Below are 53086 nucleotides of genomic sequence, written 5' to 3' on the forward strand. Positions count from 1 at the left end.
GCATCAGGCGATGGGAGCATGAAGCTGTGATGGAGGCGGTGCAGCAGCGGCTTGAACGCGAGCCCGATGCCATGAAGGTGCGCCGGCGAACCATCGAGCACGTCTTCGGGACCCTCAAACACTGGATGGGCTCAACGCACTTCCTGACGCGACGGCTTGTCAACGTGGGAACCGAAATGAGCCTCCATGTTCTGGCCTACAACCTGAAGCGAGTGATGCGCCTCTTGGGCATCGCGCCGCTGATCCAGGCAATGAGAGCGATGGGCGCGTAAGCGCCGTCTGGATGCGCCACTAGAGGGTGGCGGCGGCCTTCCAGACGTCCAGATGCCAATCACAGTCGATTTATAGGCCCACTTCGGACAACTGGCAGTCAAAACCGAGCGAGCTGCCCTATTGGCACCGTTGCTCGCGCGTTCTCACACAGTCTCAGCCTAGAGCGGTCGGCGACGGCCCTCGTCCCTCATTCCAGCGCGTACATCCTGCCGTCCGCGCTGCCGATGTAGACCACCCCGCCCACCACCAGCGGTGTCGAGAAGAAGGAGCCCACGCCCTGCTGGCGCTCCGCGCCCAGGGCCGTGGCGTCGTGCCAGCCGGATGGGAACAGCAGCGGCCCGTTGAAGCGCCGGTCCGCCGTCAGCACCCAGCCGCGGTTGGCGCGCGAGGCCTCGGTCTGGAACTCCCACAGCGGCGCGCCGCTGGCCTTGTCGCGGGCCTGCAGCACGCCGTTGAGCACGCCCACCAGCACCACGTCACCGGCGATCGTCAGCGAGCCGAACACATAGGCCTGCAGGTCATGCTCGCGCACCAGCTTGCCGGTGGCGGCGTCCAGCACCTTGTAGAGCGCGGAATCCGAGGTCGCGACGTGGACCTGGCCGGCGCTGACCGCCGGCGAGCTGTTGACCCAGCTGCCGTTGGTGTTGTGCTTCCACAGCTCGCGGCCGGTGGCGGCGTCGACGGCGTAGACATGGCCGTCGCGGCAGCCGCTGTAGACGACACCGCCCACCACGGCCGGCGAGGACTGGAAGCCCTGCTGGTTGTGCATCAGCGGGTCGACGCCCGCCTGGAAGGCCCAGACCTGGGCGCCGGTCTTGCCGTCCAGCGCGTAGAGCTTGCCGTCCCAGCCGCCGACATAGACACGCCCGCCGGCATAGGCCGGCGAGGCATGCACCACGTCGCCGGTGCGGTGCTTCCACAGCAGCGCGCCGCTGGCCGCGTCGAGGGCGTAGACATGGCCGTCGCTGCTGCCGAAATAGACCCGGCCGTCGACCACCAGCGGGCTGGAGAGGTAGACGTCGAAGGGGTCGCCGAAGGTCTGGCTGCGTGGCTGCATGCCGTGCAGGCCGCGCGCTTCGAAGCGGCGCTCGCCCTCGGTGGCGAACTTCCACAGCAGCTCGCCGGTGGCGGCGTTGGCCGCGTAGAGGCGCCCGTCGAAGCTGAGGGCATAGACCCGGCCGGCCGCCACCGCCGGCGTGGAGGCCAGCGGCCCATCGGTGGCCAGCATCCAGCGCTGGCGGCCGCTTGTCGCGTCGACGCTGTAGAGATGGCCGTCGTCGCTGCCGAACAGCAGCGCACCCTCATGCCAGACCGGCGAGGACACGATGCGCTGGCCGGTCGGGAAGCTCCACTTGACCCGCTTGAACTGGCGCGGCGCCTGGGCCTGCAGCACACCGGTGTGGGCGGCGTCGCCGCGGTACATGCCTTGGGCCACGGCCGGCAAAGCGGTTGTCGTGGCCAGCCCGAGGGCGAGCAGGAGATGGCGGCGCTTCATGGCTTGTCTCCCGCTGCGGCGCGGCGCAGCACGATGGCGGCTTCGAACGGCCCCTGCACCACCTGACCCTCGATGCGGTCCGCCGCATGGCGGCCTTCGATGCGGTAGTTGGCCGCGCTGGCCTTGAGGGTCAGGAACTCGCGGCCTTGCACGACATGGTCGATCGCGAGTTCGGTGCGCCGCTTGCCCACCACGACCAGTTCGCCCGCGCCCAGGCCTGCCGGACCGTTGTTGAGCGTCAAGGTGACCTCGCGCGGATAGCCGCCAAGTTCGTAGCGCCCGACCCAGCGCCCGAGCAGGGCGGGGCTCAGCGCGGTGGGCGCCACGGGCAGGTCGACCTGGGGCTCGCCGGTGCGCTGCAGCCGCAGCGGCGCAGTCTGGCCGGCCTGCAGGAATTCACCCGCCAGCGAACCGTCGGCCTGCCAGCGCAGGCGCACCTGCGGCGCCGGGTTGGCGGCGATGTTGAAGGCGGCCGCCAGGCTGAAGCCCAGGCCGGCTTCATCGCTGCCGAGGGCCTGCAGCGGCGCGCCCTTGACGCCGCGCCCCGGCAGGATCACCGAGCCCTGCAGCACCCCGGCCGGCGTGCGCGACAGATCGACCACCAGCGGCAGCGGCGCGCCGGGAATCTCGGCCGTCCCCTCCCAGCGGCCGCTGGGCTCGGGCGCGGCCTGGGCCCAGCAGGCCGTCGTCAGCAGGGCCGCGAACAGCGGCAAGGCGTTGCGTTTCAAGCGGTGCTCCATCCAACGGGGATGGGCGCACCTTAGCCAGCGCCTGGCCCGACGCCAGACGTCATGGCCGCGAGGCTTCAGGACAGCAGGCGGAACAGCATATTGGGGTGGATGGGCAGGTCCATCAGCCCGGCCACGCCCATCAGCACGCCGAAGAAGGTGGGCAGCAGGGCCACGAAGTACAGCGGCCAGAGCCGGGTCAGCGCCGTCACGGCCAGCAGCGCGATGGCGATGGCGAGCAGGGCGTCGGACAGGTCGAACTGGTCGTCGCGGCGGTTCAGCGTCTCGTAGGCCGTCTGGGCGGCCTCGGCCTGGGCCTTGAGTTCGTCGCGCTTCTTGAGCTGGTCGGCCTGCTTGGCGCGGTAGCCGGCGATGGCCTTGTCGTAGTCGGCCGCCTGGGCTGCCGGGGCACCGCCCTTGGCGAGCTCGAGCTGGGTGGCCGCCTGCTCGGCGACATCGGCACGGATGGTGCGCGCCTGGAAGTAGGCCCAGTAGTCGAGCTTGTCGGCCTGGGCCTGCTGCATGCCCTGCACGATGTTGTCGTCCTTGACCTTGCAGATGCCCATGAAGGTGGCCAGCACCGCCACCGTGATGGCGACCGCGGCGTTCAGGCGCGCGGTTCGCGCCTCCTTGGCGGCTTCGGCGGCTTCGGCGGCCTGGTCGACGAGGTCTTTGGGGTCGAGATCCATGGGGGTGGTGTGTAGTTGGCGGCGGAACTATGCGCGCAGCACGGCCCCCGTCTGTGGCAATCTCACAGCCTTCAGTTCCGCCGCAAGCCGAATGAAAGCCAAGAAACTGTTGCTGCCGCTGCTGTTCGCCCTTGCCGCCGCCGTGCGAGCGGAGCCTGTCACCTTCATGCTGGAGGCGCCCCAGGCCCGCCAGGTCTTGCTTGCGGGCGAGATGACGGATTGGGACAAGCACAAGCAGGCCATGGCCCGGGGCGCCGATGGCATCTGGCGGCTGCGCCTGGACCTGGCGCCTGGCCAATGGCTCTACAAATTCGTCGTCGACGGCCGCTGGGTGCACGACCCGGCCACGCCCGACCACGACGCCGATGGCCAGGGCGGCCAGCATTCCTTTGTCTTTGTCGGCGTGGGCCCGTGGACGCCACCGGCCACGGGCCGCGGGCGCGTCGAGACGCACGAAGTGGCCTCGACCGCCTTTGGCAGGCCAGCCAAGGTCAACGTCTATCTGCCGCCGGGCTTCGAGCGCGGCCAGAGCCTGCCCGTGCTGACCCTGTTGCATGGCGGCGGCATGGATGCCGATCAATGGTTGCGCACCGGCCATATCGAACGCTATGCCGACCGCCTCATCGCCAGCAGTCGCGCCAGGCCCTTGGTCATCGTCATGCCCAGCAGCAATGGCCGGCAATACGATGGCCCGGCGGAGCGCTTCATCGTCGACGAACTGCCGGCCTGGCTGAAGCAGCGCTACGGCCTGGCGCCCACGCGCGCGCAGTCGGCCATCGCAGGCATGTCCATGGGCGGCTACGGGTCGGTCAAGCTGCCGCTGGTGGCGCCGCAGCGCTGGGGCTATGCCTATGCACTGGCCGGCTGGTATCCGGACGAGCTGATTGCCGAGGTGAAGCGTGCGGGCCGCATGCCGGTCGAGCTGGTGCTGCGCTGCGGGACCGAGGACGAACTGGTTGCGACCAACCGCGCGCTGCTGGCTGCGTTGCGTGCTCAAGGCGCCAAGCCCGACTATCGCGAAGACCCGGGCGGCCACACCTTCCACTACTGGAGCCAGGTCACCGAGGAGATGCTGCTCGGCGTGGACGCCTACTTCCGTCGCCGTTGAGCCGCGCTCGGGGAGGCCGTAGTGCATAGCCTGCGGGGCGAGCGCCGGGCCGCTCCCTAGCCGGCCCGCTCTGGCGATGTGCTTGCCCGGTCAATCCGGCAAGCATCGCCGTCCCCTCTGGGGACCGTCCAAGGTACTCCTTGGACGAGGGGCCGACGTTCAGGCTTGCACCACGTTGCGGCCCTGGTTCTTGGCGCGATAGAGCGCCGCATCGGCGCGCGCCAGCACGGCGCCGACGCTGGTGTCGTCCCGCTCGGCCTCGGCGATGCCGAAGCTGGCGCTGAGCGGCCAGTCCTGCTCCAGCCAGCGCAGCGGCGCGATGTCGACGAGGCAGCGCATGCGCTCGGCCACCAGGGCCGCACCGGCGATGTCGGTGTCGGGCAGCAGCACACAGAACTCCTCACCGCCCAGGCGGCCGAAGCGGTCGACCTCGCGCACGCAGGGCTGCAGCTCGTGCACCATCTGGCGCAGGGCGGCGTCGCCGGCGGCATGGCCCAGGGTGTCGTTGAGCTGCTTGAAACGGTCCATGTCGATCATGACCAGGGCATAGCCGCGGCCGCGCCTGAGCCAGGCATGGGCCTGCTCCAGGGACTGGTCGAAGGCACGGCGGTTCAGCGTGTCGGTCAGCGGGTCGCGCTCGAGCAGGCGCTCGATGCGCGTGATCAGCCGCATCAGCACGAGAAAGGCCAGCGTCGCGTTCTGCAGCAGGGCCAGCACCAGCGCCGTCCACAGGAAGGCGAGGTTGAACTCCGTGGGCACCCGCATGTCGGGCGTGCGGCCGGGGTTGACGAAGGTCTCCAGACCGCGCGCCGCCATCAGCGCCGCGATCAGGAAAAGCGGCAGGGCCAGCGGCGCGGGCGTGCGCCGGCCTCCCGCCGAGCGCGCCAGGCTGCGCCAGGCCGTGATGCCGGCCGCCAGCGTCAGCGCGGCACCGACGCCGTTGACGATGCGGGCCTGCCAGCGCAGGTCGCCCTCATAAGGCAGGGCCAGCAGCAGCAGGGCCGTGGCCGCCACCACGGCGGCGCCGGGCTTCCAGTTCAAGGCACGCGTCGTGATGCCGGGTACCGCCGCGCCGAGCAGGGCGAAGGAGGTGATGGCCAGCACGTCGCCGGGCCAGTAGGTGAAGGCGTCGGGCAGCACGCCGCGCAGGGCATGCAGGGTCAGCGAGCCCGCCGCCGCCGCGTTCGCGCCGGCCATGGCCAGCGAGGCCCGCGGCGCGATGCGGGCGACGCCGGCCAGCGCGACCCAGACCAGGGTCGCCACCACCGCGACCAGGATGATGCTGGCCAGCAGCGTCTGGGTCTGGGTGGCTGTGATCATGCGGCGGCCATGCCGGCCAGATGCGTCGCCACGCAGACGCGGTTGCGGCCCTCGGCCTTGGCGCGGTAGAGCTCGGCGTCGGCACGCGCCATGCCCACCTCGCCCTGCGGGTCACCGGCCACCGGCAGGGCCACGCCGAAGCTGGCCGACAGCGGCAGCTCCACGTCCTTCCACTTCAAGGGCTGGGCGGCCAGGCTGTGGCGCAGGCGCTCGGCGACGCTGGCCGCGGTGGCCAAATCGGCCGGCCCGGCCAGCGGCAGCAGGGCGCAGAACTCCTCGCCACCCAGGCGCCCGAGGCAGTCCACCTCGCGCAGGGCGGCCTGCCAGACGCGCACGCAGTGCTGCAGCGCCGCATCGCCGGCTTGGTGGCCGTGCTGGTCGTTGATGCGCTTGAAGTGGTCGATGTCGATCATGGCCAGCGCGTAGCCGCGGCCGCGCTGCAGCTGGGCCTGGGCCTCGGTCAGCGCCAGCTCGAAGGCGCGGCGGTTGAGGGCGCCGGTCAGCGGGTCGCGGTAGGTCAGGTGCTGGATGCGCGTGATGAGGCGCCAGATCATCAGCGCGATCAGGCTGAGGGTGATGGCGGCCGTGATGACGAACCACAGCACGGCGCGCGCCGGCGAGGGCAGCTCGCCGCTGAGGAGGTGGTTGTCCCAGCCCGGCTTGAACAGCAGTTCGGCGGCGTGCGCCAGCCCCACGGCCGCCATCGCGGCGAAGGGCAGGGTCATGAAGAGGGTGACGGGGCGCGACAGCTGGTCGCCGATGCCGTTCACGATCTCACGCACGGCCAGCAGGGCGAGCAGGGTTGCGCTGACGGTACTGGCGAGCTGGGGCGCGAGGCCGGAGCCGCTGGCCAGGCCCAGCGCGATGCCGATGGCGCCGAGGGCGGCGATGCCATTGATGTCGCGCGGGCGCCGGCGGCTGCGCAGCATGCGGCGCAGGGCCATCAGCAGCAGCACGGCACAGGCCAGCAGGCCGAATTCGGGGATGCCCTGTTGCACCAGGGCGGGCCAGCCGGCCATGCAGTCGCCGCAGCCCTGGGAGGCGATGCGCACCAGATGCGCCGCCGCCATCAGCCGGCCTGCGCGGGGTGCGATGCGGAAGGCCTGGGCGAGCGTCAGCCAAGCCAGAGCCGCCATCAGATTGAAGAGGGCGCTGACCTGGAGGACTGTCGGGACGTCGAGGAAATCCATGCAGTTAGGAGTGGGCCAGCCGCATCTTCTCCGACCCGCCACAATCGTGGCCATGTCGGCTTGGGTATTGATCACGGGGGGATCGCGTGGCATCGGCGCGGCGACGGCGCTGCGTTGCGCCGAGGCCGGCTGGGACGTGGCCATCAACTACGCCCAGGATAGCGCCGCGGCGCAGGCGCTGGCGGCCAGATTGCACGGACTGGGCCGCCGCGCGCTGACGCTGCAGGCCGACGTGGCCGATGCGGCTCAGGTCGCGGCCATGTTCGAGCGGCTGGACGCCGCCGGCGGGCGGCTGGCGGGCCTCGTCAACAACGCCGGCATCGTCGCGCCGGCCGCGCGGCTGGCCACGATGACGCCCGAGCGCTGGCGGCGCCTCTTCGACGTCAATGTGATGGGCACGCTGCTGTGCTGCCAGCAGGCCGCGCGGCGCATGAGCACGGCCCAGGGCGGCTCGGGGGGCTGCATCGTCAACCTCAGCTCACGCGCGGCGGAATTCGGCTCGGCCGGCATCTATGTGGACTACGCCGCGACCAAGGGCGCCGTGGACACGCTGACCAAGGGCCTGGGGCGGGAACTCATCGCCGAAGGCATCCGCGTCAACGGTGTGCGCCCCGGCATCATCGAGACCGAGATCCATGCGGCCAGCGGCATGCTGGAGCGCGCCCAAGGCCAGGTGAAGGACATCCCCATCCAGCGCATGGGCCGGCCCGAGGAGATTGCTGCGGCCATCGTCTGGCTGCTGAGCGACGCGTCCAGCTACACGGTGGGCACGCTGCTGGATGTGGCGGGCGGGCGCTGAGGCTCACTCAGCGGCCGGCCAGCAGGGCCCGGGCCCTAGGCAGCGCTGGGTCCTGGTCACTCCCGGCCAGCTCCAGCTGATCAAGGTCGGGCAGGGCCTCGTCGGGTTGCAGGCCGCGGTCCTGCAGCAACTGCCCGCCTGGTGTGCGATAGAAGGCCGTGGTCAGCTTGACGCCGCTGTTGGCCGCCAGCTTGCGAACGGTCTGGATGCTGCCGCGGCCGAAGGTCTTGCTGCCTAGCAACTTGGCGCGGCCGTTGTCGCGCAGCGCCGCCGCAATGATCTCGGCGCCGGAGGCCGTCCCGCCATCGACAAGTACGACCAGCGGCAGCCGCGTCAGGTCCTCGGGCCAGGCCCCCCGTGCGCGGGAGTTCCTGCGGTCTGCGGTGTAGGTGTGGTTGGCTTCCGGGATGCGGCCCTCGGTGTGTGTGACGACGGCTTGCTCGGGCAGGAACATCGCAGCCACTTCGATGCTGGTCTCCAGCAGGCCGCCGGGTGAGCGCCGCAGGTCCAGCACCAGGCCTTTGAGCTTCCCGCCCTGCTGAAGGTCACGGAAAACGCCGCGCAGTTCGTCGGCGGTCTTGTCGTTCAGGTCGCGCACGCGCAGGTAGCCGAGGTCGCCTGCCCAACGCAGGCCGGTGACCGGCTTGAACACGACGGGCTGGCGCACCAGCTTCAGCGTGCGCGGGGCGGACTCTCCCGGTCGGCGGATCGTCAGTGTCAGCTCGGTGCCAGGCCTACCTTTCAACTTCGCAATCGCCTGGGCGAGTTCGGTTTCCTCCAACGATTCGCCGTCGATGTCAAGGAGGTAGTCGCGCGGCCTGAGACCTGCACGCTCGGCGGGCGAGCCCTCGTACGTCGTAACGATTGTTGGCAGGCCCGCCCGATGCACCAGGTCGATGCCGATGCCCACGGTATCCGACTGACGCTGGCTCGTCAGGTCGTTGAATGCGTCGGCGTCGAGGAAGGTGGAGGCGCTGTCCAGCTCCTTGAACATGCCCTTCGTGCAGGCGTTGATCAGCCGGTCCTCAGCCATGGGAGTGACGTAGTCGGTACGGATGATGTGGAAGCTGGCGGCCAAAACCTGCAGCGAGTCCAGCGGCAGACGCTTCGCAAGGGGTTGTCGCAATTGCGGATGCGGCTGCGGTTTCGGCTGCAGCAGCGGTTGCAGTGGAGGTAGTGGTTGTAGTTGAGTTCCCGTCTGCGGCAGCGCTTGCACCGCAAATGCAGCAGCTAGCAATGTCGTCAAGACCGCGCATCGGGCTGAAGTGGGTTGTGCCATGTGGAGATGATGGGGAACAGTGAACGGGAAATCAGCGCTTCTCGACCAGCGTCGATTCGATGCTCGCTTCGTCGCGCAGCCGCGCGGCCGTGGCACGCGCCTCGTCGGTGCTCGGGAAGGGCCCGGCGCGCAGCCGGTGCAGGCCGCCCTCGCGGACGACGGTCAACAGCGGCAGCAGGGTCAGGTCGGCCTCGGCGATGCGCTGGCGCAGGGCTTCGGCGCCATCCAGCTTGGCGAAGGCGCCGAACTGCAGCCAGGCGCCCGCGCCGGCAGCCGCGGCGGGGCCTGTCGTCTCGCGCTGCGGCGCGCCGGGCGGTGTGTCGGGCACGAAGACGGGCGTCGGTTCGCCCGTCGGCTTCTGGAAATTGCCGGCACGGATCTCGGCGTAGGTGATGCGGCGGACCTCCACCGGCGCGACGCCGCGCAGCAGGTCGAGCTTGAGGGCGGCGGTGTAGCTGAGGTCGATGATGCGGCCCTTGTGGAAAGGCCCGCGGTCGTTGATGCGCACGATGACCTCGCGGCTGTTGGCCGGGTTGCGCACGCGGGCATAGCTGGGGATGGGCAGCGTAGGATGGGCGGCCGTCATCGCATACATGTTGTAGACCTCGCCGCTGGCGGTGGGCCGGCCGTGGAATTTGCGGCCGTACCAGGAGGCCAGGCCGCGGTCGGCATAGGGCGCGTCGCCGCTGATGGGTTCATAGCGCTCGCCCTGCACTTCATAGGGCTTGTTGGGGCCGCCGCTGCGCACGGCCTCGATGCGCGGCGCGGCGTCGGGCACCTTGGCGAGGTCGGGCGGCGGGTTGGGCAAGGCGCCGTCGCGGTCGATGCCCACGGGTGGCACGCTCGGGCGCGTCGTGGAGCAGCCGCTCATCAGCGCCAGCAGCAGCAGCGCGAGCAGCATTGAAACAGCCCCAGTATGCTGTGCGCTGTTCCCCCAATGTCGAAGCCATGCCATGAGCAATTTCGTCTTTCCTGCGGCCGAGATTCCCAGCGCCGCCGTGCGCGGCACGGACGCCCGTTACGCGGTCAGCCGCATCTTCTGCGTCGGCCGCAACTATGCCGATCATGCCCGCGAGATGGGTGCGGACCCGACGCGCGAGCCGCCCTTCTATTTCACCAAGCCCGCCAGCGCCTTGGTCTCGTCGATTGCGCCTTCGGGCGCGACGGTGCCCTATCCGACCGAGACCAAAAACTACCACTACGAGATGGAGCTGGTGCTGGCCATCGGCGCGCCGGTCTTCAAGGTCACGCCCGAGGCGGCCGTGGCTGCGATCTGGGGCTATGCCGCCGGCCTGGACATGACGCGCCGCGACCTGCAGGCCGTCGCCAAGGCGGCCGGCAGGCCCTGGGACACGGCCAAGGGCTTCGACCAGTCGGCCATCCTCAGCGAGATCGTGCGCAAAAGTGAATTGGGCACTCTCGACAAGGGGGCCATCACGCTGGCCGTCAACGGCGTCGAGAAGCAGCGCGGCGACCTGGCCGAGATGATCTGGAACCAGGCCGAGATCGTCTCCAACCTGTCCCACCTCTATCACCTGCGCCCCGGCGACCTGATCTACACGGGCACGCCGGCCGGCGTGGGTGCCGTCGTCCCGGGCGATGTGATCGTCGGCCGCATCGAGGGCCTGGGTGAGATCACGTTGACGGTCGGCCCGGCGGAGTGACGACGATGTTTTCTGCTGAGGAGACGCTGGCGCAGGCGCGCTTGCGCAACATCCACGAGGCGCTGGCCGAGGACATCGGCAAATGCGACTGGACGGCCCTGCTGGTGCCGGCGGGCCGCCGCGTGGCGGCCCAGGTGCGCGTGCGCGAGGCCGCGGTGCTGTGCGGGCGCGACTGGTTCGACGGCGTGTTTGCCGCGCTGGACGCGACCGCGCGCATCGAGTGGCTGTACGACGAGGGCGCGCTGATGGCGGCGGACAGCATCGCCTGCCGCATCGAGGCCGATGGCCGCGCGTTGCTGAGCGCGGAGCGGCCGGCGCTGAACTTCCTGCAGCTGCTGTCGGGCACGGCGACGATCACGCGCGCTCATGTCGACGCGGTGGCGGGCGCCAGCCCCAATGCAGCTGGCTGCGCCATCCTGGACACGCGCAAGACCATCCCCGGCCTGCGCCTGGCGCAGAAGTACGCGGTGCGCGTCGGCGGCGGGCAGAACCAGCGGCTGGCGCTGTATGCCGGCATCCTCATCAAGGAAAACCACATCGCCGCGGCGGGTGGCGTGGGTCAGGCCTTGCGCGCGGCGCAGGCGCTGAACGCCGGTGTCGACATCCAGATCGAGGTCGAGACGATTGCCGAGCTGCACGAGGCGCTGGACGCCGGTGCCGTCAGCGTGCTGCTGGACAACTTCAGCGAGGCGCAGATGCGCGAGGCCGTGGCCGTCAATGCCGGCCGTGCGCTGCTGGAAGTCTCGGGCGGCGTGGCCCTGGATCAGCTGCGCTGGATCGCGGCAACCGGCGTGGACCGCATCTCCATCGGCCGGCTGACCAAGGACGTGCGCGCGGTTGACTACTCGATGCGGGTGCTCGGGCCGGTCTAGCGGCGGCGCTTCAGCAAGCCGAGCAGGGCCAGGCCGGTCAGGCCCAGGCTGCCGGGCTCGGGCACGCGGCCTGGCGGCGGCGCCACGGCTTCACCGGCGACCAGGAAGATGTCGCCGAAGCCGCCGGTGTCGCAGGGGCCGACGGAGCCTCCGTTCAGCAGGGCCGGGCCGGAGGTCGGGTCGGGCGCGCCCTTCTTGTCCTTGGTGTTGAAGCAGCCCATCCAGATCTGCACGGACAGCGTGTCATAGCCCTGGTTCTGAAGGGCGAGCAGGTCCAGCGAAGGCAGGTAGTTGATGAACTCGACCTCGTTGGAGGCGCGGTTGGTCTTCACCAGGTCACCGCCGTTCGGGCAGTTGGAGCCGTCCGGCGACGGATAGGACACGGTGGCGTTGACGACGCAGATGGCACCGACGGTGAGGGCGAAGTCCACCGCGCCGGGCGTCGTGATGCTGTTGCCGTCAAAGGTCTTGGTTGACGAGTGCAGCGATGGATCCTTGAAGATGTCGCTGGGATCGAGGCTCTGGGTCTCGAAGTATTTGTTGCCCAGGTTGCCGTCGGTGTCGCGCACCGTCACCAGCACCCAGATGGGAATGCTGGAGGTGTCGTTCTGCGGGTTGTTGAAGTCGAAGGCGACGGCCATCCGGTGGTAGGCGCCGCCGAAGGTCAGCTTCTGGTTGAGCGCGCCGATGTTGGTGTCCCAGCTGAAGGGCGTGTCACCCGCCAGCCCGCCGTTGTTCGTCGGGTCATTGCCGTCGCCGGTGAAGAAGTACTTCTTGTTGCCGCCGTTGTTGGTCGAGAAGCCGTTTTCCGACGGATTCAGCTGGTCACCGTTGTTCAGGATGTTGCCGTTGTTGGCCGTGACGACGATGGTGTCGAGCAGGGCGCCCTGGCTGGCGGCGAAGCTGTAGGGGCCGGTGAAGCCCGCGTAGTTCTTGGACGCCAGGTAGTCCAGCACCGTGGTGGAGCAGGACACCACATTGCCAAAGGTGGCGCAGGCGGAGTTGGGCGATGGGTAACTTGGCGAGTAGACCGGCAGCGGCGTTGCGCTGGCCAGGCCGGCCGGAAGAAGCAGGGCCAGAAGCCACTGCGGACGGGTGCCCCAGAACGTCTTGTTCATGTTCTACCTCTCACGCGAAGCGGTGGCTCCGCGATGAGAAATGAGCATTTATCGGGCCACACCCCCTAAGTTGTTGATTCCGCGAGCATTGATTTTTGGGCTGCCATCGACCTGTCAAATGACTCGACAGCCCCGAATGAGGGAGACACCGTTGTCACCCTTCGTGCCCCGAGATGGCAGGGCGGCAGGTGCTGTGCCTCAGGCGTCGAACCAGGGCTCGTGGGCCGGTCTAGCCGAGCAGGTACGAACGCACCTGGACTGCGGTGCCGGCCGGGTGTTGCTGCATGAAGCAGTGGCCGCCGTCGACGGCCCGGGTCGTGATGGCGGGGTTCGATGCCGCCGCCCGCTGCGCACCGGCCTGCACGAAGGGCATGGTGTCGCGGCCGTAGGCGATCAGCGTCGGTGTGCTCACACGCTTCACGGCGGGCCACAGCCCGCGCGGGCCAGAGGCGAAGATGGTCGCTTCCAGTTCCGGCGTGCACTTGAGCGAGACGCTGCCGTCGGCTTCGTCACGTAGCGCATGCGTGACGAAGGCCTGCAGCGCGTCGTCCGTCCAGCCTCTGTAGGTGCCGCGGCCCTGCAGCGCCTTGGTGGCGGCCGCGCGGTCCGGCCACTGGCGCCGGCGGCGCCGCGAGGCACGCGCCAGCGGGTTGAAGCGCGCCACGCCCAGTCGCATGCCCAGCAGCATGGGCGTTGAGAACAGCACCGGGTCCAGCAGCACCGCACGCTGGAAGGGCTGGCCGGGAGTGGCCAGCATCAGCGTCGTCAGCACGCCGCCCAGGCTGTGGCCCAGCGCCAGCCTGGGCACGTCGCCGTAGCGGGCCGCGGCGGCCTGCGCCGACTCCAGCGCCAGCTGCGCGAAGGCGTTCCAGCCAGGGAAACGCGCCATGGCATCGCTGTCGCCGTGGCCGGGCAGGTCGCACAGCCACAGGTCGAAATCGGCTGCCAGCCCGCGCAGCAGGGGTTCGTAGACCCGACCGCAGAAGCCGTTGCCGTGCAGCATGTGCAGCAGCGGCTTGCCACTGGCAGGCGTGCACCAGCCGCCCAGCATCACGCCCGCGCTGGACGATTCGTGCGCCCAAGGTTCCAAAATCATCAGTTCAGTTGTCCAGAGTTCTTCGGGCCGAGCGCTGGGCCGCTCCCGAGCCGACCCGTCTGGCGATGTGCTCGCGGCCCCATGCCGTGAGCATCGCCGTCCCCTCGGGGGACCGGCTGGGCGCGCCTGCGTTCAGCGTGGCGCGACCAGGCGAGGGGCGCCATGTCAAGCGTCGAACCAAGGCTCGTTGGGCAGGTCGTCGAAGACCTTGCGCAGGCCGGCGCTCCAGCCCGTGCGCAGGGCCTGGAAATAGGGGTCGTCGCGCCCGATGCGGTGGGGCGGCTTCATCGCCATCTCGAACTGGTTGGCGCGCAGCATCAGCATGTCGATGGGCAGGCCGACCGACAGATTGGACTGGATGGTCGAGTCGAAGCTGACCAGCGTGCACTTGGCGGCCTCGTCCAGCGCCGTCGTGTCGTAGCGGATGACGCGGTCGATGATGGGCTTGCCGTATTTGCTCTCGCCGATCTGGAAATAGGGCGTGTCTTCCGTGGCCTCGATGAAGTTGCCCTGCGGGTAGACGTGGAAGAGGCGCGGGCCCTCGCCCTTGATCTGGCCGCCGATCAGCATGTTGGCGCCGAAGTCCACGCCGTTGTGCTGGTTGTCGCTGTCGCGGTTGACGATTTCCTTCAGCGTGCGGCCCAGCAGCACGGCGGCGTCGTAAAGGGTGGGCACGTTGAGCAGATGCTCGCCGTCGCCATGCAGGCGCTGGTTCAGTACCGAGATGACGGATTGCGTCGTCGCCAGATTGCCCGCGGTCAGGATGGCGATCTCGCGTTGGTGCGGGATCTGGAACTGGTACATCTTGCGGAAGCTCGCGATGTGGTCGACGCCCGCGTTGGTGCGGGTGTCGGACGCGAACAGCAGGCCCGCACGCAGGCGCATGGCGACGCAATAGGTCATGGGGAGGTCCCGGCGAATGAGCTGGAGGCCATGTTACGGCCGCCCTGCGTCGTTGTTGATGCAGGCGGCAGGCAGCCCAGCCCGCGCAGCGCCGCCTCGACGGCCTCGTCCAGCGGCGTGTGCGGCTCGTGGCCCAGGGTGGCGACGAGGTGGGCGTTGTCCATGCGCACCGGCTGCTGCCAGAGGTAGCGCATCTCGCGCATCTCCTTGAAGGTGACGACGAAGAGCGACGCGATATTCAGCAGCCACCAGGGCAGGGCGCCGATGCGCGGCTTGCGGCCATGGCGGGCGGCAACGCGCTGGATGGCCTCGGCCATCTGGCGGCCGGTGGCGTCCCAGTGACCGGCCATGTGGAAGCTGGCGAAGGCGGGCAGGCTGTCGCGCCGCGCCAGCAGTTCGACCATGGTGCGCGCCACGTCGGGCAGATAGGCCCATTGGTGGCCGACACCGGGTGCGGCGGGGTTGCTGATGCTGGCGACCGCCTTGCCGGGCTTGATGAGGCCCTGCGAGAACCAGTTGTTGCCCGCCCGCGGCCCGAAGAAGTCGCCGGCCCGCACGATGAGGGCGCGCATGCCGCGCTCGCTGGCCGCGCGCAGCCGCGCTTCCATCTCCACGCGGATGGCGCCCTTGCGGGTGACGGGGCGCTGCGGCGAGTCTTCCTGCAGCATCGGGAAGGCGTCGGGGCCGAAGTTGTAGACGGTGCCGGGCAGCACCAGCGTGGCCCGCTGCGCCGTGGCGGCGGCGATAGCGTTGTCCAGCATGGGCAGCACGAGGCGGTCCCAATCGCGGTAGCCGGGCGGGTTGACGGCGTGGACGATGACGCTGCAGCCCTGGGCCGCGCTGGCCACTTCCGAACCGTTCAGCGCGTCGCCACGCAGCCAGTGGATGCCGTCGCGCACCTCGTGGGCCGCGGCCAGACCGCGCTGCAGCGCCTTCACCGTCCAGCCCGCATCGCGCAACTGGCGCGCCACCTCGCCGCCAATGCCGCCGCTCGCGCCGAGCACCAGGGCCGTCTTGTCCTTGCCTTGCATCGCTGTTCTCCAGAAGAAGTTGATGGGGTGGATTCTGGAAACTGGCGGCCCTGTTGAGAATTGCCGAAGATGGTGGTGTGGCTATACATTTATGAATGGCTTCAACCTTGCCCTGGGACTTGCTGCACACCTTTCTCGGCGTGTTGCGCGAGGGCTCGCTGTCCGGCGCCGCACGGCTGCTGGACCTGACCCAGCCCACCGTGGGCCGTCACGTCGCCGCGCTGGAGCACGCCCTGGGCCAGCCTCTGTTCACCCGTTCGTCCACCGGCCTGCTGCCGACCGAGGCCGCCCTGGCCCTGCGCGGCCATGCCGAGCAGATGGAGGTGGCAGCGGCCGCGCTGCAGCGGGCTGCCACGGCCCGGGGCGACGAGGTCCGAGGCACGGTGCGGGTGACGGCCAGCGAAGTCATCGGCGTGGAAGTGCTGGCCGGCGTCTTCGCCGCGCTGCGCGAGGCCCACCCCGGCCTGGTGCTGGAAATGGCCCTGAGCAACCAGTTGCAGGACCTGCTGCGCCGCGAGGCCGACATCGCCGTGCGCATGACGCCCCCCGAGCAGGGCCAGCTGATCGCACGCCGCATCGGCAGCATCGAGCTCGGCCTGCATGCGCGGCCCGACTACCTGGATCGCCACGGCCGGCCGGCCAGCTTCGCCGACATGGCGGGCCACACCCTGGTCGGTTTCGACCGCGTGACGCCCTTCATCCGCGCAGGGGCCAGGCGCCTGGGTGGCATCACCCGCGACAGCTTCTCGCTGCGCTGCGACTCCGACCTGGCCCAACTCGCACTGATCCGCGCCGGCGCAGGCATAGGTGCCTGCCAGGTTGCACTGGCACGGCGCGAGCCGGTGCTGGAGCGCGTGCTGGCCGACCAGTTCGGCTGGCCGCTGGAAACCTGGGTCGCCATGCACGAGGACCTGCGCCAGAACACACCCTGCCGCGTCGTGTTCGATGCCTTGGTGGAAGGCCTGTCGCGCTACGTCGGCGGCTGAAGTTCAGCGGATCGGACTCGAGGCCGGCCAGGACGGCGGCGCGGACGCCGGCGGGAAGGAAGGTGGCGCCACGGAGGGCGGCGACGGCGAGGGCGGCAGCGCCGGCGGCGGTGCTGCGGGGTCCCGAGGCACGCTGGCAGGCTCGGCCGGCGGCGTCGCAGTGGCGGGCGCATCGGCAGCGGGCTGCTGCGCGGGCTGGCTGCAGGCGACCAGCATCGCCGTCACGGCGGCGGTGGCTGCCAGCCACGGCCAGGGGTGGTGCGTGGGGCTGTCGCTGGGCATGGCTTGCTCCTTGGCTGCGGGCGTGGTGCCAGAGATTCGATTGGCGCCGCCAGCCGCCGCCGCACCCATCGGTGGGCGCCGATCCGCTTGTAGGAGAGCAGGCGGCCCGAGCCGACAGCGGACCGTCGTGCCGGCCGACAGGGGCTAGTCAGCGGCCTGCCTAGGCTTGGGGCTCAGTCAAAGCAAGGAGCCGACATGCAAGACGACAACCGCCGCACGTCCGACGACGCCGTGAGCACCGAAGAAGACCTCAGCGGCCCGGCCGCCGCACGCAAGATTGCCGACCTCGTCAAGGCCGGCAGCAGCTGCTTCTTCTGCACCTTCGGCATGGGCTCGCAACTGCATGCGCGGCCGATGACCGTCATCGAGGTGGACGAGGGCGGCACGCTGTGGTTCTTCACCGAGATCGACAGCCTGAAGAACATCGAGCTGGACCGCGACCCGCGTGTCACGCTGTTCTTCAAGGAAGGTGACAACGGCGGCCATCTCAAGCTTGACGGCGAGGTGGCCCAGGTCACCGACAGGGCCACCATCCACCGGCTCTGGAGCCCGAAGCTGCGCGCCTGGTTCACCGAGGGCGAGGACGATCCGCGCATCTGCGTGCTGCGCGTCGACCCCATCAGCGGCGAGTACTGGGACACCCGCGGTGGCAGCCTGGTTGCCGGCCTCAAGATGCTGTTCGGCGCCATCACGGCGCGGCGCGTCGACGAGGGCGTGCATGGGCAGTTGAAGTTCTGACGACAACGCGTGGGCGGTAGCGCCCGTGACGCCCCTCCCCGTGAAGCTTCGTGACCTACAAATCTGAGGGGCTGCAGGCAAGGATGAAACCACTGCGCGTGTCAGCGCCCTTCGCCGCTTGCCCGGTTCCTGGTCGAGAGGGCTTGCGCCACCTTCTGCTCCCCGAAGGCCTGGGTCACGAAATCCACAAAGGCACGCGTCTTGGCGGGCAGCAGTTTCTGGCTGGCGAAATACAGTGAAAGCGGGCCGACGTCGCTGTGCCAGTCGGGTAGCAGCCGCTCCAACGCACCGCTTTGCAGATGTGGCAGCGCATGCGGCATGGCCACCAAGGCCACGCCCAGACCCAGCAGCGCGGCGGGGCAGAGAGCATCCGGCCCGTTGACGAACATCACGGGCTTGAGCGTCGCAGCCATCTCGGCACCCGTGCCGTTGCGCATGACGTAGTTGCGAGGGCGGCCATGTAAGGGCGAGCGCATCACGATGCCCGCAAGGTTGGCCAGACCCACCGGGTCCTTGGGGCGGCGCTTGCCGCGCAGGAACGCGGGCGACGCGACGGCGACCAGATGCAGCCGTCCCAACTCGCGCGCCACCATGCCCGAAGGCAGGTCAAAGCCACCGCCGACGGCGGCGTCAAAGCCCGCGGCGATCAGGTCCAGCGGCCGGTTGTCGAAGGTCCAATCCGGCGTTACCGCGGGGTAGCGCTCCATGAAGGCGGGCATCAGCGGTAGCAAGAAGTCCATGCCTATGCCCGGAGGCGCGTTGAGCTTGAGCACGCCGGCCGGCTGCCCGGCGTTGACGGTGATGTCCGCGATGGCGCCCTGGATGCTGTCCAGCCCACCTCGTACCGATGCCAGGAAACGCTCGCCCGCCTCGCTCAACGTCAGCCCGCGTGTGCTGCGCTGGAACAGTCTGACACCGAGATTGCGTTCCAGCTGTGCCACGTTGCGGCTGATGGCCGCGGGCGTCAGCGCCAGCCGGCGTGCCGCCGACGAGAAGCTGCCCGTCTCGGCGCTACGCACGAAGGACTCCAGGTTGGCCAGGGTTTCCATGCCGGTATCTCAACGAATACTTGAAACTGATTCTAGTCCGCTACAACTATCGGTGAATTGGTGAGGTGCCTAGAGTTCATCCCGGCAACGCAAATCCTCAACATCACCTGAAAGCCAGCTCATGAACATTTCCATCATCGGCGCCGGTGCCATCGGCTCCGTCATCGCTCGCCAACTCGCCCGTAACGGCATCGCCGCCTCCATTGCCAACAGTCGCGGCCCGCAGTCGTTGAAGGCGCTGACCGACGAACTGGGTCCTCAGATCAAGGCCGTCAGCGTGAGGGAAGCCGCCCAGGCCGACCTCGTGTTCGTGGCCGTCAACTGGCCGCGCCTGCCCGACGCACTCAAAGACCTCGGCCCCTGGAACGGTCGCATCGTCGTGGACACCAACAATGCGGTTCAAGTCCCGTCCTACCAAGCCGTGGACCTGGGCGGGCTAGCCTCTAGCGAAGCGGTGGCGGCGCTGGTGCCCGGTGCACGCGTGGTCAAGGCATTCAACCATCTGCCGGCCGCCGTGTTGGGCACCAACCCGCAAGCCGACGGTGGCCGCCGCGTGCTGTTCGTGTCGGGCCCAGATGCCGATGCGAAGAAGGCCGTGGCCGATCTGGCCGCGCGGCTGGGCTTCGCGCCCATAGACCTTGGCGGTGTGAACGAGGGCAGGCTGGTGCAATTCCCTGGCGGCCCGCTAACCATCCTGAACCTGGTGAAGCTCGGCTGACCGCCGAGACATCTCCAAATGCCAAGGTGCCTTTACGGTACACCCAACAAAAAAGCACTTGGCTGTGAAGCTAAGTGCTTGATTCGCTGGTGCGCCCGGTTGGGATCGAACCAACAACCCCTGCCTTCGGAGGGCAGTACTCTATCCATTGAGCTACGGGCGCGAAGCCGTCCATTCTAGCAGCCGGGGTCGGCGCCCCTGGGGCGGGGCTGGGGCCTGCCTATAATTCGGCGGTTTTTCGTGTCGCGCAGCCAGCCGACATGAGCACAAGCAGACAGCCCGACGCAGATCGACAAGAGGATTTCATGAGCGCCAGCCACGATCACGACCACGACGACGCCCACACGGGGCCGATCAAGACCCCCCAGCAACTGGCCTGGGCCGTGCTGTTCGCCTTCGTGGTGCCGGTCATCGTCATCATCCTGTTGGCCAACTATGTGACCACCGACACCAAGCCGGCCGCTGGCACGGCTGCCTTCGAAGCCCAGGCCGTCGCCGCGCGCATCGCGCCTGTGGCCCATGTCGAGGTCAAGGACGTCAACGACGCCGCCACGATGAAGTCGGGCGAACAGGTCTTCCAGGCCCAGTGCTCGGCCTGCCACGCCACCGGCGCGGCCGGTGCTCCCAAGCTGGGCGACGCCGCGGCCTGGGGCCCGCGCATCAAGAGCGGCTTCGACGCGCTGGTGCATTCGGCCCTCAAGGGCAAGGGCAATATGGGCCCGCAGGGTGGCGGCGACTTCAGCGACTTCGAAGTTGCCCGCGCCGTGGCCTATATGGCCAACAACGGTGGCGCCAAGTTCGACGAGCCCAAGATGCCGGCACCGGCAGCCTCGGCCGCGCAGTAAAGCTCAGGCTTGAATCCCGCAAAGGGCTGCTTCGGCAGCCCTTGTCGTTTCTGGCTCAGGCTGGATCAGGCATCGGCCGTCGCACGAAGCCGAAGCGCTGCGGCAGCTCGCCCGACAGGCATTCCTGCGGCGCCCAGCGCCCCTGCTCGACGGCGTCTGCAGCCGGGCCCATGTCGGCCGTGTGCACCAGGCCCAGGCCGAGGTCCGCGAGCAGGTAGAGGCGCCCGGCCTCGTCCAGCCAGCTCGACTGCACGGAGGCTTCGGTGCCGGTGTGGCCGAGCACGCGGCCATCGGGCTGCAGGCGCCAGACCCAGGGCGTGGATTCCAGCTCCACATAGACGCGCTGCGGGCCGTTCTGGAAGAACCAGCAGCCAGCCTCGTCCGAGGCGTAATTGCGCTCGATGAAGGCGCGCAGTTTGTCGTGGTTGATGCGGCTGCCCTTGACCTCGGGAAAGGGCCCGGCGTGCTGGATGCGCTCGTCGCGCATATACCAGTCGCCGCGCGCGTCCAATGCCAGCCAGCCGTAGCAGTGCGGGACGTTGGGCCACTTCTTCAGGGCCGCTTCGACGATGGGGTCCATCAGCGGTGCCTCCAGAGCCAGTCGCAGACCTGCTCGGGCATGGTCAGCAGATGGCCCGGCAGCCGCCCGGCCGGGAAGCCGACGTGGCCGCCATGGCCGGGTTGCCAGAGTGTCACATGGGCGCCCACTTCAGCGGCATGCGGCAGGCTGTGGCCGGGCACGAAGGGGTCGTTGCGCGCGTTCAGCACCAGGGCCGGGATGCGGATGCGGTGCAGATGCGGTTTGGCCGCCGCGCGGGCCCAGTAATCCTCGGTGTTCCTGAAGCCGTGCAGTGGCGCGGTGAAGAGGTTGTCGAACTCGTAGATGGTCGACGCGCGCTGGAGCCGCTCGCCGTCGAACAGGCCCGGGTGCTGCTGCAGCTTTCGCAGGGCCTTCGGGATCATGGTGCGCAGGAAACGGCGCGCATAGACCTGCTTGTTGAAGCCGCGGTCGATGGCCGCGCCGGCGGCGGCCAGGTCGATGGGCGAGCAGATCGAGCTGACGGCCTGGGCGATGTGGGCCGCGCTGTGGCCGGCCTCCTCGGCCCAGCGCATCAGCGCATTGCCGCCCAGGGACACGCCGGCGACGAGCAGGGGCCGGCCGTGGCGCTCGCGCAGGCGCTGCAATATCCAGCCGACTTCCTCGTAGTCGCCCGAGTGGTAGGCGCGCGGGCCGCGGTTCAGCTCGCCCGAGCAGCCGCGGAAATGCGGCAGGGCCATGGCCCAGCCGCGCGCGCGGGCGGCGCTGGCGAAGGCGACGCTGGAGTGGCTGCTGCGGTCGCCCTCCAGGCCGTGGAACAACACGAACAGGGGAGCGTTCGCCGGCGCATCGGCCAGGAAGTCGACGTCGATGAAGTCGCCGTCCGGCGTGTCCCAGCGCTCGCGCGTCCAGTCGGGCGGCGGGCCGTCGTGCTGGCGGCTGAAGAGGGCGGGCCAGATGGTCTGGGCATGGCCGCCGGGAAGCCAGCGAGGCGCTCGGTACTGCATGGCGCCGAAGTCCTAGTGCAGGGTGCCGGCGTCAGCCACCAGTTCCTGCACGTCGCCCGCATTGCCGGGGCTGGCGTGGTGCAGCACCAGGCGCCAGCCGAGCGCCGTCTTCAGATAGACATTGGTCGCGATGACCCAGGACTGCTGGGCTTCACCATGCAGTTGCACGCGCTCCAGCACATGGTGGATGGCGCAGTCGCCGCTGTGCAGGCGGCGCACACGCTCCGGGTGGACGCTGACGGCGCCACGCTGGAACACGGCCTCGAAGGCGGCGCGGATGGCGGGCAGGCCGACGATGCGCGGGCCGCCGGGATGGACGCAGGCCACTTCCTCGTCATCGGCCCACAGGGCCATCAGATGGTCGAGGTCGGCGTGCTGCAGGGCCTCGTAGAACTGGGCCTCGGTGTCGTCGGGCGAAGCGAGCAGGGCGGCGGTCTGGGCGGCGGAGCGGGGCATCATTCCATTGTAGGTAGAGCGCCTTGACGAAAGCGCGCCGGCGCCGCCACCGCGGCGTAGCATCGCCACGCCTTGCCGCGGGCGCGGCATCGACGGTTCAGCGCAGGAGGGGCTCATGGGCTATCACCTCGAAGGTCGGCTGCTGGAGGTCTGCAATTGCAAGGTGCTCTGTCCTTGCTGGATCGGCGAGGACCCCGACAACGGGACCTGCGACACCATCGTGTCGTGGCGCATCGACAAGGGCGTCATCGAGGGCACCGATGTCTCGGGCCTGACCATCGCCGCCGTGGCCCATGTGCCCGGCAACATCCTGCAGGGCAACTGGACGGCCGCCATCTTTGTGGATGCCAAGGCCAGCGCGGCGCAGGAGCAGGCGCTGCTCAAGGTCTATACCGGCCAGGCGGGCGGGCCGGTGGCCGATCTGGCCAAGCTGATCGGCACCGTCGTGTCGGTCGAGCGCGCCGACATCCGCTTCGACGTGCAAGGCGGCAAGGGCACGCTGGAGATCGGCAGCGACTACTACGCCGAGCTGGAGCCCTACCTCGGCGCCACCGGTGGCCAGACGACGCTGTCGGACACGGTGTTCTCGACGGTGCCGGGCGCGCCTGTCTTCGTCGGCAAGGCGCCGCGCTACCGCTCGAAGAACGCCGCGCTCGGCATCGACCTCGACCTCAAGGGCCACAACGCCCTCCAGAGCATCTTCGTATTCGATGCTTGAAGCGTTGGCCGGCGGCCGTGATGGCCGCGCGGCACGCCATCGCCGCGCCTTCCTGCCGGTATTCGCGGCGCTGGTGCTGCTGGCCTGGGCCCTGCTGTGGGCCTGGAGCCTGAGTCCCCATGCGCGCTACCTCGATCACGGTGGCTGGACTGGGCCGCTGGCGGCGCTTTGCCGCACGCTGCCCGGTGGCGGCTGGTGGCTGCCCTCAGCGCTGGCGGCGCTGGCCTGGCTGCTGATGTGCATCGCCATGATGCTGCCGACGACGCTGCCGCTGTTCGACGTGTTCGAGCGCGTCACGGCCGGCCGCAGTGACCAGGGCCGGTTGCTGGGCCTGCTGGGCGCGGGCTATCTGACTGTCTGGGGCTTGTTCGGTGTGCTGGCCCATGGGGCCCATGAGGCCTTGCTGGCTGGCGTGAGTGGCGTGCCCTGGCTGGCCGACCGGGCCGCGTGGATAGGCGTGGCCACGCTGGCGGGGGCCGGGGCCTTCCAGTTCTCGGCACTGAAATACCGTTGCCTGGAGCAATGCCGCACGCCGCTGAGCTTTGTCATGGCCCATTGGCGCGGCCGCCGCCCGCACTGGCAGGCCTGGCGGCTGGGCGCCAGCCATGGGCTGTTCTGCATCGGCTGCTGCTGGGCGCTGATGCTGCTGATGTTCGTCGTCGGCATGGGCCACCTGGGCTGGATGCTGGTGCTGGCCGCCGTGATGGCCGCCGAAAAGAACCTGGCTGGCGGGCGCCGGCTCAGCGCGCCGCTGGGCTGGGCCTTGCTGGCGGCGGCCGCGTTGCTGGCGCTGTGGGGCGGTGGGCCGTGACGCGCGGCCGCCTGCTGCTGCTTTGCGCCTTGGCGATGGGGGCCTTTGCGGCCAATTCGCTGCTGTGTCGGCTTGCCTTGCAGCAGGGCAGCATCGACCCGGCCAGCTTCGCGACGCTGCGCGTGGCCACCGGCGTGGCCGTGCTGCTGCTGCTGGCCCGCCGGCGTGTGACGGCCCAGCCTCCCGACTGGCTGGCTGCCGTGATGCTGTGGCTCTATATGGCGGGCTTCGCCTTCGCCTATGTCAGCCTGTCGGCCGGCAGCGGCGCGCTGATCCTGTTTGCCACCGTGCAGCTGACGATGTTCAGCGCCGGCCTGCGCGCCGGCGAGCGCTTTGCCGCCGGTGGCTGGGCCGGCCTGGTGCTGGCCCTGGGCGGCCTGGTCTATCTGGTCGCGCCGGGGCTGGAGGCGCCGCCGCCCCTGGGTGCGGCCCTGATGGCGCTGGCCGGCCTCGGCTGGGGCGTCTATTCGCTGCGCGGCCGCGGCAAGACCGACGCGCTGGCGGCCACGGCGGGCAATTTCCTGCGTGCCCTGCCGCTGTGCCTGCTGCTGAGCCTGTGCCTGTGGGGCAGCTGGCAAGCGCAGCCGCGTGGTGCGCTGCTGGCCATGGCCTCGGGGGGCGTGACCTCGGGCCTGGGCTATGTGATCTGGTACGCGGCCCTGCCGGGGCTCACGGCCATGCGCGCCGCCACCTTGCAGCTGTCGGTGCCGCCGCTGGCGGCGCTCGGTGGCGTGCTGCTGCTGGGCGAGGCGCTGACGGCGCGGCTGCTGTGGGCCTCCTGCGCCATCCTGGGCGGCATCGCCCTGGTGCTGCTGGGCCGCGCACGCAAGTCCTAGGGCGCGTGAAAACTACCCGCACCGGGTGATCTTGGCAGCCTGGGCGGGGGCGCTACATTGCCGCCGGCCGACACCTTGCCAGAATCCTCCCGATGCCATCGTTGAAATCCGTAGCACCCGTCTTGCTTTGCCTGTTGCTGGCCGCCTGCGGTGGCGGTGGGGGGGGTGATGCGTCGCCCGCACCCGGCCCGACGACGGTGCCGCCGCTGGGCACGCAATGCCTGAGCGGCTCCGTCGCGCGGCTGGCCCTGCCGGCCACGGCCAGCGTGGGGCGCAACCAGGAGGTGGCCGTGCTCGCCTGCGCCGGCTCGCGGCTGGAGACCGTGCAGTGGCGCCAGACCGACGGTGCCACGCTGGCCCTGGGGTCGGCCCGCTCGCAGGCGCTCAGCGTCACGCCGACAGCCGCGGGCCGCCATGCCTTCAGCGTGGACTTCACCGACGCCAAGGGCGCCAGCTACAGCGGTTCGGCCGAGTTCACCGCCGCCGCTGCCGGTGCGGCGGCGATGGTGATCCGCGGCGAACCGTCGGTGTGGGCGGGCGGCCAGACCTCGCTGCGCGCCTGGGTCGACGGCCTGGCCGTGGCCGACTACCCGCTGGCCCGCGTGCGCTGGAGCCGCGTCGATGGCCCCGACGTCAGTCTCGGCGACGCCACCCAGTGGCGCGTCATCTTCACGGCGCCTGCGGTGGCCGAAGACAGCCTGCTGCGCCTGCGTGCCGAGGTCACGCTGGCCGATGGCCGCAGCTTCACCCAGGACTTCAGCCTGCTGCTGCAGGCCGCGCCGCCGGCGGCCGCGTCGCCGCTGTTCGGCAGCGGCAACCTGTCCTCGCGCGTCTACCCCTATGTGGCCGGCAGCGCGCGTGCGGCGGAACTGCGTGAGTGCATCTACACACCGGCGCTGAGCAACAACAACCTCTGCACCCTGGGCCGCCTGCCCATCCTGGGCACCGAGACGCGCGGCGAGCTGCCGACGGTGGAGCAGGTGATGGCGCGCGTGCTGGTGTCCAACGACTGGATGGGCCAGCGCTTCGAGGCCTTTTTGCGCGAGCAGGACGTCAACGGCGACTTCCGCCGCCTGCTCAACGCGACCACGGCCATCGTCATCGGCGGCCGGGTGAGGCCAGCCTTCTACTGGAGCGCCACCGGCGCCATCTATCTCGACGCCGACTATCTCTGGCAGACGGCCGCCGAGCGCGACACGGTCAGCGAGGCCCCCGACCCGCGCAGCGACTACGGCAATGACCTCGCCTACGCCATGCTGTGGCGCTATGTGCAGGGCAACAAGTCGGCCGGCGGTCGCAGTGCCGTGCTGGAGCGCGCCTCACGCGACAGCGCCGCGCTGATCCCGGCGCTGGGCCGCCTGCTGTATCACGAGCTGACGCATGCCAACGACTTCCTGCCGCCGCGCGTGCAGCTGCTGCTGAACACGGGCCTGCGCGTCTACGAGGCGGTGCCGGCCAACACGGCGTCGGAGCAGTTGCGCACGCAGCTGCCGTTCTACTCGCAGCAGATGGTCGACCTGGGGCGGGTGCAGTTCTTCGGTGTGGCCTCCACGGCGGTGCAGCGCAGCTACCAGCCGGCTGACATCGTCGGGTTCTTCAGCAGCGACCGTGTCACCGACGACTACAGCTACTCCTGGCCCACCGGCCAGAGCGTGCCGCGCGAGGATGCGGCCATGCTGGCCGAGGAGGCGCTGATGCAGTTGCGCCATGGCGTGCTGCGCGACGTCGCGGTGACGCCGCAATTCCTGAGCGGCGCGAGCGCCGACCAGACCGTGAGCTGGGGCCAGCGCGGCCGTGTGGGTGACGCGGCCATCAAGCCGCGCGTGGCCCTGGTGCTGGCCCAGACCATGCCGTGGCTGCCGGCGGGCTTCACCAACGGCCTGGCGGCGCCGGTTCCGTTGCGTGCCGGGCTCACCTGGGGCCAGAACCTGGACCAGAGCGGGCTGGCGATGGGCGTGGTGAGGTCGCTGTCGGCCGGCGAGCGCGCGCTGGAGGCCGACCTGGACGCCCAGCGCCGCGGCAGCCGCAAGGCCGCCGCGCTGATGCGCTAGCTCAGTGATGCCCGCCGACGACCTCGCCGGCTTTCAGCTTGTAGGCGGTGCCGCAGTAAGGGCACTGGCCCTGGCCGCCATGGGTCAGGTCGATGAAGACCTTGGGATGCGTGCTCCACAGCGGCATCTTCGGATTCGGGCAGAAGACGGTGCCGTTGTCGTTGCAGTCCTTGGCGGTCACTTCGACGGTCGCGGGGGGCGTGGTGGTGGTGCTCATGTTTTTCTCTCAGTTGTCCGTTTCGCGGCGCGTGACTTGCGGGCCGAGCGCCGGGCCGCTCCCTAGCCGGCCCGCGCTGGCGATGTGCTTGCCGGTCGAACCGGCAAGCATCGCCGTCCCCCCGGGGGCTGAGGCCGGACACATGGCGCCCAGTGGGCGCGATGTGCCTGCCGAAGAGCTGCGGCTCATGCCGCAGCTCGGTCTGCAAGACCGACAGGACTCGCTCGCGTTCAGCGACGCGAGGCTGGGCGAGGGGCAGTTCATTTCAGACGGCGGTCAGCCACTCGGCGTACTTGGGGTTGCGGCCGTTGACGATGTCAAAGAAGGCCGACTGGATCTTCTCGGTGATGGGGCCACGCGAGCCCGATCCGATCTCGATGCGGTCCAGCTCGCGGATGGGCGTCACTTCGGCGGCGGTGCCGGTGAAGAAGGCCTCGTCGCAGATATAGACCTCGTCGCGGGTGATGCGCTTCTCGACCAGCTTCAGGCCCAGGTCCTGGCAGATCGAGAAGATGGTGTTGCGCGTGATGCCGTTCAGCGCGCCGGCCGACAGGTCGGGCGTGTAGACGACGCCGCCCTTGATGACGAAGAGGTTCTCGCCCGCACCCTCGGACACGAAGCCGGAGGCGTCCAGCAGCAGCGCCTCGTCATAGCCGTCGTCGGTGGCCTCCATGTTGGCGAGGATGGAGTTGGTGTAGTTGGACACCGTCTTGGCCTGCGTCATCGTGATGTTGACGTGGTGGCGCGTGTAGGAGCTGGTCTTGACGCGGATGCCGCGGCGCATGCCTTCCTCGCCCAGGTAGGCGCCCCAGCTCCAGGCGGCCACCATCAGGTGCACCTGGTTGCCCTTGGGGCTGACGCCCAGCTTCTCGGAGCCGATCCAGATCAGCGGGCGGATGTAGGCGCTCTTCAGGCCGTTGGCCTTGACGACCTCGCGTGTCGCCTCGTTGACCTGCTCCATCGAGAAGGGGATCTTCATGCGCAGGATCTTGCCGCTGTTGAACAGGCGCTGGGTGTGCTCCTGCAGGCGGAAGATGGCCGTGCCGTTGACCGTGTCATAGGCGCGCACGCCCTCGAAGGCGCCGCAGCCGTAGTGCAGGGTGTGGGTCAGCACGTGGATCTTGGCGTCGCGCCAGTCGACGAGCTCGCCGTCCATCCAGATCTTGCCGTCGCGGTCATGCAGGGGGGCGGGAACCATCGTTACTCCAGTGCGTGCGGGGTGGAAACCGGCGATTTTACGAAGAGCCGTCCGCGCGGATCAGCCGCCACTCGACGAGCTTGCCTTTCACGAGCTTGACCTCGACCGCGTCGCCGCCGGCGTCGCGCCAGACAAAGGTCTCGGGCGCCTGCTTCACACCCAGGCTGCCGGCCAGGCCGATCAGGTCGACCAGCTTCATGCCGGCGTGCAGCTTGCTGTTCAGCATCACCGCGTTGGCCACCGAGCCCAGCGGTGCCGCGCCGGCCACCTTCATGACCCGCATCAGGCGCGAGATCTGCAGCAGCAGCCAGAAGACGATGCCCGTCGTCGCGAAGATGGCGCCCTGCCAGCCGAGCAGCAGTCCGCCGAGGATCAGGGCGGCCAGTGCCAGCCCAACGCCGATCCACGGGTTCACGATTGCGGGTCCTGCTGGCCGTCCTCACGCTGCCAGGCGTAGGCGCGCTCGACCTTGGCGACGCGCAGCGTGTAGTGCTGGTACCAGTCGCTGCGGCCGGTGTCGCGGGCGATCTTGTGCTCGGCGTTGCGGCGCCAGGCAGCGATGTCCTCGGGGCTGCGCCAGTAGGAGACCGTGATGCCCAGGCCATCCTCGCCACGGCTGCTTTCCACGCCGAGATAACCCGGCTGCTCGGCCGCCAGTGCCACCATGTGGTCGGCCATGTCGCCATAGCCGCCGTCCACAGGCGTGCGCTGGCTGGTGAAGATGACGGCGTAATAAGGGGGCGGGGGCAGTGCGCTCATGGCGCACATCCTAGAGCCGCGTGATCTCGACGCTGTCGGCCGACCGCTGCGTCGGCCCATGGTAGACGGCCTCGATGTTGTTGCCGTCCGGGTCCAGCACGAAGGCGGCGAAGTAGCCCGGGTGATAGGGGCGCGGCCCCGGGGTGCCGTGATCGCGGCCACCCGCCGACAGCGTCATGGCGTGGAAGCGCCTGACCTCGTCCTCGCTGCGAGCCTGGAAGGCCAGATGCACATGCGAGACGCGGCCCTCGGCCTTGTCGACATAGAACTCGTCCGCATAGAAGCAGCCGGGCGCCTCGCCGAAGGCATCGAGCCGACCGATGGCCTCCAGCGCCGCACGGTAGAAGCGCCGGCTGGCCGCCAGGTCGCTCACGCGCAGATGCACGTGGTCCAGCAGGCGGCCGCAGTGGTCCATGTGTGTTGCCTATGTCGCTTTGGCGGAGCAGCCGTCTCCGCAGCTTGCGGGCCGAGCGCCGGGCCGCTCCCTAGCCGGCCCGCGCAGGCGATGTGCTTGCGGTTCCATGCCGCAAGCATCGCCGTCCCCCCGGGGGACCGGCCAACGTACTCGTTGGACGAGGGGTTTCATTTAGCGGCCTTGAGCAGCACGCAGCGCACCCACTGGCCGGATTCGAGGGCCGCCTGGTGGCCGTTCAGGAACTGTTCGGCCGTCGAGTTGCGCGCCGTGAAGCACATGCCGTGCAGGATGCCCATGCGGGGCACGGGTCGCGACCATTTGCGCTCGACGACGCCGTTGAACCAGGAGACCTGCTCTTCGTCGTCATCCATGTCGGCGCGGCCCAGCAGCAGCACGACCTCGTACTTGTCGTCGGTCAGCGGCTCGGTGGCGCTCGTCATCACCTGCAGGCCGCCGTCGCTCATGTTCAGCACGAGGCCGGCCGGCCCGCGGCTGAACTGCACCGGCTTGAAGACCCAGCCCGGCAGGGAATCGGCGTCGTGCTGGGCGGCGAGAAAGTCGGTGCGGACGTGTTGCCTGAGATTGGCGGGATCGGACATGAAGGCTCCTCCTTTGGGAGTGCCCATCCTAAGCAGACTTTGCCTCGGCGTGCACCATGGAAACCTGTTGTCTCAGTTTCAGATCAGGCCGCGCAAGACCTCGATGGCCTGCTCGACGCGATCGACGGCGTGGATGGTCAGGCCCTCGATGGCCTTCTTGGGCGCATTGGCCTTGGGCACGATGGCGACGCTGAAACCCAGCTTGGCGGCCTCCTTGAGCCGCTCCTGGCCGCGCGGCGCTGGGCGCACTTCGCCGGCCAGGCCCACTTCACCAAAGGCGATGAAGCCGCGAGGCAAGGCCCGACCCCGCAGGCTGCTCTGGATGGCCAGCAGCACGGCCAGGTCGGCGGCCGGCTCGCTGATGCGCACGCCGCCGACGGCGTTGACGAAGACGTCCTGGTCACCGGTCGCGACGCCGGCATGCCGGTGCAACACGGCCAGCAGCATCGCCAGGCGGTCACGGTCCAGGCCGACCGACAGCCGCCGCGGGCTGACGCCGCCGCTGTCCACCAGCGCCTGCAGCTCGACGAGCAGCGGCCGCGTGCCTTCCAGCGTGACGAGCACGCAGCTGCCCGGCACCGGCTCGGCGTGGGTGGACAGGAAGATGGCGCTCGGGTTGGCCACGCCCTTGAGCCCCTTCTCCGTCATCGCGAACACGCCGATCTCGTTGACGGCGCCGAAGCGGTTCTTGATGGCCCGCACGAGGCGGAAGCTGCTGTGCGTGTCGCCTTCGAAATACAGCACCGTGTCGACGATGTGCTCCAGCACGCGCGGGCCGGCCAGCGCGCCCTCCTTGGTCACATGGCCCACCAGCACGATGGCGCAGCCGCGCGCCTTGGCGGTGCGGGTCAGCTGCGCCGCGCATTCGCGCACCTGGGCCACCGAGCCGGGCGCGGACGACAGCTGCTCGGAGTAGAGCGTCTGGATGGAATCGATGACGCAGAAGTCCGGCTCCTCGACCTCGATGGTGGCGAGGATGCGCTCCAGGCTGATCTCGGCCAGCACGCGCACCCTGGTGCCCGACAGGCCCAGGCGCCGCGAGCGCATCGCGACCTGGGCGCCGCTTTCCTCGCCGGTCACGTACAAGACCTTGAGGAACTGTTGGCCCCCAGGGCTCGGTGTGCCGAGCCCGCCCCCCGAGGGGGTGTCGCCGGCTCGGGAGCGGCCCGTCACCGGCGTCTGGCTGAGTGATTCAACGGCCTGCAGCAGCAGCGTCGACTTGCCAATGCCTGGGTCGCCACCGATCAGCACGACGCCGCCGGCGACGATGCCGCCGCCCAGCACGCGGTCCAGTTCCTCCTGGCCGGTGGGGGTGCGCTCGAAGTCGCTGGCCTCGATCTCGGACAGCGTCGCGACGGGCTGGCTCTTGGCCAGCGACTGGTAGCGGTTCTTGACGCCGCCGGTGGGTTCGGCGGTGCCTTCGGTCAGCGTGTTCCAGGCGCCGCAGTGGGGGCATTTGCCCAGCCACTTGGCATTGGTGCCGCCGCACTCGGTACAGGTGTAGATGCTTTTGCTGGTGGCCATGCGGCCATTGTCGTCAGTGCGAGTGCCAGATCCTGACGGCATGCGGCAGCGACTCGGCCTCGGGCACCCAGTGATCCAGCGCCGCGCCCAGGCCCACGCCGGCCAGCAGCAAGACCAGGGCGCCGACCCAGGTGTGCTGCAACGCGCAGCGCAGCCAGCCGCCACGTTCGAACTGGCGCTGGTGCCGCCAGGCCAGGCCTGCAGCGAAGGCGGCAAGGGCCACCTCGACCGACACGGCCATCAGCACCTCCACGCCGAAGAGCAGGCTCACGCCCGCGCCCAGCACGCCCGCCAGCAAGACAGCCATGCCGACGAGGGCAGCGATGGGCAGCAGCACCAGGGCGCCTTCATCCAGGCCGGATGCCGCGTCGAGGACGGAAGCGATGCCGTCGCCGAGCCCGGCGTCGACGGCGATATCGGCCACATCGATGGCATCCGCTGCGTCCCCATGCTCCCGGCTCAGCAGATAAGCCGCCCACAGCCGCAGCAACAGCAGATAGACGCCATAGCTGACAGCAAGGCTGAGGCCGAAGCGCAGCGACAGCGCATCCACGCCCAGTTTGCGCAGCAGCGCGCCGCTGCACCACAGGCAGGCCAGGCAGCACAGGGCGATCAGACCCACGTGCAGGCGCAGCCAGCGACGGGTCTGCAGCCAGCGGCGCGTGCTGACGATCTCGCGCTGGACGGAGGGCTCGCGATTCATGGGCGCGATTCTGGCGGCCTGACCCACAGCATCAGCAGCAGCGCGGCGAGCAGGGCGCAACCTGCCGAGAAGCCGAAGGCGACGGTGGCCGACAGGCCCTCCCACAGCCAACCAAACAGCAGCGAAGCCGGCAGCAGCATGGCGCCCATGGTCAGGTTGAACCAGCCAAACGCCGTGCCGCGCTGCTCGGGTGGCGCCAGGTCGGCCAGCAGGGCGCGCTCCACGCCCTCCGTCGCGGCCATGAAGATGCCGTAGAGCGCGAACAGCGCATAGAGCCGCCAGCCGGGCGCCGCGAACCCGGCCATGCCGATGTAGAAGAGGGCATAGGCGACGTAGCCGGCCACCAGCAGGCGCACACGGCCGACGCGGTCCGACAGCCCGCCCAGCGGCAGCGCGAACACCGCCGCGACGCCCGATACCGCCGCCCACAGCAGCGGTACCTGCGCCTCGGCCACGCCGAGCTCCCTGGCGCGCAGCAGCAGGAACATATTGCTGGAATTGCCCAGCGTGAACAGTGCGACGACAACGAGGTAGCGCCGCAGCGGCGGAGGCATGCCGGCCAGCGTCCAGCTGAAGCGCGGTGGCGCGGCGGTGGGCGGTGGGGCTTCCTGTACCGCCAGGGTCAGGGCCAGGCAAAGCAGGCCGGGCAGGATGGCCCACAGAAAGACCTGGCCCAGCGGCACGCCAGCGCTCAGCAGCGCCCAGGCCAGCAGCGGGCCGATGACGGCGCCGGCGTTGTCCATGGCCCGGTGCAGGCCGAAAGCCAGGCCGCGCTGGCCGGGCCCGATGCTGGCGGCCAGCAGCGCGTCGCGCGGCGCGGCGCGCACGGCCTTGGCGACGCGGTCGGTCAGGCGCAGGGCCAGCAGCAGCGGCCAGCCGGTCACGAAGGCGATGGCCGGCCGCGCCAGCCCGGCCAGGCCATAGCCAGCGACGACCCAGGGCTTGCTGCGGCCGCTGCGGTCCGCCATGACGCCGGCCCACAGCTTGAGCAGGCTGGCCAGCGCTTCGGCCACACCCTCGATGAGACCGAGCACGCGCGGGCCGGCCATCAGCACGCCGCTCAAATAGAGCGGCACGAGGGGGTAGACCAGTTCGCTGGCGCTGTCGTTGACAAGGCTGATCAGCCCCAGCAGCCAGACGCTGCGGGGCAGCGAGAAAAGGGCCTTCAGCATCGGGAGATCTTATGTTTTGCGTGCCAGACCGCCCGAGCGCAGCGAGTAGCTCTGGCACCAACTGGCTTGCCGCGTGGCAGACTCGCCGACTGTGCAGTTATTTGGATGGAGTCCGTGATGGAGTTCTCGGTCTGGTTGGCCTTTTTTGCCGCGTCCTGGGCCATCAGCCTGTCGCCCGGCGCGGGTGCCGTGGCGGCGATGAGCGCCGGCCTGTCGCACGGTTTCAAGCGCGGCTATTTCATGACCTTCGGCCTCATCCTGGGCATCCTGACCCAGGTCGTCCTCGTCAGCGCCGGCCTGGGTGCGCTGATCGCGGCCTCGTCGCTGGGCTTTGCCCTCGTCAAATGGGCGGGCGTGGCCTATCTGATCTATCTCGGCGTGCAGCAATGGCGCGCGCCGGCCAAGCCGCTGGCCGCCGCGGATGAGGGCGCTGCCAGCGTCACGCGCCGCCAGCTGGTGCTGCGCGGCTGGGGCATCAATGCCGTCAACCCCAAGGGCACGGTCTTCCTGCTGGCCGTCGTGCCGCAGTTCCTCGACCTGCACGCGGCGCTGGCGCCGCAATACCTCGTCATCGGCGGCACGCTGGCCTTCACCGACCTCGTCGTCATGGCCGGCTACACGGTGCTGGCGGCACGCGTGCTGGCGGCCTTGAAGAGCGAGAGCCACATCAAGCTGCTGAACCGCGTGTTCGGCTCGCTGTTCGTCGCGGCCGGCGCACTGCTGGCCACCTTCAAGCGCGCGGCCTGATGGCGGGAGACAAGTCCGGCCGCCTGCCCATCTGGTTCCTCTTCCTGGCCCCGGTGCTGATCTGGGCCAGCACCTGGCACGTCATCCTCTACCAGCTGGCGTCGACGGTGCCGGCGCTGACGTCGGTGGGCTGGCGCTTCCTGATCGCGGCGCTGATGCTGGCGGCGCTGGCGCGTTGGCAGGGCACTTCGCTGAAGCTGCCCGCCTACTCACATGCCTACATGCTGGGCACCGGCGTCATCCAGTACGCCGGCAACTACTGGGCCATCTACGAAGCCGAGCGTTTCGTGCCGAGCGGCCTCGTGGCGGTGCTGTTCTGCCTGCTGGTGTTCATGAACGCCTTCGTCGCCTGGATGCTGTGGCGCCAGCCGGTCAGCCGGCGCTTCCTCGCAGCAAGCAGCGGCGCGGTGCTGGGCGTGGCGCTGATCTTCTGGCCCGAGCTGGCGTCCACCGGCGCGCGGCCGGATGCGGCGCTGGGCCTGGGCTTGAGCTTCTTCGCGGTCGTCGTCGCCTGCATCGGCGGCTTCTTCACGCTGGTGCTGATGCGCCGCGGCCTGGCCCTGGTGCCGGTGCTGGCCTGGAGCATGGGCTATGGCGCCCTCTTCCTGCTGCTGATGTCGGTGGGCATGGGCCATGGCCTGGCTTTCGACGGGGCCTGGACCTATGTCGGCAGCCTCGTCTACCTGGCCGCCTTCGGCTCCGTCATCGCCTTCACGCTGTACTACAAGCTGGCCGAGCGGCGCGGGCCGGCGCAGGCGGCGCTGGTGGGCGTGCTGGTGCCGGTCATCGCGCTGATCGTGTCGGCCGTGCTGGAGGGCTGGCAGGCGACGCCGCTGGCCATCGGCGGCATGGCGCTGTGCCTGGTCAGCCTGTTCGTCGCGACGCGGCCGGCCTAGCGCCGTCGATCAACAGCCGCAAGGCGCGCTCAAACAGGGCGTCGGCATCGCCGCCCACCGTGGCCGCCCAGCCGGCCGCCAGCAGCGGGTATTGCGCGGCATCCGGCCCGCTGAGCGTTGACGACGGCGGCGCATCGGGCGCTTGCGCGGACTGCTCCTCCAGCACCCAGCCGACGACGAAACGTCCCACCGACATCATCAGCACGGTGGCCGGGCCCGGCTCGAAGCCGGCCGCGCACAGCAGGCCCAGGCGCGCCTCGATGGAGCCGCGCTGCGCCTCGCCCGGCCTGGTGCCGGCGTGCAGGCGGGCGCCATCGCGGTAGGCCAGCAGCGCATGGCGAAAGCTGCGGCCGTCTTCCATCAGCCAGTCCTGCCAGGCTTCGTCCGGCCCCGGGGTGGCGACGGCGCGGCTTTCCAGCAGCACGGCCGAGGACATCGCGTCCAGCAGCGCCGCCTTGCTCTTGAAGTGCCAGTACAGCGTCGGCGACTGCACGCCCAGGCGCTCGGCCAGCTTGCGGGTGCTCAAGGCGTCGATGCCAACCTCGTTCAGCAACGCCAGGGCGGCGCGCAGCACATCGTCGCGGTTGAGCCTGGATCCGGTGGTTGGCCGCTTGTCACTCATCGAAGCCTCGTTTCATCAAAACCATCGTCATTCGTTGACGTCCACCACTTCGTTGACCGGCGCTGCGTGCCCGCTGATCTGGCGCTTCGGCCCGCTGGCGGCGTTGCTCCTCCTCGTGGGCGCGAGCCCACTTCGTCGTCGCGCCTTGCCAGCGAGCCGCTTCGCCAGCCCCTCGGGCGCGCCCAACCACCGGATCCAGGCTCGGCAGGGCGGGCATTCATGTCTCTAGCAATGATAGAGAGCTTCGGGCAGAATAATCCCTATCAACGATAGAGAGACTGTTGTGAATCGAGCCTTGACCGTCATCCTGATGACGCTGCTGCTGGACGCCGTGGGCATGAGCCTGGTGTTCCCCATCCTGCCCGGCCTGCTGCGCGAGCTGGCCGGCGCCGACGCCACCACCCACCATTACGGCGCGCTGCTGGCGGTGTACGCGGCCATGCAGTTCCTGTTTTCGCCCGTGCTGGGGGCGCTGAGCGACCGCTTTGGCCGCCGGCCCGTGCTGCTGGCCTCGCTGGCCGGCGCCGCCGCCGACTATGTGCTGATGGCGCTGGCGCCCAACCTGGCCTGGCTCTATGTCGGGCGCGTGCTGTCGGGCATCACCGGCGCCAGCATGGCGGTCGGCACGGCCTACATCACCGATGTGACGCCCGAGGCCGATCGCGCCAAGCGCTATGGCCAGATGGGCGCCGCGATGGGCCTGGGCTTTGTCGTCGGGCCGCTGATTGGCGGGGGCCTGGGCGAGTGGTCGCTGCGCGCGCCCTTCGTCGCCGCGGCCGTCATGAATGCGCTGAACCTGGCTATGGCCTGGTTTGCGCTGCCCGAATCCAACCAGAACCGCACGACACGGCTGGACGCTGCCAAGTTCAATGCCTTCTCGGCACTGCACCGCCTGGAGGGCAAACGGCCCCTGCTGCCGCTGGTGGGGGTGTTCGCCGTCGTGGCACTGGTGTCGCAGGTGCCGGCGGCGCTGTGGATCCTGTATGGCCAGGACCGCTATGGCTGGACCGCCTGGGTGGCCGGCCTGTCGCTGGCCTGCTATGGCGGCCTGCATGCGATCTCACAGGCCTTTGTCACCGGGCCCATGGTGGCCAAACTCGGCGAGAAGCGCGCGTTGCTGGCCGGCATGGCGGCGGATGGCCTGGGTTTCGTCGGCATGGGCGTGGCCGTGGCGGGCTGGATGCCGTTTGCGCTGCTGCCGCTGTTCGCCATCGGCGGGCTGGCCCTGCCGGCCCTGCAGGCCATGCTGGCGCGCCAGGTGGACGAGCAGCACCAGGGCGAGTTGCAGGGCACGCTGGCCAGCCTGACCAGCCTGATCGGCATTGGCGGGCCGCTGGTCGTCACGGCCGGCTTCGCCGCGACGCAGGCCTCCTGGCCGGGTTGCGTGTGGATCATCGCGGCGGTGCTCTATCTGCTGGCGCTGCCGCTGCTGTTCAGCCGGCGCGCGCGTGAGGCTTAGCGCCCTCTCGCCTCATTTCGTGCCGAAGTGGGGCGAGTCCGTCGCATGGCCCTGGCGAGCGGGGTGGTGGCTGCCTAGCATGCCTCCGCAAGGAGGATGGCGATGCGATTGGCGACATGGGTGTTGGCGGCGTTGCTGCTCCGTCTGCCTCTTGCAGGCGCAGCGGGCGCGGCCGAGCTGACCGTGGAGCGGGTGGATCTGGGGGAGGGTCCGGATCAGCAGGCCTACAACCTGCAGGAGCAGGGTGATCTGCGCGTGTTTGCACGCTCCGCCCGGCGCTTCGAGCGGGCGCAGATCTTCCTGCAGCGCCGGGTGGCAGGGCAGTGGCAGCGCGGGCAGCCGCTGCCTTTCAGCGACCCGCGCTGGCGTGACTCCGACCCGCATCTGAGCGCTCAGGGTCGGGTGCTGACCTTCGTCTCCGATCGGCCCGGGCCCGACGGCCGGACGCGCCCCGATCTGGACCTCTACGAATCGCAGTGGCAGGACGACCGCTGGAGCGACCCGCGGCGCCTGCCCGAGGCCTGGCAGAGCGCCGGCCAGGAGCTGGGTCCGGAGCGCCATGGCGAGACCCTCTACTTCGCGGCGAGCCGGCCCGGTGGTCAGGGCAAGCTGTCCGTCTATCGAGTGGGCGCCGCGGGCAGCGCGCTCCAGCCCCTGCCGTCCCCCATCAACGACAGTGCCCGGAACAGCGACTTCACGCTCAGCCCGGACGGCCGCTACGCACTGTGGTGGAGCGACCGCGCCGGGGCTGAAGGCGGCGGGGCCGATCTCTATCTCGCCGAACGCGTGGGCGACGCCTTCGGCCCGGCGGTTCGCCTGCCGCCACCGATCAACGGGCCCGGGCGCGAATTCACGCCCTCCCTCAGTGCCGACGGCCAGTGGCTGTACTTCGCATCCACGCGCGGCGACGCCGATGGGCTTTCGCATGTCTACCGGGTCTCCTGGCCCCAGCTGCTGGCGCAACTGGGTGCGGCGGCCACCGCGCACAGCCAGGCGGCGCTGGACCGCGCGGTGAGCGCGCTGTGGCGTGCCATGGCGCATGCACTCGGCCAGGCCTCGGACGTCCAGGCCCTGGAGGGGCTTCTGCACCCCGAGGCGCGCGTGTTCGGCCAGCAGCTGCGGGCCAGCAGCCTGCAGGTGCACGCTTCGTCCACCCCGCAGTTCCTGGCCGACCTCGCCAAGCCGGCCGAGCGCGGCCTGCACGAGTGCGAGATCGAGCGGCAACAACGGCGCTTCGGCGGCCATGCCGAGGTCTACAGCGTGGTGCAGACCCGGCACGACCCGGCCCAGAGGGAGGCGGCCTATACCGGCGTGAACAGCATGCAGTGGCAACTGGGCCCGCAGGGCTGGCAGCTGCTCAGCCTGCACTACGCGCTGGAGACACCCGGCCTGAGCCTGCCGCTGCCGGCGGCGACCGCCTGCCTGGGCTGAGGCTTCTCAGTCCAGCACGCGACCCCGCCCGGCCTTGATGCCGCTGCGCTTGGCCTTGCCCTCCAGCCGGCGCTGCTTGGAGCCATAGGTCGGCTTGGTTGCGCGGCGCGCCTTGGGCACGTGGGCGGCGGCCTGCACCAGCTCGATGAGGCGTGCGACGGCGTCCGCGCGGTTGCGCTCCAGGCTGCGCGAGTCCTGGGCCTTGATGACGACGACGCCTTCCGACGTGATGCGCTGGTCGGCCCAGTTCAGCAGCCGCGCCTTCACGGCCTCGGGCAGGCTGGAGGCGCGGATGTCGAAGCGCAGGTGGACGGCGTTGGAAACCTTGTTGACGTTCTGGCCACCGGGGCCGCTGGCGCGGATGGCGTCGAACTCGAGTTCGTCCGGCCGCGGGGTCCAGTGGAGCTCAGGCACTGTGCACCGGCACGCGTGGCGCGATGGCGCACATCAGCTCATAGCCGATGGTGCCTGCGGCCTGCGCGACCTCGTCGATGGGCAGGCGCGAGCCGCGCGGGCCCTCGCCCCACAGCGTCACTTCGCTGCCAAAGCCGCTGGCTGGCAAGTCGGACAGGTCCACCGCCAGCATGTCCATGGACACCCGGCCCAGCGTGCGGGTGCGCTTGCCGTCCACCAGCACCGGCGCGCCCGTGGGCGCGTGGCGCGGGTAGCCGTCGGCATAGCCGCAGGCGACGATGCCCACGCGGGTGGCCTTCTCGGCCGTGTAGGCGCTGCCGTAGCCCACGGTGTCGCCGGGCTGCATCTGCTGCACGGCTATGACCTTGGAACGCAGCGTCATCGCCGGGCGCAGATCCCAATGGGCGGCGTCGTGTTCCGGGAAGTCGGGCACGCCGCCGTAGCTCATGATGCCGGCGCGCACCCAGTCGGCCGCTGTGCGGCCCGGGTGGCGCAGCGTGGCAGCGCTGTTGGCGATCGTGCGTTCGCCCGCCAGGCCGTCGGCCGCGGCCTCGAAGGCGGCCAGCTGGTGGGCGATGCCGTCGACGCCCTGACGCATCGCGTCGGCGTCGGAGAAGTGCGTCATCAGGCCGATCTCGTCGACTTGCGGCAGGGCCTCCAGCCGCGCATAGGCGGCGCGGAAGGCGGCGGGCGTGAAGCCGAGGCGGTTCATGCCGGAGTTCAGCTTCAGGAAGACGCGGTGGGGCTCGTGCGTCTTGTGCATGGCCAGCCAGTCGATCTGCTCTTCGCAGTGCACGCTGTGCCAGAGCTTGAGGCGTGAGCAAAGCTCCAGGTCGCGCGGCTCGAACACACCCTCCAGCAACAGGATGGGGCCGCGCCAGTCCAGCGCGCGCAGCCGCTCGGCCTCGGCCAGGTCCAGCAGCGCGAAGCCGTCGGCGGCACGCAGGCCTGGATAGGCGCGCTCGATGCCATGACCATAGGCATTCGCCTTCACCACGGCCCAGACTCGGGCGTTGGGGGCTTGCGCGCGTGCGCGGCCCAGGTTGTGAGCGAGCGCTTCGGTATGGATCAGGGCTTCAATCGGGCGTGGCATGGCCGGATTTTGCGCTCGGGCTTGGGGCGCTACCGCCGAACTAGGGGCGTGCTATAAACCCGCGCCGCACCCGTTTATCGGCCTATAAGCAGAGACAGTTCAGGATTGCGCCCCGCCCGATGAAACGTGGCTTCTACACCATCATGTCGGCGCAGTTCTTCAGCTCGCTGGCTGATAACGCGCTCTTCGTCGCAGCCGTCGAGCTGCTGCGTTCCTCCGGCGCCGCCGAGTGGCAACGCGCCGCGTTGGTGCCGATGTTTGCCCTCTTCTACGTCGTGCTGGCACCCTTCGTCGGTGCCTTTGCCGACGCGGTACCCAAGGGCAAGGTGATGTTCTTTTCGAACAGCATCAAGGTGGTCGGCTGCCTGATGATGCTGTTCGGCGCCCACCCGCTGGCGGCCTACGCCATCGTCGGTCTCGGCGCGGCGGCCTACTCGCCGGCCAAGTACGGCATCCTGACCGAGATGCTGCCGCCGTCCCAACTCGTCAAGGCCAACGGCTGGATCGAGGGGCTGACCATCACCTCCATCATCCTGGGCGTGCTGCTCGGGGGGCAGTTGATCGGCGACCGGGTCTCCCACCTGCTGCTGCTGATCGACATGCCCATGGTCGACACCGGCATCGACAGCGCGCCCGAGGCGGCCATCGCCAGCCTCGTCGGCCTGTATGTGGTGGCGGCGTTGTTCAATCTGCGCATCCCGCGCACGTCGGCGCCGCTACAGCCCTTCGCGCACAGCTTCCTGGGCCTGGTGCGCGACTTTTCCTCCTGCAACAGCCGGCTGTGGCAGGACAAGCTTGGCCAGATCTCGCTGGCGACGACGACGCTGTTCTGGGGCGTGACGGGCAATCTGCGCTACATCGTGCTGGCCTGGGCCGCGGTGGCGCTGGGCTATGGCACGACGCAGGCGTCGTCCCTCGTCGGCGTCGTGGCCATAGGCACGGCCGTGGGCGCGGTCGTCGCGTCCCTGTATTGCCGTCTCGATCGCGCGATGGCCGTCATCCCGCTGGGCATTGCGATGGGGCTGCTCTTCATCCTGATGGTCTTCATCAGCAATGTGTGGATTGCCGCGCCCTTCCTGATCATCCTGGGCGGCATCGGCGGCTATATGGTCGTGCCGATGAATGCGCTGCTGCAGCACCGCGGCCACAACCTGATGGGGGCCGGGCGCAGCATCGCGGTGCAGAACTTCAACGAGCAGGCCTGCATCCTGGGTCTGGGCGCCTTCTACACGGCGATGACGCGCTTCGGCCTGTCGGCCTTCGGCGCGATCACCATCTTCGGCGTCGCCGTCGCGGGCACGATGTGGTGGATCCGGCGCTGGCACCAGCGCAATCTGGTCGAGCACAAGGAAGAGGTCGAGCACCTGCTCGACCTGGCCCGCACCGATCACCTGCCGCAGGACAGGTAGAGCTCACCCCCTACCGGCTTCGCCGGCCCCCTTCGAGGGGGCGCCGCCAGTGGCCTGGCAGAGCCAGTTCCACGGCGGCCGCTGGAGGGGCGGCCTCGCTTTGCGAGGCCTGTCAAATGCTCAAATTCAGGAGCTGCTGCTCGAGCCGCGGCCCTTGCGGCCGGTGGTGACGGGGATCAGGTGCTTGCCTTCCAGCACCATCTCGATGTGCTCGCTCCAGGCGCGGGCGATCTTGAAGCAGCCGCTGTGGTTGAGATGGATCTCGTTGTGCCAGTCGCCGCTGATGCCGGTGGAGCCGGGCGCGGCCAGGGCCAGGGGCACGGCGGTCGAGTCGAAGACGAAGAGGCCGGGGAAGGTCTCCTTGTCGGCGGCCATGCTCTTCAGCAGCTGGGCCAGGTGGAAGACCATCAGGCGGCTGACGGCCGCCCAGTCGGCGCTGGGCACGCCATAGGCCTTCAGCGCCGGGAACAGCCAGGGGCCGCTGGCGCCCAGGTCGTCGCCGCCCTCGGCGCCGGCCGGGCGCGGCATCGGCACGGCATAGCAGTGCATGAAGACGGGCTTGGCCGCAGACGGGCCCTGGTTGCGCAGGCTCAGCAGATGCTTGACGTTGGCGCGCAGGTATTCGGCGTAGGTGGCCCAGCCGGGCTCGGAGAAATAGCGCGCGACGCCGGCCGACGGCGGGCCCCATTCGGTCTGGCGGCGCAGCAGGCGCAGCTCCAGCGGGATGGGCTCGCCATTGCCGTTGTGTGCCGGCGTGCGCGCGGCGGCAATCAGGTCATTGCCACCGGCGGACAGCAGGATGCCGTCCCAGGTCGGCGCGTCGGGCCCGTTGAGCAGGCGCACGAAGTCGGGATTGGACTGCAGGTCCACCATGTGCGACAGCGAGTTGCCGGTGCCGGCGCAGTTGACGGCGGCCGTGTTGGCCTTGAAAACCAGCTCCTGCAGCAGGTTGGCGTGGGCGTTGAGTTTGGCGCGCGCGTTCGAGAACCACGAGTCCCCTTGGGCCAGCAGCTTCCAGCGGAAGGTGCTGAAGTCAGGCGGTGTGCGTCCGGCCAGGTCGGCCGGGGTGTAGCAAGCCAGGTGATCCATGTATGGGGCGGTGTCCGAAGTTGCTGACTGGGGCCTGTCCCGTGGGGCGGGCTGCGCAAGTTCGCGCGATTGGAAGGCCTGCCGCGCGGACGGCGCCATGCTACAAACCCTCGGGCCAGCCCAGGGTTAGCATGGGCAGCCTTTCTAGGGAGGAAGCCCCCATGAGTGATCGCGGCGAGAGCGTCTTTGACTTCCAGGCCGTTTCCATCCGCGGGGAGCCCGCCGACCTGGCCTCGCAGCGCGGCAAGGTGCTGCTCATCGTCAATACGGCCAGCGAATGCGGCTTCACGCCGCAGTTCAAGGGCCTGGAGCAGCTCTGGGAGGATTACGGCCCGCAGGGCCTGGTCGTCATCGGCTTCCCGAGCAACGAGTTCCGCGGCCAGGATCCCGGCAGCAACGACGAGATTGCCAGCTTCTGCGAGCTGAACTACGGCGTCAGCTTCCCGATGATGGCCAAGATCAAGGTCAACGGCGGCGAGGCCCATCCGCTGTGGAAGTTCCTGAAGAGCGAGAAGCCCGGCTTCCTGGGCACCGAGGCGATCAAGTGGAACTTCACCAAGTTCCTGATCGGCCGCGATGGCCAGGTCATCAAGCGCTTTGCGCCCAACGAGCCGCCGGAGAAGCTGCGCGGCGACATCGAGGCGGCGCTGGCCGCTTCCTGAGGCGCCCTGAGCCTCATTGGCGCGGCAGGGGCGCCCGCCACAGCCAGCGGTTGCGGCCCCGCCTGACCTGGCCGGCGGCTTCTGCCTCGCCCAGCAGTTCGTTGGCCGTCTGGCGTGACAGATGGGCCAGCCGGGCCAGTTCGGCCTGCGTCGCCTGCACCTCGACCCAGCCGTCGTCCGCCGTGCGGCCGCGCTCGCGGGCCAGTTGGGCCAGGGCCAACGCAAAGCGTTCCGCCGCGCTCTGGTGGCGCGCCGCCTGCAGCAGGCGCAGCGTGCCGTCGTAGCGGCAGGCGAATTCGGCCAGCAGCGCACGCGCGAAACCCGGCACCTCGTCCATCAGGCGTGTGTAGGCCTCACGGCCGAACACCAGCACCTCGCTCGCCCCGCGCGCGACCGCCTCGTATTCCGACGGCCGGCCGGCAGCAAAGGCGGCCAGGCCGAACAGGCGCGGCGGGCCGACGTTCTCGATGACGGAGACCGTGCCGTCGGCCGCCGTGAAGCGGGTCTCGATCTCGCCGGCCGCCACGGCGTAGAAGGCCGTCGTCCGCTGGCCCTGCACGAACAGGCTTCTCCCGCCGGCCAGGCGCCGCCTGGCAATGCCGGCGGCGATGTCGTCCGGCAGCGCGATGCCGGGGAAATGGACCTCGAAGACGCGTTGCAGCGCGGGATCATGGGACATGCCGCATTGTCGGCTGGCCGACACAAGCCGTCGGCTGCCCTGCCTATGCTGGGCGCATGGACAGACAAGCCCTATCGACGCTGCTGAGCCGCTTCGGCCTTGGGGAATGCAGTCAGGAACCCCTCTACGTCGCGCTGTGCCGCATTGCCGCGCAGGACGACAAGGCCCTGGCCCTGCTGGCCGAGGCGCCCGCCGAGCAGCGCAAGGCCAATCTGCTGCTGGCCGCCCTGCATGAGCGCGTGCTGGCCGGCGCCGCGCCCGAACTGGCGGCGTATTACCGCAGCGCGGGCGGCAGCCGGGAGCCCGATGCCGGCCTGGCCGCTGCGCTGGCGGCCTGCCTGGAGCGCGAATGGCCGACGCTGCTGCGCCATCTGCGCGAGGGCGCCACGCAGACCAACGAGATTGCCCGCGGTGCCGCCATCTGGCCGGCCCTGGGTGAGGCGGCGCGCGCGACCGGCTCGCGCCATCTCGCGCTGCTGGACTTCGGCTGTAGCGCCGGCCTCAACCTCGGGGTCGACCAGTACGCCTTGCGTTACCGCGATGACCAGGGTGTCCTCCACGACCGCGGCCCGGCGCGCGACGGCCGGCGTGCCGAGATCGAATCCCGCTGGCTGGGTGCCGCGCCGCTACCGGCGGCGGCCGATTGGCGCCTGGCGCTGCGGCATGGCCTGGATCCCGCCCCTGTCGACCCCGGTGACCCCCGGCAGTTGCGCTGGCTGCAGGCTTGCCTGTGGCCGCACGACGACACGCGCCGCCAACGCCTTGCGCGGGCCGCGGCCCAGGTCAAGGCCTTGCCGGTCAACCTGGTCCAGGCCGGTGACTGCATCGCCGCCATCGAGCCCTGGCTGGCCGGCCTGCCCGCAGGCGTGCAGCCGGTGCTGCTGACGAGTTGGGTGCTGTATTACCTGTCCGCCACCGAACTGGCCCGGCTGAGAGCGGCGGTGGACCGCCTCGCCCTCAGTCACGGCCTGGCGTGGGTCTGCGGTGAGCTGCCCGCCTTGGCCGCACCTGACGCCGCCGCGCCGCCCCTGCCCGAACTGCCTGTCGGGGAAGTGGCCTCATCGGCCACGCTTTGGATGCTGCGCTGGGCCACGGCCGGCCGGCCCTGCGCAAAAGCCCTGGGCTGGTCGCATCCGCACGGCCGCTGGGTGGCCTGGGATGGCGCCGATCCGGGGTCCTAGGCCTAGGGGTGTGACTTACAAGTTAGGGATGTCGGGATACTTTGCAGTTTGTAAAGACGGGTTGATGAGTTGGTGGTAAGTCTTTGAAATGAAAGGGGTTTTTTTGCTGGCACGGTGCCTGCTAAACCCAGGTGTCCGGGTTTGCGGGGCTCGTCATGGGCGGCTCCAAGAACGTCAGGGGGGATCCCCGCAAATCCGGCAAGACGGCATCGCCAAGAACTCTCTTCATCAACCTCAACGAGCAGCCCATGTCCATCATTTCCCGCTTCATGCGCGGCGCCCTGGCCTCCCTGGCCCTGGCCACCGCCACCTTCTCCGCTTCGGCGGCCCCCACCACCCAGCTCGGCTTCCTGATCGACGCCTCCGGCAGCATCGGCATCGCCAACTTCAACCTGATGCGAAATGGATACATTTCGGCGCTGGGCGCCCTGCCGCAGGACGGCAGCATCGAGGTGACGATCTACACGTTCTCGAGCAGTGCCGCGGTGCTCGTCGCTCCTCTGGTCGTCTCGAGCGCTGCTGACATCGCCACCATCACCGCCGCCCTGAACGGCTTCTCCTATGCCGGTGGCGGCACCAACACGGCCGATGGCATCCGCAGCATCTCGGGCGCGATGCTCGCCTCTGGCAACTACAACGCCGGCCTGCGCAGCATCATCAACCTGGCGACGGACGGCGTGCCCAACAGCCAGCCCGACGCCATCGCCGCCGCCGCTGCGGCTCGCCTCGGCGGTATCGACGCCCTCACGGCTGAGGCCGTCGGCGCAGCGGGTGCGGCTCCCTCGATCGCCGAGATGGTGTTTTCGCCCCTCTGCGCTGTCAACGCCGGCTGTGGCGTCGTCCTGCCGGACGGCAGCATCCCCACCGACCCGATGACTTCTGCCAACCCGTGGGTTCTCGAGATCAACAACTTCGCTGACTTCCCGGTCGCCATCAACGCCAAGGTGCAAGCCATCGTGAACCGCGTGCCGGAACCGGGCTCCGTCGCCCTGGTCGGCCTGGCCCTGGGCCTGGTCGTCGTGGCTCGCCGCAGCCGCAAGGCCTGATAACTGTCCTTCCGTCATTTCGGCGGATGATCGAGACCGGCCTCTGGCCGGTCTTTTTGTTTGCGAACCCGAAAGCTTCCCCATGCGTATCTCCTTCTCGCGTGCCCTGGGCCTGGCCCTGCTGGGCCTGACCGCGGTCTCCGCCAATGCCGACTGCAGCACCAAGGACCGCAGCGAGCAGGTCGCCGTGGTGCTGTGCAGTGCCAACACCAGCCAGGACGCGCTGAAGGCCGCTGGTGTGGCCGCCTGCAAGGGCAAGCAGGTCTGCAATGCCTGGATCTGGGAAGACGCGAGCAAGCTGCCCGCCAAGGCCCCCGCCCTCGACAAGGACCTGCCCAAGAGCGCCAGCGGCGCCGCACGGGCCGTCTGGATCAATGATTCCGAGCACCTGATGGAGTTGCGCAAGGCGCGCTGACAGGCCGGCGGCGACCCGGATAATCGCGACTCCCCAACGGAGTCCGCCCCATGTTCGAGCACGTCGACGCCTATGCAGGCGATCCCATCCTGAGCCTCAACGAGGCCTTCCAGAAGGATCCCCGCGCCGGCAAGATCAACCTGTCCATCGGCATCTATTTCGACAACGACGGCCGCATCCCCATGCTGCCTTCGGTGCGCGCTGCCGAGCTGGCCGTCGTCGAGGCGGCCGGTGCACGGCCCTATCTGCCGATGGAGGGCGCTGCCAATTTCCGCAGCGCCGTGCAGGTGCTGCTGTTCGGCGCCGATCACCCGGCGATTGCCGCCGGCCGCATCGCCACCATCCAGGGCGTGGGTTCCAGCGGTGGCCTCAAGGTCGGCGCCGACCTGCTGAAGCGCTACTTCCCCGACAGCAAGATCTATCTGTCCGACCCGACCTGGGACAACCACCGCGCCGTGTTCGAAGGTTCCGGTCATAGCTGCGAGACCTATCCCTACTACGACCCGGCCACCGGCGGCCTGCGCTTCGACGACATGCTGGCCTTCTTCAAGGCCCTGCCGACGCGCAGCATCGTCGTCATGCACGCCTGCTGCCACAACCCGACGGGCGTGGACCTGACGCAGGAGCAGTGGCGCGCCCTGGTGCCCGTCATCCGTGAGCGCGGCCTGCTGCCCTTCCTCGATCTGGCCTACCAGGGCTATGGCGATGGCATTGATGAAGACGCCTTCGCGCCGCGCCTGCTGGCCGACGAAGGCCTGTCCTTCCTGATCGCCAACAGCTTCTCCAAGAGCATGAGCCTGTACGGCGAGCGCTGTGGTGGCCTGAGCGTCGTCTGCCCGGATGCCGACCAGGCCGCGCGCGTGCTCGGCCAGATGAAGTTCATGATCCGCCGCAACTACTCCAACCCGCCCATGCATGGCGGGCAGATCGTCGCCAAGGTGCTGACCGATGCCAAGCTGCGCGCCATGTGGGAGGCCGAGGTCAAGGAGATGCGCGAGCGCATCCAGTCCATGCGCCGCCAGCTGCACGACGTGCTCGCCGCCAAGCTGCCCGGCCGCGACTTCAGCTATTTCCTGACCCAGCGCGGCATGTTCAGCTACACCGGCCTCACCGCCGACCAGGCCGAGCGCCTCAAGACCGAGTTCGGCGTCTACATCCTGCGCTCCGGCCGCATGTGCGTGGCCGGCCTGAACACCCGCAACGTCGAGGCCACGGCCGAGGCCATGGCCGCCGTGCTGGCGGGCTGATTTGAGCCGCGTGCCCACCTGGGCGGCCGGCCTCGCGCTCGCCTTCGTGGCCGGCGCGAGCGTGGCTGCCGAGGCGCCCCCGGCGGTCGATGCGATCACCTGGGTGGTCAGCAACACCATGGCGGTGCCGGACGGCGACCGGATGCGGCGCCCTGCCGACGAGCTGACGCAGTGGCTGCAGGCGCGCCTGCCTGGCGTGGCCTTCAAGCCCGTCGTGGCCAATGCCGAGCGCAGCTGGGCGCTGATTCGCGAGCAGCGGCACGCCTGCCATGCCGGTGCGGCCCGCACGCCCGAGCGCGAGCGCCTGGCCTATTTCACCAACACCTGGCTGGTGCCCCCGCCCCAGCTCATCGTGCGCCTGGACCGCCGTGCCGCGCTGCCGCTGGACGCGAATGGGGCTGTCGACCTCGAGGCCCTGCTGGCCGACGCGTCGCTGCGCGGCGTGGTGACCCAGGGCCGCAGCTATGGCACGGCGCTGGACGCCATGCTCGGCGCAGCACCCGCGAGCCGGCAGCTGCAGAGCGTGTATGGCGGCGATTACGGCAGCAACCTGCTGCCCATGCTCATCCAGGGCCGGGGGGACTACACCCTGGACTACCCGAACACCCTGGTGGCCTTCGCCAGCCGGCCGGCTGGTGAATCGCAGCCCTCCAGCCGGCCGGCTGGTGAATCGCAGCCCTCCAGCCGGCCGGCTGGCGAATCGCAGCCCTCCAGCCGGCCCGCCGGCGAATCGCAGCCCGCCAGCCGTTCCCCGGGTGACCAGCTGGCCGCCCTGCCCATCAAGGGCGCGAGCGACCCCGTCGTCAGCGGCATTGCATGCCCCCGCACGCCCTGGGGCCAGGCGGCCATCCGGCTCATCGACGCGGCCCTGGGCACACCCGAGGGAGCGGCCATGCTGCGTGACACCCTGCGCGTTTCGCTGCCGCCCGACACCCAGCGGGCCTACCGAGACGCCTGGGACGGCTTTTTCAAGCAGCGCGCCCGGCCGACGCCGGGGCTCTGAGCGGGCCGCGCGCCATAACGCGGGGTGATGGCCGCAGCCGCCGCTTTCATTGGCCGCTGACGGCGCCCCTCTTTACCCTGCCGCCCAAGACAAGGGTCCAAGGGCAGGATGAAGCATTGCGTGGTGATCGGCGGCGGTGTGGTGGGCTTGACCACCGCCTGGGCGCTGCTGGAGCGTGGCCACGGCGTCACGCTGATCGAGCGCGACGGCGAAGTGGCGCAGGGCGCCAGCCGGGCCAATGGCGGCCAGCTGAGCTATCGCTATGTGTCGCCGCTGGCCGACGCCGGCGTGCCGCTGAAGGCGCTGCGCTGGCTGCTCGACCCCGATGGCCCGTTGCGCTTCAAGCCCGAGGCGAATTGGGCGCAGTGGGCCTGGCTGATTGCTTTCCTGCGCAACTGCCGCGGGCCGGTCAACCGCCGCACCACCGAAAGATTGCTGGCCCTGGGCGCCTACAGCCAGGCCTCCTTCGCGCGGCTGCAGGCCGAGGCGCAACTGGGCGACAGCATCGCACTGCGCACGCCGGGCAAGCTGGTCGTCTACCGCAAGCCGGCGGAATTCGCGCGCGTCGCCGCCCGTGTGCAGGGCAGCGGCGCCGAGCAGGCCTTGTCGCATGACGATTGCGTGGCCCTGGAGCCGGCGCTGTCAGACACCGAGGCCACATTGGCCGGCGGTATCTTCACGCCCGGCGAGGCGGTGGCGGACTGCCATGCCTTCTGCACCGAGTTGCATGCACGCTTGCGCCAGCACGAGCGCTTTCGTGGGCAGGTGGGCGCGCGCGTCAATGGCTTTCTGACCAGCACGCGTGGCGCCGTGTTCGGTGTGCAGACCGATGCGGGCGACGTCACCGCCGACGTCGTCATCCTCGCCGCCGGCCTGCACAGCCGCGCGCTGGCGGCCACCGTGGGCATCGAGCTGCCGCTCTATCCGCTGAAGGGCTACAGCCTGACGGCGCCCATCCAGCCCGGTCACCGTCCGCCCGAGGTCAGCGTGACCGATTTCGAGAAGAAGATCCTCTACGCCCGCATCGGTCAGGAGCTGCGCATCGCGGCCATGGTCGACCTCGTCGGCGACGACCTCAGCCTGGACGCCGGCCGCCTGGCCTCGCTGCAGCGCTCGGTGCGCGCCACCTTCCCCAACGCGGCCGACTACGACCGCGCCACGCCCTGGGCCGGCCTGCGCCCGGCCACGCCCAGCGGCGCACCCATCCTCGGCGCCAGCGGCGTGCCCGGCCTGTGGCTCAATGTCGGCCATGGCGCACTGGGCTTCACCTTCTCCTTCGCAACGGCCAATATCGTCGCCGAGTTGGTGTCGGGCCGCGCGAGTCCGCTGCCGTTGGAAGGGCTCAGCCTGTGAACGCTGACGAGCTCGCTCAGGCCTTGCTGAAGGCCGTGCGCGCCCAGCATTTCGAGCAGACCGCCGACAGCCTGCGCGGCGGCGAGCCGCTGGACGCGCCGCCCAGCATCGACCTGGCGGTGGCCGTCTTCCCGCGCGATGGCGTGGCGCCGGTCTGCGCCAATGTGCTGTTCTCGCGCGAGCATCCGCAAGGCTTGGTGGCGCGCTTCGACGCGACCACCGGCGCCGTGGCCAACATCGCCTTCCACGCCGACGTGCGCGACGCCAAGGGCGATTCCTATGCCTGGCTGCCCGGCGCGGACTGGCCCCGCATCGACTTCCCCGCCTGGTTCGGCCAGGGGCCGCGCTTTGTCGCGCCCTATCCGGCCTCGCTGCTGAAGATGATGGTGGCCGTCGGCGTCGCCCGCCTCGTCGATGCCGGCCGCAGCGACTGGGCCCTGCCGCTGAGCTTCGCGGCCAAGACCCGTCCTATCGCCGATTGGCTGTTTGACATGATCACCGTCAGCAGCAACGAGGCCACCTCGGCCCTGGTCGCCCACCTGCATGAGCGCGGCGCCATTCGTCGCGAGGGCGGTCGCGAGGTGCACAACGAGATGCACGACCTCTTCAAGGCCGCCGGCCTGCCCGGCCTGATGATCGCCAACACCCAGCCCGACGGCGGCTGGGGCAATGGCGCCGGCTCGGGCGTCGGCCAGATCCAGATGACGGCCTGGGATGCGCTGCGCCTGATGTGGCGGCTGGACGCGGACGCGCCCGTCGCGCCGGCCCTGGTCAGCCCCGCCAGCCGCGATGTCATCCGCCGCGCGCTGGATGCGCAGAAACTGCATCACAACCTCAGCAGCGAGTCGCTGCGTGCCCTGCCCGGTTGGGTGCCGGGCATCCCGGCACGCTTTGCGCACAAGACCGGCAACACGCAGAACTACACGAGCGACGCCGGCATCGTGCATGACGGCGAACTGCATTACCTGATCGCGATCACGACCAGCCTGGGCATGCGCTACGCGCCGCATCCCGACGCGTCGACGACCTGGAAAGTGCCCGCCCTGGGCGCCGCCATCCACGCATGGCTGAAAACGAATTCCTGATTCCGCCGCTGAATCCGGGCGCGACGGTGGCCGTCATCGCGCCGGCCGGGCCGCCCAAGCCCGGGCGGCTGGATCCGGTCGAGGGCTGGCTGCGCGAGCGCGGCTACCAGGCGCGCTTGCTGCCGAGCTGCTTTGGCTCACCGCCGCTGGACTTCCTGGCCGCCCCCGACGCCGTGCGCCTGGCCGATGTCCACACGGCCTTCGCCGACACGGAAGTCGATGCCGTGCTGGCGCTGCGCGGTGGTTCGGGCTGCATCCGCCTGCTGGACCATCTCGACCTCGGCCTGCTCGCGCACACCCGCAAGCTGCTGATCGGCTACAGCGACCTGACCGTGCTGCATGCACTGCGCACCCAGGCCGGCATTCCCTCCCTGCACGCGCCCATGCCGGCCAGCGACTGGGGCCTGCCCGGCGCCGAGGCCGACACCGACGCGCTGTTCGACGGCCTGGCGCGCGGCTGGCGCGTCGGCGATGTCGTCGGCCAAGCGGCACCGCATGCGCTCAGTCATGGCGGCCGCGCGCGCGGGCGCCTCATCGGCGGCAACCTGGCGATGTTCTGCGCGCTGCTCGGCACGCCCTATTTGCCCGACGTTGACGGGGCCCTGCTCTTCATCGAGGACATCAGCGAGGAGCCCTACCGCGTCGACCGCATGCTCACGCAGCTGCGTCTGGCCGGCGTGCTGGACTGCATTGCCGGCCTGCTGGTCGGCAGCTTCAGCGGTTCTGAGAGCCCCGACGCGGTGCTGGCCGACCATCTGCCGCGACTGCGCTGCCCCGTGCTGGCCGGCTGGCCCTCGGGGCATGGCCAGCCGAACCGGCCGCTGCCCCTGGGTGTGGCCGCCGAGATGGATGTGGCGGCGGTGCGGCTCACCTTGATCTGAGGCTTCCAAAAAAAACAGCCCCGACACAGGGCGGGGCTGGAAACCGGCTTTCGGGGCCGGCAGGGAGTAAGTGGTCGTCAGAACATGCGGTACTCGACACGCAGCGTGTAGGCGCGGCCGCGCGGGTCGGCCACGCGCGGTTCCCAGCTGGAGCCTGCACCGGTGTTGGTGTCGTAGGTGACGCTGAACGGCGGGTCTTCGTTGAGCAGGTTCTTGATGCCGGCCGTGATCGTCAGGTTCTTGATGCCGCTCCAGGCCAGGCTGGTGTTGATGGTCGAGTAGGCCGCGACGCGTGGGCTCCAGTTGGTCGGCTTGACGGTGCCGTTGGCGACGCCGGGCAGCACGAAGTCCTGGTAGCCGGTGCGGTAGACATGCTGGACCGTCGCGGCCCAGTCGCCCTCGGTGCGCGTCAGCGTGGCGGTGTGCTTCCAGCGGATGCCCAGGTCGCCGGCGCGCGTGAAGCGGCCGACCTCGCTGCTGCCCATCGGCGCGCTCGGCACCAGGCGCGACTTCTTGTCCAGCAGATAGGACACGTCGAAGCCGCCCGTCCAGGCCGCGCCCAGCGCGTTGATGCTGCCGCGCGTGCTGAACTCCAGCCCCTTGGTGATGGTCTCGCCGGCGTTCACATAGCGGGTGTCGACGGCGACGATCTTGCCGGCACTGTCGCGGATGAAGTTGTCCTGGAAGTACTGGTAGTTGTCGGCCAGCGTCGTCAGGCCAAAGGACTGGATCGTGCCCTCGCGACGCACCGACCACCAGTCCAGGCTGGCCACCAGGTCCTTGTTGGGCTGGAACACCATGCCGGCGCTGTACATCTTGGCCTCCTCGGGGCCGAGGGTGGCCTTGCCGCCGAACAGCGTGCTGAAGTCGCGCACGCTGGCGCAGCCCGGCGTGTTGGACACGACGCGCGTCGGGCAGGTGGCCGGGTCGGTGAAGTCGGCGCCGACGAAGGTGCTCTGCGTCACCGGGTCGAACATCTGCTTGAAGGTCGGCACGCGGAAGCCCGTGCTGTAGGCGCCGCGGAACAGCAGCTGCTCCAGCGGGTTGTAGCGGATCGAGATCTTGGGGTTGGTCGTCGAGCCAAAGCCCGTGTACTCGTCGCGGCGGATGGCGCCGGTGATTTCCATGTCCTTCATGACCGGCACGGCCACTTCGGCGAACACGGCCTTGATGGTGCGCTTGAGCGT

At 69.6% G+C, this 53086-nt stretch carries 58 protein-coding genes and 1 tRNA gene (1 of these 59 cut by a window edge); 27 read left to right on the top strand and 32 right to left on the bottom strand.

The features are described from left to right. Nucleotides 1-272, top strand: a 272-nt coding sequence (locus AC1D2H_RS04580) for a transposase (RefSeq protein WP_478010056.1), incomplete at its 5' end; no start/stop codon positions are given. Between the two features lie 188 nt (nt 273-460). On the opposite strand, the gene AC1D2H_RS04585 is transcribed toward AC1D2H_RS04580, so the two are convergent. The 3 genes from AC1D2H_RS04585 to AC1D2H_RS04595 all read right to left on the bottom strand — a co-directional run bounded on the left by AC1D2H_RS04585 (nt 461) and on the right by AC1D2H_RS04595 (nt 3185). Beyond that, nucleotides 461-1768 carry an outer membrane protein assembly factor BamB family protein gene (locus AC1D2H_RS04585; RefSeq protein ID WP_478010057.1) on the bottom strand — a complete coding sequence of 436 codons (1308 nt, stop codon included), beginning with the start codon at nt 1766-1768 and terminating at the stop codon, nt 461-463. After that, nucleotides 1765-2496, bottom strand: coding sequence for a hypothetical protein (locus AC1D2H_RS04590; protein WP_477927590.1), 732 nt, complete (start codon nt 2494-2496; stop codon nt 1765-1767). The genes AC1D2H_RS04585 and AC1D2H_RS04590 overlap by 4 nt, the downstream gene beginning before the upstream one ends. Nucleotides 2497-2573: 77 nt before the next feature. Beyond that, nucleotides 2574-3185 carry a DUF4337 domain-containing protein gene (locus AC1D2H_RS04595; RefSeq protein WP_477927592.1) on the bottom strand — a complete coding sequence of 204 codons (612 nt, stop codon included), beginning with the start codon at nt 3183-3185 and terminating at the stop codon, nt 2574-2576. A 91-nt stretch (nt 3186-3276) separates the two neighbouring features. Between AC1D2H_RS04595 and AC1D2H_RS04600 the strand changes: the two genes are divergently transcribed. Further along, nucleotides 3277-4293 (top strand): alpha/beta hydrolase, encoded by a 1017-nt coding sequence (locus tag AC1D2H_RS04600; RefSeq protein ID WP_478010058.1) that lies wholly within the window; start codon nt 3277-3279, stop codon nt 4291-4293. Nucleotides 4294-4452: 159 nt separating this feature from the next. On the opposite strand, the gene AC1D2H_RS04605 is transcribed toward AC1D2H_RS04600, so the two are convergent. Both AC1D2H_RS04605 and AC1D2H_RS04610 read right to left on the bottom strand, forming a co-directional pair. Further along, complete coding sequence (locus AC1D2H_RS04605; protein ID WP_477927596.1) at nt 4453-5613, bottom strand: GGDEF domain-containing protein; 1161 nt, start codon at nt 5611-5613, stop codon at nt 4453-4455. Further along, nucleotides 5610-6803: a GGDEF domain-containing protein gene (locus AC1D2H_RS04610; protein WP_478010059.1), complete on the bottom strand. Its 1194-nt coding sequence runs from the start codon at nt 6801-6803 to the stop codon at nt 5610-5612. Before AC1D2H_RS04610 ends, AC1D2H_RS04605 begins: the two co-directional genes overlap by 4 nt. A 52-nt stretch (nt 6804-6855) precedes the next feature. Between AC1D2H_RS04610 and AC1D2H_RS04615 the strand changes: the two genes are divergently transcribed. Further along, nucleotides 6856-7602, top strand: coding sequence for an SDR family oxidoreductase (locus AC1D2H_RS04615; protein WP_478010060.1), 747 nt, complete (start codon nt 6856-6858; stop codon nt 7600-7602). Nucleotides 7603-7609: 7 nt separating this feature from the next. Here the strand turns inward: AC1D2H_RS04615 and AC1D2H_RS04620 are convergent, their stop codons facing one another. Next, the gene (locus AC1D2H_RS04620) at nt 7610-8881 is read right to left on the bottom strand and encodes a S41 family peptidase (protein WP_478010061.1); all 1272 of its coding nucleotides are present in this window, start codon (nt 8879-8881) and stop codon (nt 7610-7612) included. A 31-nt stretch (nt 8882-8912) separates the two neighbouring features. After that, a complete protein-coding gene (locus AC1D2H_RS04625) occupies nt 8913-9782 on the bottom strand; it encodes a septal ring lytic transglycosylase RlpA family protein (RefSeq protein ID WP_478010062.1) in 870 nt (289 codons plus the stop codon). A gap of 52 nt (nt 9783-9834) precedes the next feature. Between AC1D2H_RS04625 and AC1D2H_RS04630 the strand changes: the two genes are divergently transcribed. Together AC1D2H_RS04630 and nadC are read left to right on the top strand one after the other, a co-directional pair. Next, entirely contained in the window at nt 9835-10545 is a 711-nt protein-coding gene (locus AC1D2H_RS04630) for a fumarylacetoacetate hydrolase family protein (protein ID WP_478010063.1), read from the top strand. 5 nt (nt 10546-10550) lie between these two features. Continuing rightward, nucleotides 10551-11417, top strand: coding sequence for a carboxylating nicotinate-nucleotide diphosphorylase (nadC, locus tag AC1D2H_RS04635; protein WP_478010064.1), 867 nt, complete (start codon nt 10551-10553; stop codon nt 11415-11417). Here the strand turns inward: nadC and AC1D2H_RS04640 are convergent. The 4 genes from AC1D2H_RS04640 to AC1D2H_RS04655 all read right to left on the bottom strand — a co-directional run bounded on the left by AC1D2H_RS04640 (nt 11414) and on the right by AC1D2H_RS04655 (nt 15565). Further along, complete coding sequence (locus tag AC1D2H_RS04640) at nt 11414-12535, bottom strand: PEP-CTERM sorting domain-containing protein (RefSeq protein ID WP_478010065.1); 1122 nt, start codon at nt 12533-12535, stop codon at nt 11414-11416. The genes nadC and AC1D2H_RS04640 overlap by 4 nt on opposite strands. Nucleotides 12536-12764: 229 nt before the next feature. Beyond that, nucleotides 12765-13631, bottom strand: coding sequence for an alpha/beta fold hydrolase (locus tag AC1D2H_RS04645; RefSeq protein WP_478010066.1), 867 nt, complete (start codon nt 13629-13631; stop codon nt 12765-12767). 165 nt (nt 13632-13796) lie between these two features. Then, a complete protein-coding gene (locus AC1D2H_RS04650) occupies nt 13797-14534 on the bottom strand; it encodes a proteasome-type protease (protein ID WP_477927612.1) in 738 nt (245 codons plus the stop codon). Further along, complete coding sequence (locus tag AC1D2H_RS04655; protein WP_478010067.1) at nt 14531-15565, bottom strand: NAD-dependent epimerase/dehydratase family protein; 1035 nt, start codon at nt 15563-15565, stop codon at nt 14531-14533. Before AC1D2H_RS04655 ends, AC1D2H_RS04650 begins: the two co-directional genes overlap by 4 nt. 95 nt (nt 15566-15660) lie before the next feature. On the opposite strand from AC1D2H_RS04655, the gene AC1D2H_RS04660 reads away from it, so the two are divergent. After that, nucleotides 15661-16551, top strand: coding sequence for a LysR family transcriptional regulator (locus AC1D2H_RS04660; protein WP_478010068.1), 891 nt, complete (start codon nt 15661-15663; stop codon nt 16549-16551). Nucleotides 16552-16554: 3 nt separating this feature from the next. Here the strand turns inward: AC1D2H_RS04660 and AC1D2H_RS04665 are convergent, their stop codons facing one another. Next, entirely contained in the window at nt 16555-16833 is a 279-nt protein-coding gene (locus AC1D2H_RS04665) for a hypothetical protein (RefSeq protein ID WP_478010069.1), read from the bottom strand. A 195-nt stretch (nt 16834-17028) separates the two neighbouring features. Between AC1D2H_RS04665 and AC1D2H_RS04670 the strand changes: the two genes are divergently transcribed. After that, nucleotides 17029-17571, top strand: a complete 543-nt coding sequence (locus AC1D2H_RS04670; protein ID WP_478010070.1) for a pyridoxamine 5'-phosphate oxidase family protein — start codon at nt 17029-17031, stop codon at nt 17569-17571. A 101-nt stretch (nt 17572-17672) separates the two neighbouring features. Here AC1D2H_RS04670 and AC1D2H_RS04675 read toward each other — a convergent pair whose 3' ends face one another. Continuing rightward, nucleotides 17673-18620 carry a LysR substrate-binding domain-containing protein gene (locus AC1D2H_RS04675; protein ID WP_478010071.1) on the bottom strand — a complete coding sequence of 316 codons (948 nt, stop codon included), beginning with the start codon at nt 18618-18620 and terminating at the stop codon, nt 17673-17675. A gap of 121 nt (nt 18621-18741) precedes the next feature. Here AC1D2H_RS04675 and AC1D2H_RS04680 point away from each other — a divergent pair, with 121 nt between their 5' ends. Next, nucleotides 18742-19338: an NADPH-dependent F420 reductase gene (locus AC1D2H_RS04680; protein WP_478010072.1), complete on the top strand. Its 597-nt coding sequence runs from the start codon at nt 18742-18744 to the stop codon at nt 19336-19338. 87 nt (nt 19339-19425) lie between these two features. Here AC1D2H_RS04680 and AC1D2H_RS04685 read toward each other — a convergent pair. Beyond that, nucleotides 19426-19501, bottom strand: a tRNA-Arg gene (locus tag AC1D2H_RS04685). A gap of 142 nt (nt 19502-19643) precedes the next feature. Here AC1D2H_RS04685 and AC1D2H_RS04690 point away from each other — a divergent pair. Beyond that, nucleotides 19644-20183, top strand: a complete 540-nt coding sequence (locus tag AC1D2H_RS04690; protein ID WP_478010073.1) for a c-type cytochrome — start codon at nt 19644-19646, stop codon at nt 20181-20183. Nucleotides 20184-20238: 55 nt separating this feature from the next. Here AC1D2H_RS04690 and AC1D2H_RS04695 read toward each other — a convergent pair whose 3' ends face one another. The 3 genes from AC1D2H_RS04695 to AC1D2H_RS04705 are packed head-to-tail and all read right to left on the bottom strand — an operon-like array spanning nt 20239 to nt 22184. Next, the gene (locus tag AC1D2H_RS04695; protein ID WP_478010074.1) at nt 20239-20763 is read right to left on the bottom strand and encodes a DUF2946 family protein; all 525 of its coding nucleotides are present in this window, start codon (nt 20761-20763) and stop codon (nt 20239-20241) included. Beyond that, nucleotides 20763-21728, bottom strand: coding sequence for a YheT family hydrolase (locus AC1D2H_RS04700; protein ID WP_478010075.1), 966 nt, complete (start codon nt 21726-21728; stop codon nt 20763-20765). Before AC1D2H_RS04700 ends, AC1D2H_RS04695 begins: the two co-directional genes overlap by 1 nt. 12 nt (nt 21729-21740) lie before the next feature. Continuing rightward, nucleotides 21741-22184, bottom strand: coding sequence for a YybH family protein (locus AC1D2H_RS04705; protein WP_477927631.1), 444 nt, complete (start codon nt 22182-22184; stop codon nt 21741-21743). Nucleotides 22185-22299: 115 nt separating this feature from the next. On the opposite strand from AC1D2H_RS04705, the gene AC1D2H_RS04710 reads away from it, so the two are divergent. From AC1D2H_RS04710 to AC1D2H_RS04725, 4 genes are all read left to right on the top strand, one after another. Next, a complete protein-coding gene (locus AC1D2H_RS04710) occupies nt 22300-22902 on the top strand; it encodes a DUF1326 domain-containing protein (RefSeq protein ID WP_478010076.1) in 603 nt (200 codons plus the stop codon). Then, a complete protein-coding gene (locus AC1D2H_RS04715; protein WP_478010077.1) occupies nt 22895-23713 on the top strand; it encodes a DUF2182 domain-containing protein in 819 nt (272 codons plus the stop codon). The genes AC1D2H_RS04710 and AC1D2H_RS04715 overlap by 8 nt, the downstream gene beginning before the upstream one ends. 35 nt (nt 23714-23748) lie before the next feature. Continuing rightward, the gene (locus tag AC1D2H_RS04720; protein WP_478010236.1) at nt 23749-24549 is read left to right on the top strand and encodes a DMT family transporter; all 801 of its coding nucleotides are present in this window, start codon (nt 23749-23751) and stop codon (nt 24547-24549) included. 122 nt (nt 24550-24671) lie between these two features. After that, on the top strand, nt 24672-26600 hold the full coding sequence (locus AC1D2H_RS04725) for a hypothetical protein (protein ID WP_478010078.1): 1929 nt from the start codon (nt 24672-24674) through the stop codon (nt 26598-26600). Nucleotide 26601: 1 nt separating this feature from the next. Here the strand turns inward: AC1D2H_RS04725 and AC1D2H_RS04730 are convergent, their stop codons facing one another. The 9 genes from AC1D2H_RS04730 to AC1D2H_RS04770 all read right to left on the bottom strand — a co-directional run bounded on the left by AC1D2H_RS04730 (nt 26602) and on the right by AC1D2H_RS04770 (nt 33187). Then, on the bottom strand, nt 26602-26817 hold the full coding sequence (locus tag AC1D2H_RS04730; protein WP_477927637.1) for a zinc-finger domain-containing protein: 216 nt from the start codon (nt 26815-26817) through the stop codon (nt 26602-26604). 265 nt (nt 26818-27082) lie between these two features. Continuing rightward, nucleotides 27083-28015: a branched-chain amino acid transaminase gene (locus AC1D2H_RS04735; protein WP_477927638.1), complete on the bottom strand. Its 933-nt coding sequence runs from the start codon at nt 28013-28015 to the stop codon at nt 27083-27085. 37 nt (nt 28016-28052) lie between these two features. Further along, complete coding sequence (locus AC1D2H_RS04740) at nt 28053-28430, bottom strand: hypothetical protein (protein WP_478010079.1); 378 nt, start codon at nt 28428-28430, stop codon at nt 28053-28055. Next, a complete protein-coding gene (locus AC1D2H_RS04745) occupies nt 28427-28774 on the bottom strand; it encodes an antibiotic biosynthesis monooxygenase family protein (RefSeq protein ID WP_478010080.1) in 348 nt (115 codons plus the stop codon). The genes AC1D2H_RS04740 and AC1D2H_RS04745 overlap by 4 nt, the downstream gene beginning before the upstream one ends. Before the next feature lie 10 nt (nt 28775-28784). Then, nucleotides 28785-29189, bottom strand: coding sequence for a VOC family protein (locus AC1D2H_RS04750; RefSeq protein WP_478010081.1), 405 nt, complete (start codon nt 29187-29189; stop codon nt 28785-28787). A 167-nt stretch (nt 29190-29356) separates the two neighbouring features. Continuing rightward, entirely contained in the window at nt 29357-29788 is a 432-nt protein-coding gene (locus AC1D2H_RS04755) for a hypothetical protein (RefSeq protein WP_477927646.1), read from the bottom strand. A gap of 78 nt (nt 29789-29866) precedes the next feature. Then, on the bottom strand, nt 29867-31312 hold the full coding sequence (gene radA, locus AC1D2H_RS04760) for a DNA repair protein RadA (RefSeq protein ID WP_478010082.1): 1446 nt from the start codon (nt 31310-31312) through the stop codon (nt 29867-29869). Nucleotides 31313-31325: 13 nt separating this feature from the next. Then, on the bottom strand, nt 31326-32015 hold the full coding sequence (locus AC1D2H_RS04765; RefSeq protein WP_478010083.1) for a hypothetical protein: 690 nt from the start codon (nt 32013-32015) through the stop codon (nt 31326-31328). Beyond that, the gene (locus AC1D2H_RS04770) at nt 32012-33187 is read right to left on the bottom strand and encodes an MFS transporter (RefSeq protein WP_478010084.1); all 1176 of its coding nucleotides are present in this window, start codon (nt 33185-33187) and stop codon (nt 32012-32014) included. Before AC1D2H_RS04770 ends, AC1D2H_RS04765 begins: the two co-directional genes overlap by 4 nt. 117 nt (nt 33188-33304) lie before the next feature. Between AC1D2H_RS04770 and AC1D2H_RS04775 the strand changes: the two genes are divergently transcribed. Together AC1D2H_RS04775 and AC1D2H_RS04780 are read left to right on the top strand one after the other, a co-directional pair. After that, nucleotides 33305-33934: a LysE family transporter gene (locus AC1D2H_RS04775; protein WP_477928042.1), complete on the top strand. Its 630-nt coding sequence runs from the start codon at nt 33305-33307 to the stop codon at nt 33932-33934. Further along, entirely contained in the window at nt 33934-34830 is an 897-nt protein-coding gene (locus AC1D2H_RS04780) for a DMT family transporter (RefSeq protein WP_478010085.1), read from the top strand. The genes AC1D2H_RS04775 and AC1D2H_RS04780 overlap by 1 nt, the downstream gene beginning before the upstream one ends. Here AC1D2H_RS04780 and AC1D2H_RS04785 read toward each other — a convergent pair. Continuing rightward, nucleotides 34799-35452 carry a TetR/AcrR family transcriptional regulator C-terminal domain-containing protein gene (locus tag AC1D2H_RS04785; RefSeq protein ID WP_477927653.1) on the bottom strand — a complete coding sequence of 218 codons (654 nt, stop codon included), beginning with the start codon at nt 35450-35452 and terminating at the stop codon, nt 34799-34801. The genes AC1D2H_RS04780 and AC1D2H_RS04785 overlap by 32 nt on opposite strands. A gap of 283 nt (nt 35453-35735) precedes the next feature. Between AC1D2H_RS04785 and tet the strand changes: the two genes are divergently transcribed. Next, entirely contained in the window at nt 35736-36911 is a 1176-nt protein-coding gene (gene tet, locus AC1D2H_RS04790; RefSeq protein ID WP_477927655.1) for a Tet(A)/Tet(B)/Tet(C) family tetracycline efflux MFS transporter, read from the top strand. Between the two features lie 102 nt (nt 36912-37013). After that, a complete protein-coding gene (locus tag AC1D2H_RS04795) occupies nt 37014-38342 on the top strand; it encodes a hypothetical protein (RefSeq protein WP_478010086.1) in 1329 nt (442 codons plus the stop codon). 6 nt (nt 38343-38348) lie between these two features. Here AC1D2H_RS04795 and arfB read toward each other — a convergent pair whose 3' ends face one another. Together arfB and alr are read right to left on the bottom strand one after the other, a co-directional pair. Next, on the bottom strand, nt 38349-38756 hold the full coding sequence (gene arfB / locus AC1D2H_RS04800; RefSeq protein ID WP_477927658.1) for an alternative ribosome rescue aminoacyl-tRNA hydrolase ArfB: 408 nt from the start codon (nt 38754-38756) through the stop codon (nt 38349-38351). Then, nucleotides 38749-39849 carry an alanine racemase gene (gene alr, locus AC1D2H_RS04805; protein WP_478010087.1) on the bottom strand — a complete coding sequence of 367 codons (1101 nt, stop codon included), beginning with the start codon at nt 39847-39849 and terminating at the stop codon, nt 38749-38751. Before alr ends, arfB begins: the two co-directional genes overlap by 8 nt. A gap of 119 nt (nt 39850-39968) precedes the next feature. On the opposite strand from alr, the gene lplT reads away from it, so the two are divergent. Further along, nucleotides 39969-41258 carry a lysophospholipid transporter LplT gene (gene lplT / locus AC1D2H_RS04810; RefSeq protein WP_477927662.1) on the top strand — a complete coding sequence of 430 codons (1290 nt, stop codon included), beginning with the start codon at nt 39969-39971 and terminating at the stop codon, nt 41256-41258. Between the two features lie 126 nt (nt 41259-41384). Here the strand turns inward: lplT and AC1D2H_RS04815 are convergent, their stop codons facing one another. Continuing rightward, the gene (locus AC1D2H_RS04815) at nt 41385-42347 is read right to left on the bottom strand and encodes a hypothetical protein (protein WP_478010088.1); all 963 of its coding nucleotides are present in this window, start codon (nt 42345-42347) and stop codon (nt 41385-41387) included. A 161-nt stretch (nt 42348-42508) separates the two neighbouring features. On the opposite strand from AC1D2H_RS04815, the gene AC1D2H_RS04820 reads away from it, so the two are divergent. Beyond that, on the top strand, nt 42509-43009 hold the full coding sequence (locus AC1D2H_RS04820; RefSeq protein WP_477927666.1) for a glutathione peroxidase: 501 nt from the start codon (nt 42509-42511) through the stop codon (nt 43007-43009). Between the two features lie 13 nt (nt 43010-43022). Here AC1D2H_RS04820 and AC1D2H_RS04825 read toward each other — a convergent pair whose 3' ends face one another. Next, entirely contained in the window at nt 43023-43688 is a 666-nt protein-coding gene (locus AC1D2H_RS04825; RefSeq protein WP_478010089.1) for a Crp/Fnr family transcriptional regulator, read from the bottom strand. A 56-nt stretch (nt 43689-43744) separates the two neighbouring features. Between AC1D2H_RS04825 and AC1D2H_RS04830 the strand changes: the two genes are divergently transcribed. The 8 genes from AC1D2H_RS04830 to AC1D2H_RS04865 all read left to right on the top strand — a co-directional run bounded on the left by AC1D2H_RS04830 (nt 43745) and on the right by AC1D2H_RS04865 (nt 51899). Then, complete coding sequence (locus AC1D2H_RS04830) at nt 43745-44869, top strand: DUF2332 family protein (RefSeq protein WP_478010090.1); 1125 nt, start codon at nt 43745-43747, stop codon at nt 44867-44869. Nucleotides 44870-45117: 248 nt separating this feature from the next. Continuing rightward, nucleotides 45118-45915, top strand: coding sequence for a vWA domain-containing protein (locus tag AC1D2H_RS04835; RefSeq protein WP_477927672.1), 798 nt, complete (start codon nt 45118-45120; stop codon nt 45913-45915). Between the two features lie 82 nt (nt 45916-45997). Further along, nucleotides 45998-46330: a hypothetical protein gene (locus AC1D2H_RS04840; protein ID WP_478010091.1), complete on the top strand. Its 333-nt coding sequence runs from the start codon at nt 45998-46000 to the stop codon at nt 46328-46330. A gap of 50 nt (nt 46331-46380) precedes the next feature. Beyond that, nucleotides 46381-47577, top strand: a complete 1197-nt coding sequence (locus AC1D2H_RS04845; protein ID WP_478010092.1) for an amino acid aminotransferase — start codon at nt 46381-46383, stop codon at nt 47575-47577. A 1-nt stretch (nt 47578) separates the two neighbouring features. After that, complete coding sequence (locus tag AC1D2H_RS04850; protein WP_478010093.1) at nt 47579-48580, top strand: hypothetical protein; 1002 nt, start codon at nt 47579-47581, stop codon at nt 48578-48580. 108 nt (nt 48581-48688) lie between these two features. Next, the gene (locus AC1D2H_RS04855; protein WP_477927680.1) at nt 48689-49933 is read left to right on the top strand and encodes a D-amino acid dehydrogenase; all 1245 of its coding nucleotides are present in this window, start codon (nt 48689-48691) and stop codon (nt 49931-49933) included. Next, complete coding sequence (locus tag AC1D2H_RS04860) at nt 49930-51018, top strand: serine hydrolase (RefSeq protein WP_478010094.1); 1089 nt, start codon at nt 49930-49932, stop codon at nt 51016-51018. The genes AC1D2H_RS04855 and AC1D2H_RS04860 overlap by 4 nt, the downstream gene beginning before the upstream one ends. Next, nucleotides 50997-51899 (top strand): S66 peptidase family protein, encoded by a 903-nt coding sequence (locus AC1D2H_RS04865; protein WP_478010095.1) that lies wholly within the window; start codon nt 50997-50999, stop codon nt 51897-51899. Before AC1D2H_RS04860 ends, AC1D2H_RS04865 begins: the two co-directional genes overlap by 22 nt. A 77-nt stretch (nt 51900-51976) precedes the next feature. On the opposite strand, the gene AC1D2H_RS04870 is transcribed toward AC1D2H_RS04865, so the two are convergent. Next, nucleotides 51977-53086 carry the final stretch of a TonB-dependent receptor plug domain-containing protein gene (locus AC1D2H_RS04870; protein ID WP_478010096.1) on the bottom strand. The gene runs 1803 nt beyond the window's last position, so the window shows 1110 of its 2913 coding nt (coding positions 1804-2913); the start codon falls outside the window, past its right edge; its stop codon occupies nt 51977-51979.

This window comes from Roseateles sp. P1_C1_2, from assembly GCF_056406535.1.

Excerpts from the sequence above, each read along its gene's own strand:
- radA (WP_478010082.1), bottom strand. The coding sequence starts at position 31,312 with ATGGCCACCAGCAAAAGCATCTACACCTGTACCGAGTGCGGCGGCACC.
- AC1D2H_RS04755 (WP_477927646.1), bottom strand. The coding sequence starts at position 29,788 with ATGTCCGATCCCGCCAATCTCAGGCAACACGTCCGCACCGACTTTCTC.
- AC1D2H_RS04855 (WP_477927680.1), top strand. The coding sequence starts at position 48,689 with ATGAAGCATTGCGTGGTGATCGGCGGCGGTGTGGTGGGCTTGACCACC.
- AC1D2H_RS04645 (WP_478010066.1), bottom strand. The coding sequence starts at position 13,631 with ATGATTTTGGAACCTTGGGCGCACGAATCGTCCAGCGCGGGCGTGATG.
- AC1D2H_RS04815 (WP_478010088.1), bottom strand. The coding sequence starts at position 42,347 with ATGGATCACCTGGCTTGCTACACCCCGGCCGACCTGGCCGGACGCACA.
- AC1D2H_RS04630 (WP_478010063.1), top strand. The coding sequence starts at position 9,835 with ATGAGCAATTTCGTCTTTCCTGCGGCCGAGATTCCCAGCGCCGCCGTG.
- AC1D2H_RS04690 (WP_478010073.1), top strand. The coding sequence starts at position 19,644 with ATGAGCGCCAGCCACGATCACGACCACGACGACGCCCACACGGGGCCG.
- AC1D2H_RS04785 (WP_477927653.1), bottom strand. The coding sequence starts at position 35,452 with ATGAGTGACAAGCGGCCAACCACCGGATCCAGGCTCAACCGCGACGAT.
- AC1D2H_RS04650 (WP_477927612.1), bottom strand. The coding sequence starts at position 14,534 with ATGACCTATTGCGTCGCCATGCGCCTGCGTGCGGGCCTGCTGTTCGCG.
- AC1D2H_RS04680 (WP_478010072.1), top strand. The coding sequence starts at position 18,742 with ATGAACATTTCCATCATCGGCGCCGGTGCCATCGGCTCCGTCATCGCT.
- nadC (WP_478010064.1), top strand. The coding sequence starts at position 10,551 with ATGTTTTCTGCTGAGGAGACGCTGGCGCAGGCGCGCTTGCGCAACATC.
- AC1D2H_RS04610 (WP_478010059.1), bottom strand. The coding sequence starts at position 6,803 with ATGGATTTCCTCGACGTCCCGACAGTCCTCCAGGTCAGCGCCCTCTTC.
- AC1D2H_RS04655 (WP_478010067.1), bottom strand. The coding sequence starts at position 15,565 with ATGCAAGGCAAGGACAAGACGGCCCTGGTGCTCGGCGCGAGCGGCGGC.
- AC1D2H_RS04625 (WP_478010062.1), bottom strand. The coding sequence starts at position 9,782 with ATGCTGCTCGCGCTGCTGCTGCTGGCGCTGATGAGCGGCTGCTCCACG.
- AC1D2H_RS04700 (WP_478010075.1), bottom strand. The coding sequence starts at position 21,728 with ATGCAGTACCGAGCGCCTCGCTGGCTTCCCGGCGGCCATGCCCAGACC.
- AC1D2H_RS04660 (WP_478010068.1), top strand. The coding sequence starts at position 15,661 with ATGGCTTCAACCTTGCCCTGGGACTTGCTGCACACCTTTCTCGGCGTG.
- AC1D2H_RS04605 (WP_477927596.1), bottom strand. The coding sequence starts at position 5,613 with ATGATCACAGCCACCCAGACCCAGACGCTGCTGGCCAGCATCATCCTG.
- AC1D2H_RS04770 (WP_478010084.1), bottom strand. The coding sequence starts at position 33,187 with ATGCTGAAGGCCCTTTTCTCGCTGCCCCGCAGCGTCTGGCTGCTGGGG.
- AC1D2H_RS04835 (WP_477927672.1), top strand. The coding sequence starts at position 45,118 with ATGTCCATCATTTCCCGCTTCATGCGCGGCGCCCTGGCCTCCCTGGCC.
- AC1D2H_RS04825 (WP_478010089.1), bottom strand. The coding sequence starts at position 43,688 with ATGTCCCATGATCCCGCGCTGCAACGCGTCTTCGAGGTCCATTTCCCC.
- AC1D2H_RS04865 (WP_478010095.1), top strand. The coding sequence starts at position 50,997 with ATGGCTGAAAACGAATTCCTGATTCCGCCGCTGAATCCGGGCGCGACG.
- AC1D2H_RS04745 (WP_478010080.1), bottom strand. The coding sequence starts at position 28,774 with ATGAGCGCACTGCCCCCGCCCCCTTATTACGCCGTCATCTTCACCAGC.
- AC1D2H_RS04715 (WP_478010077.1), top strand. The coding sequence starts at position 22,895 with ATGCTTGAAGCGTTGGCCGGCGGCCGTGATGGCCGCGCGGCACGCCAT.
- AC1D2H_RS04665 (WP_478010069.1), bottom strand. The coding sequence starts at position 16,833 with ATGCCCAGCGACAGCCCCACGCACCACCCCTGGCCGTGGCTGGCAGCC.
- AC1D2H_RS04710 (WP_478010076.1), top strand. The coding sequence starts at position 22,300 with ATGGGCTATCACCTCGAAGGTCGGCTGCTGGAGGTCTGCAATTGCAAG.
- lplT (WP_477927662.1), top strand. The coding sequence starts at position 39,969 with ATGAAACGTGGCTTCTACACCATCATGTCGGCGCAGTTCTTCAGCTCG.
- AC1D2H_RS04730 (WP_477927637.1), bottom strand. The coding sequence starts at position 26,817 with ATGAGCACCACCACCACGCCCCCCGCGACCGTCGAAGTGACCGCCAAG.
- AC1D2H_RS04780 (WP_478010085.1), top strand. The coding sequence starts at position 33,934 with ATGGCGGGAGACAAGTCCGGCCGCCTGCCCATCTGGTTCCTCTTCCTG.
- AC1D2H_RS04830 (WP_478010090.1), top strand. The coding sequence starts at position 43,745 with ATGGACAGACAAGCCCTATCGACGCTGCTGAGCCGCTTCGGCCTTGGG.
- AC1D2H_RS04820 (WP_477927666.1), top strand. The coding sequence starts at position 42,509 with ATGAGTGATCGCGGCGAGAGCGTCTTTGACTTCCAGGCCGTTTCCATC.
- AC1D2H_RS04795 (WP_478010086.1), top strand. The coding sequence starts at position 37,014 with ATGCGATTGGCGACATGGGTGTTGGCGGCGTTGCTGCTCCGTCTGCCT.
- AC1D2H_RS04840 (WP_478010091.1), top strand. The coding sequence starts at position 45,998 with ATGCGTATCTCCTTCTCGCGTGCCCTGGGCCTGGCCCTGCTGGGCCTG.
- AC1D2H_RS04705 (WP_477927631.1), bottom strand. The coding sequence starts at position 22,184 with ATGCCCCGCTCCGCCGCCCAGACCGCCGCCCTGCTCGCTTCGCCCGAC.
- AC1D2H_RS04775 (WP_477928042.1), top strand. The coding sequence starts at position 33,305 with ATGGAGTTCTCGGTCTGGTTGGCCTTTTTTGCCGCGTCCTGGGCCATC.
- AC1D2H_RS04845 (WP_478010092.1), top strand. The coding sequence starts at position 46,381 with ATGTTCGAGCACGTCGACGCCTATGCAGGCGATCCCATCCTGAGCCTC.
- AC1D2H_RS04695 (WP_478010074.1), bottom strand. The coding sequence starts at position 20,763 with ATGGACCCCATCGTCGAAGCGGCCCTGAAGAAGTGGCCCAACGTCCCG.
- AC1D2H_RS04600 (WP_478010058.1), top strand. The coding sequence starts at position 3,277 with ATGAAAGCCAAGAAACTGTTGCTGCCGCTGCTGTTCGCCCTTGCCGCC.
- AC1D2H_RS04640 (WP_478010065.1), bottom strand. The coding sequence starts at position 12,535 with ATGAACAAGACGTTCTGGGGCACCCGTCCGCAGTGGCTTCTGGCCCTG.
- AC1D2H_RS04750 (WP_478010081.1), bottom strand. The coding sequence starts at position 29,189 with ATGGACCACTGCGGCCGCCTGCTGGACCACGTGCATCTGCGCGTGAGC.
- AC1D2H_RS04675 (WP_478010071.1), bottom strand. The coding sequence starts at position 18,620 with ATGGAAACCCTGGCCAACCTGGAGTCCTTCGTGCGTAGCGCCGAGACG.
- AC1D2H_RS04615 (WP_478010060.1), top strand. The coding sequence starts at position 6,856 with ATGTCGGCTTGGGTATTGATCACGGGGGGATCGCGTGGCATCGGCGCG.
- AC1D2H_RS04620 (WP_478010061.1), bottom strand. The coding sequence starts at position 8,881 with ATGGCACAACCCACTTCAGCCCGATGCGCGGTCTTGACGACATTGCTA.
- AC1D2H_RS04585 (WP_478010057.1), bottom strand. The coding sequence starts at position 1,768 with ATGAAGCGCCGCCATCTCCTGCTCGCCCTCGGGCTGGCCACGACAACC.
- AC1D2H_RS04670 (WP_478010070.1), top strand. The coding sequence starts at position 17,029 with ATGCAAGACGACAACCGCCGCACGTCCGACGACGCCGTGAGCACCGAA.
- AC1D2H_RS04720 (WP_478010236.1), top strand. The coding sequence starts at position 23,749 with ATGGGGGCCTTTGCGGCCAATTCGCTGCTGTGTCGGCTTGCCTTGCAG.
- AC1D2H_RS04765 (WP_478010083.1), bottom strand. The coding sequence starts at position 32,015 with ATGAATCGCGAGCCCTCCGTCCAGCGCGAGATCGTCAGCACGCGCCGC.
- AC1D2H_RS04735 (WP_477927638.1), bottom strand. The coding sequence starts at position 28,015 with ATGGTTCCCGCCCCCCTGCATGACCGCGACGGCAAGATCTGGATGGAC.
- AC1D2H_RS04595 (WP_477927592.1), bottom strand. The coding sequence starts at position 3,185 with ATGGATCTCGACCCCAAAGACCTCGTCGACCAGGCCGCCGAAGCCGCC.
- alr (WP_478010087.1), bottom strand. The coding sequence starts at position 39,849 with ATGCCACGCCCGATTGAAGCCCTGATCCATACCGAAGCGCTCGCTCAC.